Source organism: Nonomuraea sp. NPDC052129, from assembly GCF_040680095.1.
In the GTDB taxonomy this organism is placed as follows: Bacteria; Actinomycetota; Actinomycetes; order Streptosporangiales; family Streptosporangiaceae; genus Nonomuraea.
Genome location: NZ_JBFAVX010000008.1, coordinates 56,418 through 111,985, shown reverse-complemented (window position 1 = coordinate 111,985; position 55,568 = coordinate 56,418). Strand labels below are relative to the sequence as shown.

Genomic DNA, 55,568 nt, shown 5'->3' with positions numbered 1-55,568 from the left:
GGGGAATGACGGAGCCAGCGTCTCAACAATTTCCTTCTCTTGGCGAGAGCTTTGCGAAGACATTTTTCAGCACCTGACGCCCTAGGGTGGGGCGGGTGACGTCGATCGTGACCGGTGCGGCCGGATTCATCGGCCGCGCGCTGACGTCGGCCCTGCTCGCGTCCGGCTCCCCGGTCATCGCCATCGACCGCCTGCCCGTCGAGGAACGACCCGGACTCACCGTGATCACGGCCGACCTGCTGGACCTGGAGCCGGGGGCCTTCTCCGGCGCGGAAGCGGTCTACCACCTGGCCGGGTGCCCGGGCGTACGCGACACCGATCCCGAGATCGCCTGGCGGCGTCATCGGGACAACGTGCTCGCGGGCGCGCGGGTGCTGGCCCTCACGCCACCCGGCGTCCCGCTCCTGATCACCTCCTCCAGTTCCGTGTACGGCGGCGCGTCCCACGGCCGGCCCAGCGCGGAGTCCGACCCGGTCCGCCCCGTCGGCGGCTACGCCACGAGCAAGGTCGCCCTCGAACGGCTCTGCCTCGACCGCCCTGACATCACGATCGTCCGGCCGTTCACCGTCGCGGGGGAGGGGCAGCGGCCCGACATGGCGCTGTCGATCTGGTTACGCGCCGCCCAGGAGGGCCGTCCTTTGCGCGTGCTCGGCTCGCTCGACCGTACGCGCGATGTCACCGACGTACGCCAGGCCGCCCGCGCGATGATCGAGCTCATCGGCGCGCCCGGCATCGTGAACCTCGGCACGGGCCGCGGCCACACCCTGCGGGCCATGGCGGAGGCGGTCGCCACGGTGACCGGAGCCAGTCTCACCTTCGATGTCGTGCCCGCCCCGCCCGAGGAGCCCGGCGACTCACTGGCCGACACCCGCCGCCTCCACTCCCTGCTCGGCTGGACGCCGCGTACTGATCTACTGGACCTGGTCCAGCGCCAGCAGCTTGTAATGTCCTGAGCATGGGTGATTTCGTACGCGTTGAAGTGGCCGACCAGATCGCCACGATCCGGCTTGACCGTCCCAAGATGAACGCCCTCAACGGCCAGATGCAGCACGAGCTCGGCGAAGCCGCCCGAGCCGTCGACGCCGATCCCGAAGTGCGCGCCGTCGTCGTCTACGGCGGCGAGCGGGTCTTCGCGGCCGGCGTCGACATCAAGGAAATGGTCGTCATGTCCTATGCCGACATGGCCGCCCACTCCCGCGGGCTCCAGGGCTGCTTCACCGCGGTGGCCGCCATCGGCAAGCCCGTCATCGCCGCCGTCACCGGTTACGCGCTGGGCGGCGGCTGCGAGCTGGCCCTGTGCGCCGACTTCCGGGTGGCCGGCGAGTCGGCCAAGCTGGGCCAGCCGGAGATCCAGCTCGGCCTCATCCCCGGCGCGGGCGGCACCCAGCGCCTGCCCCGGCTGATCGGCCCCGCGCGGGCGAAGGACCTCATCTACTCAGGCCGCCACGTACCGGCCGCCGAGGCGCTGTCGATCGGGCTGGTTGATCGGGTGGTGCCCGACGCGGAGGTCTACACGGCGGCTCTGGCTTGGGCGGGGACCTTCACGGGCGGGCCCGCGGTGGCGCTGCGGGCCGCCAAGCAGGCGGTGGACCAAGGGGTGGAGGTCGATCTGGATACGGGGCTGGAGATCGAGCGGCTGCAGTTCTCGGGTCTGTTCGCGACGGACGACGCCAAGATCGGGATGCGGGCGTTCACGGACAAGGCCGAGCCGAAGTTCACCGGCCGCTGATCGGTGGCCACTCGTCACCTGACGGGCCGGTGACGAGTGGCCGCTTCGGGTGGCCGAGGTCAGCGCCGGGCGCTCCTAGCCGTGGCAGCCCGCGAAGAAGACGCCTACCCATGTCGGCCTGGGAAGACGCTTAGCCGTGTCGGCCTGGGATGACGACGGTCGTGAGTGCCCGGGGCTGAAGGACCACGGCCCCGCCGGCGACCGGACTCGCGGTGAGCGCGTTGGCGTTGTCGGTCACGTACGCGGTGGCCCGGCCGTACACACCGTGCCACGTCACGGCGGCGGTGCCGGTGTTGAGCACCTCGACCACCTGGGAGCCGTCGGGGTTGCGGAACGCTGAAACTTTCAGCGCCGGATCGGCCGCCGCCGCGTCCACCCGGACCGCGCCCGGCCGGATGAACCGGCTGTACGCCGCCAGCGCCCAAAGCCGCTTGGAGACGTGATACGTACCCGCGGCCTCGTCGATCTGGAGCAACGCGCGGGTGGCGCCGCGTGAGGCGCCCAGCCAGTAGACGTAGCCGCTGACGTTGCCGAGCGTGAGCGCGTCATGGACGGCCTGCGCGATCGTGAAGCCGTCGTAGCCGCTGCCGTCGTCCCAGCTCTCGTCCCAGGTGGAGCCGTTGGGGTTCCACTCAGACATCCAGGTGTTTCCGCCGGTCGGCAGCGGTCCGTCCACTGGGCTGGCGTACGTGTGGCCGGTGTGCGTCTTCACCCAGCGGCGGGCCTCGGGGTCGGCCTCGATCGCGGCCGTGTACGCCTTGGCCTCGGTCCAGCCGAAGGAGTCGCAGCAGGCCACTTTGAGACCCTTCACGCCCTTGGCGACCGGGCCGAGCACCTTGACGAACTCGGCGGCCTGCTGCGGGGTGAACCGCATGGAGGCGTACGTCGCCGTCCAGTCAGGCTCGTTGGTGAAGCCGAGGTCGGTGATCCTGATGCCCTCACGGGCGTAGAACTTCGCGTATTGCACCAGGTAGCGGGCATAGGCTTGCCGCCACTCCGGCTTGAGCGTGCCGCCGTTCTTGTCGTCGCCGTTGTCCTTCATGTAGGCGGGCGCGCTCCAGGCGTCGGCGTAGAACCGCTCGACCCCGTACCCCTTGGCCGCCTTCGCCACCCAGACCTGGCTGTTGTCCTCGCCGTCCCACACGTACTTGGGCGGCGCGTCCGGCCCGCCCGGGTCTTCCGGCTGGATGGAGACCATCTGGTCGTACGGGCTGCCCACGGGAGCGGAGCCGATGCCGAGCCGCAGAATGCTGAGCCCGGCGCCCTTGTCACGGTCGAACCACAGGTCGAGAATCTCGCGCCGCCGCCCCTCGCCGAGCGCCTTGACCAGCTCGTTGCGGCGGAACGCCTGGGAGATCCCGAACCCGTCGATGTGCTGGTGCCGAACGCGCTCGCGTACGGTGATCGCCGGGGGATCCGCCAGGGCCGGGGCCTGGATGATGGGTAGACCGAGCAGGGTGATCGCGACAACGCCTCGTAACATGCCGCCTCCGAAACTTTCGGAATCTTCGTGATAATTTTGCCCCCGGAACGGTAAACACCCACTGCCCCTTCGTCAACCTCGCTCCCCCCGCCTGCTGTCCCGCCCGTCCACAAAGGGCTCGCCTGATCGGCGCTTCGCGCTTTGAAGACTCGGCGTTCTTCCTTTGGCGCTTACGCGCACTGCACGGCCTTCGCTTCGCTCAGACGCCCCCCTGAGCGCGGGCTCCGCCCGCGCGCGCTTCGCCACTGGTTTACTTCCAGCCAAATTGTCCTTGGTTGGCCATATGGGATTAGCAGGTCTTTCAGCGTCGGCTATCGCACATGACCAGAAAGCAGAGAACTCCAGAAAGCGTCCGCAACCTGGTCTGTCCAGCGATCTGTCTCATGCACCACCTTCTTCCCGTTGAAGAGCTGGGTACGGCGGATGTAACGCGCCCCGCCGAGCGTGACCAGTTCGTACACGAGGGGCTGGCAGTCGCAGGTCCACCGCAGCACCCGCGCCTCTGGTTCACCCTCGCGCGGAGGCGTCCATCTCAGCGGTTCGTATTCCGATCTGGCGGGAACGTGGGGTGATTCGCAGCGCGGCGGAAAATCCCATAGAACCATCTGGCTCACGCCCCGATCTCTCGTGTCAGAGCATGGCCGGCCGCCTCGCACGGATGCGCGGTGTGCGTCACGGTGGCGAACTGCGCCCAGACCGTGAGGTGGCCAGCGCCCAGTCGCCGCATTCCCCATGTGGTCGAGATCTGTTCCACCAGCCTCAGGCCCCGCCCGCGAGAGTCCAGGTCATCGGACGCGCGCGGACACGGAATGGTGCGGGCTCCGTCATCGGTCACCTCGATCCGCGCCACGTCGGTACCGAAGCCGACGACATCCACCGCGACGAGGCCACCACCACGACCCGACGCCGTGTGCTGAATCGCGTTGGACATCAACTCGCTGACGATCAACCGCGCGTTGTCCACGTCCCGATGACCCGCACCCAGCAGGATCGCCGCGACGCAGCGCCGAACCACCGGCACCACCCAAGTCTCGCCGGGGAACACCATCTCGCCCAGAAACCGCTCCGTCACTGCGCCTCCTCCCAGACCCGCGCAACCGCGTCCTCGTCGTACGCAGCCACCCACCGACGCCGACCGTGACCCCAGGTGAAGACCCAGCCCTCACCTCTCAACGCAACCCGCACCCGCAAAGCCCCTCGCGCCCGAGGAATGGAAATGAACGGCTCGTTCCTTCGAGGCCATTCCAGGGTCAGCCCGAGCCCGAGCTGGGAGAGATCCCACAACAATCGCACTAAGTGTATGAATTGTTCCTTATCGTGATCGTAATAGCGCATATCGGGACCTCCCTCGCATTTCGGCCGTGTTTAATCGCGAGCGGATGGCAACATCTGCGTCGATGCACTCCGCGCCCACTCGCATGCGATCTGTTATCAACCCCTGGTACGCACATGATGCATAGGATCCAGTGAGAACGCAATCGTTGTTTGCGCATTGGTCGCTATGACTCCGCTAGCCTTTCTCCTATGGCTCAACGTAGACACGCACCGACCGCCCGTTTGCGACGGCTTGCGATGGAATTGCGGCAGCTCAGAGAGCGCGCAGGGCTGTCGCGTGAGCAGGTGGCGGAATCGACTGAGATTAACCGCGCCACCCTTTATAGGATCGAAATGGCGCAGGCGAAGCCGCAACTGCGCACTTTGCGGGCATTGCTCGACGCGTACGATGTGCCGGCTACGCGCCAGAGCGAGTTGATTTCACTCCTCAAGCTCGCGAAGGAAGAGAGCTGGCTTCAGGTCGCCTCGGAGGGCTTGCCTGATCAGTACGCGACCTACATCGGATTTGAGCAGGAAGCGAAAGCGATCTTCAATTACCAGTCGTCGTTCGTCCCGGGTTTGCTTCAGACCGAAAGCTATGCACGGGCCGCGATCCCAGGTGGCGACCCGGAGTTGCCCGCAGAGGTGGTTGAAAGTCGCGTGGCAGCCCGCATGGCTCGCCAAGCGCAACGCGACCCTTCATCCGCTCTCACGGCGATCATCGACGAGGCGGTACTGCATCGAGTCGTTGGCGGACCCAAGATCATGCGCGAGCAACTACAGAGGCTCCTTGATGGCAGCGAGCAGCCTCATATGACGCTGCAAGTGATCCCCTTCGTGGCCGGTGTCCACCCAGGGATGCACGGCTCTTTCGTCCTTCTCCAATTCGATCATGAGGCCCACGATGTGGTCTATATCGAGACGAACGCCGCCGACCTGTTTCTGGAAAGTGACGATGATTTGCGACGATGTAGGAACGTATTGGAGCGACTTCAAGCCATGGCGGTCAGTCCGGAAGCGACACGCGATCTGGTCGCTCGTGTGCTTGCGAGCGCGAAGTGAGAGGAGTGCGGGATGGCGAAGAAGGAAGTCGATCTCTCCCGTGCCCAATGGCGCACCAGCAGTTTCAGCGGCTCGAACGGTGAATGTGTGCAGGTTGCCTTCGTTGCTAACCATGTGGCTGTTCGCGACAGCAAGGACCCGCATGGGCCAGTGCTGATCTTCACTCCTGACGAGTGGGCAGCCTTCCTGGCAGGAGCCAGGGACGGCGAGTTCTGAGTAAGGGCATCCGTCCTTGCTGCAGTCAGCCATGAACGTCCGGTCGCCCTCTATGGCGATCGGGCGTTCACGTACTGACAGGGAGCCGCAAAGGTCTCAAGGCCAGGCGAGTTAGTGTCTACGCCATGCCTGATGCGATCACGGTCCACCCCGCGGAACCCGGTGACGGGGACATCCTCGGCGAGATCCACGCCCTGTCGTGGGGCGTCTCGCACGGCCCGTTGTGCTCGCCGAAGGTCGCCGCAGCCGGGATCGAGGAGCGGCGCACCAAGTGGCACGGCATTCTGGCCGAGGGCGTGGGCACGGACACGATCCTGCTGGCGCGCTTGAACGAGCGGCCGGGGGCCTTCGCCCGGTTCGGGGCCTCCACTTCCCGCCCCGGCCTCGCGGAGATCCATACCTTCTTCGCCCACCCGGACGTCTGGGGCAGCGGCATCGCGATGGCCCTGTTGACGGCCGTCTTGGACCGAGTGCGAGACGCCGGGTACGACGACGTGCATCTGTGGACGCTCCGGGACTCCGCCCAAGCGCGCCGCTTCTACGCCAAGAATGGCTTCGCCGAGACCGGCAGGACTCACGATCACGACTTCGGCGAGGGTCCCCCGCTGGCGCTGGTTGAGTTGGAGCGAGCCGTGCCTGGCCGCTGAAACGCTTGATCGGCGATTTCGTCGTGGCTGACCTCCACAGCCTGGTCCGCATCGTCAAGCGCGAGCTCAAGTAGATCCAGTACCGGCCTCGTCTGATCACCGGCTGCCTCGGACAGGCCGGCCTGACTCTCGAACCACCATGATCATCCCGCTTGCCGGCCCCCATTGGGTCCCAGCATGCCGATGACCTTGCCCACGGGGGACCTCCAGGTCCACCCCGTCCAGCGCGGTCGTCTCGCCGTACTTCTTGATCAGCCCTTCGGCTCGGATCACGTGCATCGCCGTCTCCTCATCGTTCGACGAGCTAGACGATGCCGGGAGCCGCTGATACGGCGCCGACCCTGCGCTAGCAGCGGCCCCCGGACAGTCATGCGCTGCCGTGTCAGCGGCCGCGTCAGCACGGCAACGGCCCGGTATCAGAGCGGTCGGCGATCGTAAACGCCATGAACGGTTCAGCGCCTGTCCGTTCGGTCGAATCTCGCAGAACTCTGAAGGAGCACAACACCATGTCGATCACCCTTACCGACCAGGACAAGCTCACCCTGCGCACCGCCGGCTGGGGCGCCGTCTCGCTGATGTCCGCCGCCGGTGCCGCCGGCTCGGCGCACAAGGCCGCCACCGAAGCCTCTATCGCCCTGACCTCCGCGACCGGCCTGGTCGGGCACGTGCTGGCCAAGGCGCCCAAGGGCGTGAAGTACGGCAAGACGGTGGCCGCACTCGCCGACCAGGTGCTCCCGGCCCTGACGGCATCCATGAGCCTGCTCCAGCAGCAGGCTCCGGAAGAGGCCGACAACTTCCGCCGTACCGTCATCGTCGCCATCGAGGCAGCCGGCCAGCCCCAGAAGGGCGCGCCCAGCCCCACCATGACCGAGATGGCCCGCAAGATCACCGAGGCCCTCGACGCCGCTTGATGGACGCCGACTCGCACAGCTGCCGCTTGTCACGGGGTCCTCTCCGGACCCCGTGACATTTCGTAACAGATTTAAGGGAGCACACCACCATGTCCATCACCGTTACCGGCCAGGACCGCCCGGAGTCGCGGCAGGCCATCGAGGAGATCGTCGATTCCAGCCTGATCTTGCCCTCGGCCACCAACAGGGGCGTTCCAGAAGGCGGTGCACAGGCTCATCGACGAGGTGTTCTGCGGCGGACAGGCCGAGGAGGAACTATGAAACTCCTATCTCCACCAGCGACCAAGGTCTTCCGGCGAGTGGCGGTCACCGCACTGGCGGCCGCGCTGTTAGCTGGGGTGGCTACACCCGGCGTGGCCGAGGCGAAGGCCGCTGCCGGGCAGGATCGCCCGGAGCTGCAGCAGGTCATCCAGGAGGTCGTCGATTCCGGTTACGCCGGGCTGCAGCTGCGCGTGCACGACGAGCGGGGCGACTGGGTCGGCAGCGCCGGGGTGCGCAAACTGGGCGAGACCGCCAAGCCGCCGACCAACGGGCGGTTCTGGATCGGCAGCTCCACCAAGAGCTTCACCGCGACCCTGGTGCTGCAGCTGGTGTCCGAGGGCAAGATCGGGCTGGACGCCCGGTGGCGGGCTACCTGCCCAAGCTCGGGCTGGACCGGCGGATCACCGTGCGGATGATGTTGCGGCACACCAGCGGGCTGTTCAACTACACCGGCGAGTACTACAACGACGGGACGTACGTGCCGGGGATCCCCGCCACGGGCAAAGAGTGGGTGGACAACCGGTTCCACACCTACCAGCCCGAGGAGCTGGTACGGCTGGCGCTGTCCAAGCCGGCGAAGTTCGCGCCGGGGACGAGCTGGAGCTACGCCAACACCAACTACACGCTGGCCCTGCTGCTGATCGAGAAGGTCACCGGCCGCTCGTACGCCGAGGAGATGCGGCGGCGGATCCTGGGGCCGCTCGGGCTGCGGGACACCGTGGTGCCGGGCACCCGGACGCAGCTTCCCGGACCGTACGCCCACGGCTACTACCGCTACCAGGACGCCGACCAGTGGAAGGTGGTCGACGTCACCCGCCAGAACCTCTCCCTGCTGGCCGGCGCCGGCGACATGATCTCGACCACCCAGGATCTCCAGACGTACTTCTCCGCCCTGCAGAGCGGCAAGCTCCTTCCGGCCCCGCTGCTGGCCGAGATGCGCAGGCCGGACCCGAGGAGCACCGGCCTCTTCGGCCAGTACGGCCTCGGTCAGTACGTGCTGGACACCGGCCCGGACTGCGCCGGCATCATCCTCAACCACGACGGCAGCCCTCCGGGGGGCTACGGATCGCTGATGTACAGCACGCCCGACGGCAGCAAGACCATGACCGCCTCGCTGACCATGGGGGACGCCGCAGTCGACCAGTCAGTGGTGTTTCCGAAGGCCCTGGACAAGCTCATCAAGGCGGTGTTCTGCGGCGGGCAGGCGGGGGCGGCAGACCAGGCCAACCTGGTTCAGTAAAGCGAACCGTACGGCTTGAGGGTGGACTCCCTCCGGTCGTGCATCAGGTGGCGCAAACCGGCCACGCCGAGCTCGTTGAGCTCGGCGTGGCCGTCGCCTTGGTTCCACAGCTCGGGCCTATGTGGTGGCTGGTGTCACGTTGGTTGACGGCGTCCTAGGGCGGCCGTGCTCCCCAGGCTCACTCTCCAGACGGCGTGTCGCGCCGCAATGAGATGAACGGTGCCCGGGTGCGCACTAGACTTGGATAATTCGTTATCTTGTACCATTCGTGTTTATGTGGGTAGGTTTGGCGGCATGACCGCATCCAGCGCTCCGACTATCGCCGAGGAGTTGCGCGCCGCCGGCCTGCGGGTGACAGCGGCCCGCGTCGCGCTGCTCCAGGCCGTCCGGGACGGTGACCACCTCGGCGTCGAGGCGATCGCCTCCGGGGTGCGCGATCGCGTGGGCCACATCTCGCTGCAAGCCGTCTATGAGGCGCTCCACGCGCTCACCGCGGCGGGACTCGTACGCCGCATCGAACCGGCCGGCAGCCCGGCACGGTACGAGGGGCGCGTGGGGGACAACCACCACCACATCGTGTGCCGGTCGTGCGGTGCCGTCGCCGACGTCGACTGCGCGGTCGGCGAGGCGCCCTGCCTGACCGCCTCCGACGAGCACGGCTTCGCGGTCGACGAGGCCGAGGTCATCTATTGGGGCCTGTGCCCCGGCTGTTCCACCGCCCGTACTTCCTGAGCACGTGATCCACATAGTCCGGAAGGATTTCCATGACCGAGAACCATGACGCGATCGTCACCGACCCGAAGACGGAGGGTGCAGGTGGCTGCCCGGTCGCGCACGAGCGCGCCCCGCACCCGACCCAGGGCGGTGGAAACCGCCAGTGGTGGCCGGAGCGGCTCAACCTGAGGATCCTCGCCAAGAACCCCGCCGTGGCCAACCCGCTCGGTGAGGAGTTCGACTACGCCGAGGCGTTCAAGACCCTCGACCTCGCGGCCGTCAAGCGGGACATCGCCGAGGTCCTGACGACCTCGCAGGACTGGTGGCCGGCCGACTTCGGCAACTACGGCCCGTTCATGATCCGGATGGCGTGGCACAGCGCGGGCACGTACCGGATCAGCGACGGCCGCGGCGGCGCCGGGGCCGGCCAGCAGCGCTTCGCCCCCCTCAACAGCTGGCCGGACAACGGCAACCTCGACAAGGCGCGCCGCCTGCTGTGGCCGGTCAAGAAGAAGTACGGTCAGAAGCTCTCCTGGGCCGACCTCATGATCCTCACCGGCAACGTGGCCCTGGAGTCGATGGGCTTCAAGACCTTCGGCTTCGGCGGCGGTCGCGCGGACGTCTGGGAGCCCGACGAGGACGTCTACTGGGGCCCCGAGACCACCTGGCTCGGCGACGAGCGCTACACCGGTGACCGGGAGCTCGAGAGCCCCCTCGGCGCGGTACAGATGGGCCTCATCTACGTCAACCCGGAAGGCCCGAACGGCAACCCGGACCCGCTCGCCGCGGCTCGCGACATCCGTGAGACCTTCCGCCGGATGGCGATGAACGACGAGGAGACGGTCGCCCTGATCGCGGGCGGTCACACCTTCGGCAAGACCCATGGCGCGGGCCCCGCGGACAACGTCGGCGCCGACCCCGAGGCCGCCTCGATCGAGGAGCAGGGCCTCGGCTGGCGGAACTCCTTCGGCACCGGCAAGGGCGCCGACACGATCACCAGCGGCCTTGAGGGCATCTGGACCAACACCCCCGTGACGTGGGACAACAGCTTCTTCGAGATCCTCTTCGGCTACGAGTGGGAGCTGTTCAAGAGCCCCGCCGGCGCCAACCAGTGGCGGCCGAAGGACGGAGCCGGGGCGGACACCGTCCCCGACGCCCACGACCCGTCGAAGCGCGTCGCACCGACGATGCTGACGACCGACCTCGCGCTCCGCGTCGACCCGATCTACGAGCAGATCTCGCGCCGCTTCCTCGAGAACCCCGCCGAGTTCGCGGACGCCTTCGCCCGCGCCTGGTACAAGCTGACCCACCGCGACATGGGCCCGATCGTGCGCTACCTCGGCTCGGAGGTCCCGGCCGAGACGCTGCTGTGGCAGGACCCGCTCCCCGCCGTGACGGGCGAGCTCGTCGACGCCGCGGACATCGCCGCCCTCAAGGGCCAGATCCTGGCCTCGGGCCTGTCGGTGTCCCAGCTGGTGTCCACCGCGTGGGCGTCCGCCTCGTCCTTCCGTGGCAGCGACAAGCGCGGCGGCGCCAACGGCGCGCGCATCCGCCTCCAGCCCCAGAGCGGGTGGGAGGTCAACGACCCCGACCAGCTGGCGATCGTGCTGCGTACCCTGGAAGGCATCCAGAGCACCTTCAACGCCGCCCAGACCGGCGGCAAGCAGGTCTCGCTCGCCGACCTGATCGTGCTCGCCGGTGCCGCGGCCGTCGAGCAGGCCGCCAAGACCGCCGGCTTCGACGTGGAGGTCCCCTTCACGCCGGGCCGTGTGGACGCCGCGCAGGAGCAGACGGACGTGGAGTCGTTCGCCGCGCTCGAGCCGGTCGCCGACGGGTTCCGCAACTACCTCGGGAAGGGCAACCGGCTTCCGGCCGAGTACCTGCTGCTCGACCGGGCGAACCTGCTGACCCTGAGCGCCCCCGAGATGACGGTCCTCGTCGGTGGTCTCCGCGTCCTGGGCGCGAACCACCAGCAGTCGTCGCTCGGCGTCCTCACCGCGACCCCCGGGTCGCTGACGAACGACTTCTTCGTCAATCTGCTCGACCTGGGTACGACGTGGAAGGCGACGTCCGAGGACGCGACCACGTTCGAGGCCCGCGACGCCGTCACGGGCGAGGTCAAGTGGACCGGTAGCCGGGTCGACCTCGTCTTCGGGTCGAACTCCGAGCTGCGCGCGCTCGCGGAGGTCTACGCGAGCGACGACGCGAAGAAGAAGTTCGTCGAGGACTTCGTCGCCGCGTGGGACAAGGTCATGAACCTGGACCGGTTCGACCTCGTCTGACCCGCTTGATCGTTGACGTCCAGGTCGGCCCATATTGGCTGACCTGGACGTTTTGTCATATGAACCGGCAGTACCGGGTAGCCATGCAGGTATGTCACCGGGTGTCGTGAACGACGACCTCTTTCGCGTCGCGCTCGACGAGCTTGGCGCCGTGCTCGCGAAGGTCGACGAAGAGTCGATCGACGCGGCCTGCCGGCTGATCGCCGACGCCAGAACGATCGGCGTCTACGGCTGCGGCCGGGAGGCGCTGCAGATCGAGGGTTTCGCGATGCGCCTGTTCCATCTCGGTCTGCCGGTGGCGGTGGTCGGCGACGTGACCATGCCGGCGCTGGGGCGCGACGACGTCTTCCTCGCCACCTCCGGCCCCGGCGAAGCGTCCACGGTCCTGGCGCTGATGCGGACGGCGACGGCGGCGGGTGCGACGAACCTGCTGCTGACCGCCGAGCCCGAGAGCAGCGCCGGAGAGCTCGCCGACGCCGTGCTCGTGATCCCGGCGCAGACCATGGCCGGCGACCGGAGTACGTCCGTGCTGCCGATGGGGTCGGCCTATGAAGGCGCGCTGTTCGTGCTGTTCGAGGTGATGGTGCTGAAGCTCGGGGCGCTGACCGGGGCCACGGAAGAGGCGATGCGCGCCAAGCACACCAACATGGAGTGATGAGTCACTGGGCCTTGACGGTGGCGGCGCTCGTCTGGCGTAGGTACGTGTCGATCAGGGCGAAGGTGGCTCGCGGTTGCTCGATCTGGGGCCGCCATCGGCACCACGCTGGCCCAGTGGGATGCCCTGCGGGCGATCAGCCGTTCACCCGGGGCGCCGGCGCGCGCCCTGGCCTCGGCGACGTTCCAGAGAGAGCAGGCATTCGGCACACTCGCCGGCCGGCTGATGGCCCAGGGCCTGATCGAGCGCCGACCGGGCCATGGGCGACGCATCGAGCACCATCTGACACCGGCCGGCGAGCAGATGCTCGACGCGGGGCACCGGGTCGCCGACGAGGTCCTGACCGACTGCTTTGCCCCCCTGCCGCCAGGCGACCGCGCGACCCTGCTCGATCTCCTGCAACGCCTCAACTACGGCGAAGACGCCTGACGCCGTACACCACGCGCGTGTGGTGTACGGCGCCGCCATCTCAGGTGCCGTCGCTCAGGCGAGTCGCCACTCCTGGTTACGCTGTCCGATCAGGCAGGTCCACTGATGGACGTTGGCCCCCTCGGCCGTGCTGACGCCCGCCACGTCCAGGCACTTGCCGCTGTGGCGAGCGACGAGGGAGAAGTAGCCGTTGTCCTTCTGGACGAGCCGCCACTCCTGGTTGCGCTGCTGGTTGAGGCAGGTCCACTGGTGGACGTTGGCGCCGTCGGCCGTGCTGACGCCCGACACGTCCAGACACTTGCCACTGTGCGTCGCACGGAGGGTGTAGTAACCGTCGCTGGTCGCCACGAAGTTCCACTCCTGGTTGGCCTGCCCGTTGATGCAGGTCCACTGGTGGACGTTGGCCCCGTCGGCGGTGCTGACGCCCGCCACGTCGAGGCACTTGCCGCTGTGACGGGCCACCAGGGTCGCCGAGAACTTGGGAAGGAGCCGCTGCGCCGCGCCGGCGGTGTCGGCGTTCGCCGCCGACACCGCCGTGAACGGGGCAGCGAGCAGAGCAGCCGCGACAGCGACCGCTTGACCAGCGTGAATGAGTGTCATCGAACCTCCTGAGACGCTCTCGAAAGATCAGCAGGTCCGTCGTAACATGAATCACTCAGCGTATCGGCGAGTCGCTTTCCGTGATGATATTCGTGTCGCGCGGCGTAGATGAGCTGGTTTACGAGGCGGCGAGTGCCGCGTCCAGGCGGTCCGGGTTCGGGCCGCCTCGCAGGGGTCCACCGGGTTGATCGATCAGGTAGGCCGCCCCGGAAGCCGTCCGCTCGGTCAGGTGGGTCGCCCGCTCGGTGACCATCCGCCGGGTGGCTACTCTCCGGTGCGTCCGTCCACCGCCTCGCGGAGGAGGTCGGCGTGGCCGTTGTGCCGCGCGTACTCCTCGACCAGATGGAACAGGATCCACCTGAGGCTGGGAACCCGGCCGTCGGACCAGGGGCGCACGGCCAGCCGGTCCAGGCCGCCGTCGGCCAGCGCGTCCGCGACCAGGGAGCGGGAGCGGGCCACGGTGTCCTGCCAGAGCGTGAGGAGCTGCTCGGGGGTGTCCTCGGTGGCCGAGTGCCAGTCCCAGTCGATATCGGCTTCCCAGTCCACGGTGTCCCACGGGGGCTCTGGGGCGTGCCCGTAAAGCCGCTGGGAGCACCACCAGCTCTCGACATAGGCCAGGTGCTTGAGCATCCCGCCGAGGGTCATCGTCGAGGCGCCGACGGTCGCGTTCAGGCCGGCCGCGTCCAGTCCGGCGCACTTCCACTCCAGGGTCGCGCGCTGGTACTCCAGGTAGCCGAGGAGGGTGGCGGTTTCGTCGGCCGCGACCGGAGGTTCGGGGCGGCCATGCTCGTCCAGGTCAATCACGCGCGGGGAGTCTACCCGTCGGCCCAGGCGAGTTCTAGGGCGGCCGTCGTCCACCACCACGCGTCAGCGGGTGCGCGTGAGCTTCAGCACGTCGGTCAGTTGCCGTGCGGTCGGCAGGATGCGCAGCGCCTCGTCGATCTCGCGTTCCGCCCACTCGCGGTGCCGCCGCTCGGCGTGCGGGTCGAGGGCGACGCGGGCCTGGACCAGCAGGAAGTTCAGGTGGGACGCGAGAAGCATGGTGAAGTCGGCCAGGCCGGTGATGCGCCCAGGGCCGCCCTCGTTTATGTACGCCTCATACATGCCGCGCATGGCTTCGAGGTCGGCGGTCGAGTCGTCGCAGAACCAGTCGAACAGCGCCCGCGCCAGCTCCCGGCCCGGCGCGGCCGGTCCGAGGTTGTCCCAGTCGACGACCACGAGCGCGCCGGTGGAGTCGGCGAGGATGTTCTCCGGGTGCAGGTCGCGGTGGCAGAGGATCAGCTCGGCGGGATCGACCGGCGCGACGGCCGCGCACAGCTCTGGGAGCGTGGTCAGCACATCGGCGAGTCTCGCGGCCCACACCGCGTCCGACGTGGCCACCTCCGCCCACTCGTGCGTGGTGGGGACGCGGTCGTACCAGCGAGCGGGCGGTCCGCCGTCCGGCTCGACCGTCGCGGCAGGAGCGCATCGGTGCAGGCGCGCGAGCAGCGCCCCGATCTCTCCCGGTGTGGCCGGCGCCGTCAGCTCGACCGGCCGCAGGTCGATCCAGTCGTACACGCGCAGCCACGTCCCACCGGGCGGCTCAAGCAGGTGGCGCCCATCGCGGTCGGGGTGGCTCGCCGGCAGCCGTACCCCTGCCTCGGACGCCCGCCGCCCGAACGCCAGCTCCGCCTCGATCAACGCCTCCGACGGCGGCTCGGCGAAGATCTCCTTGAGCGCGTAGCGTGCCGGGCCGACGTCCAGCCGCCAGATCTGCCCCAGCGCGCCCCGCGGCCCCGCGGACACCACGACGTCCTCACCCCACCCGAATGCCTCCCGTATGTGCGCCACCAGCTCCTCGACCACGATCAGACTCCCGGGGACAGAGAGGACGACACGATCAGACTCCTGGGGACAGCAGGACGAACGGCGGACGGCGGGTGGAAGCGGCGACAATCTGGGCGACACTGCTGCTGTCGCCGCCGATACCACTGATGCCACCGATGCTGCTGCCGCGCCTGACGCCGCCACTGCCGACGCCGACGAGATTCACACGGCTGAGTATGGGCGATACAAGTGGTGGGACGCCTACCGATTTATCCGTCGCGACAGCGGAAGTTGACACCAGTTAGATAGCTTGGTTGCCATTCGGAAACAGCGTCCTGGTAGCCGTGGATTTGCCACTATCGTGGCGTTTCATGATGCGCGTCCTGGTCCCCGCCCGCCTGCGCAAAGCCGTGCGCACGTGGTTCGATTCCCGCTACATCTCCATCGGCGATCACCGTCAGGACATCAGGGACGCTCTCTGGGAGGTCCAGACCCTGCGTCGGGAGATGGCGAGCCTGCAGGACGAGGTCGAGCGTCTGCGAAACGCCAGACCCGCCACCGCCGCCCCCACCAGCGCCCCCACGGACAAAGTCCGGCTCGACGACACGCACCGCCTGGCTCAGGAGACGGCCAAGGCGCTGGACGGCGTGCTCCAGAACGAGGTCCTCCTCTGGCAGGCGATCGACGACCTCAAGTCACGGACACCACGTCCGAGTGATGCTGTGCGGGCGGAGGATTCGTCATGCGCGTGAGCTGGTCGGGAGGCGAGCTGACGTTCCGGCTCGGGGCCGACGACGAGATCACCGGCAGAGCTGCCGACGAGCACCCGGTCAAGCTGGCCACCAACTCCTGCACCATCGCAGGCGGGCCCGGAGACGCGCACCCCGACCTCTTCGCCGTCGCCGCGTGGACCGTGGTGGCGCCGTGGACGCGCAAGGAGATCGTGTTCGACCGGGCCATCTCCCCTGAGGTGGCCGCCGCGCTGCACGACGGGTGGGGGATCGAGGCCGGGCCAGTAGGCGCGGAGGTCCGGCGTACTGGGACGAACCTGGCGATCTCCTACAGCGGTGGCGCGGACTCCGTGGCGGCGGCGACCATCTATCCCGAGGCGCCGTTCGTGCACTTCCGGCGTGTGCCGCACCCCCGCGTGCCGAACCGGTGGCCGCACTACCGCTCCGACGTCCTTGCCAGGCTGGCCAGGCGCACCGGACGGGAACTCACCGTGGTGGACTCCGACCTGGAATTCACGTTGTCCGAGCCCCGGCCCGGATACCCGGAACACCACGCGGTCGCGGCAGGGGCATTGCTCCTCGCCGACCAAATGGATCTCGGTGGTCTGGCGTTCGGGTATGAACTGGGTTCACGGTGGCTCGGCGGGGATCGCTATCTCCTGCGTTACACGCCCGACAACCTGATGTGGGCGCCGCACGGGGCGTGGGGGCGGCTGTTCGCGGCGGCGGGCGTGCACATCGTGCTTCCCGTGGGCGGCGTGAGTGAAGCGGTCACCATGCGGCTGGCGCTGAACTCGGAGCTCAAGGAGCACGTCCGATGGTGCCTTCAGGGCACCGACGGACCGTGCCGCAAGTGCGGCAAATGCCTGTACAAGGAGCTCATCCAGGCCGCCGTCGAACGGCGACCGCTCGACACGCCCTTCACCGCCGACGACCCCCGGGTGCGCAAGTGGCTCCAGCCTCCGCCGTACGGGGGACAGGAGATGGTCGAGTACGGCCTGGCGAGGGTGCCCGGCATCGAGGACACGCTGTTCGGGAAGGCGCTCGACTACTTCGACGCCACGGAGGAGTCGACGAGCTGGCTCGACCACTGCTACCCGCCGGCGCTCGACGAGATTCCGGCCCAGTGGCGTGAGCAGGCGGCCGGGTTCATGACGTCCAAGGTCGGGCTCATGACCGAGGCCGAGGTCCGCCAGGTGGAGACATGGGGCACGTGACGCCCCTACGCCTTGTTCGATCCCTCTTGCTCGATCCGCCGATGGCCGATACGGCTTCGGCCTGTCTGCCGTTGGTCGACATTGTTTCGGACGATCTGCTGTTGATCGATCAGGTTTCGGCAGATCCGCCTATGGTCGATACGCCGTTGGTCGATGCCGGGTGTGCAGGTTAGGGAGTGGGATTGTGAAGGTGTACTTGTCGGTCGACATGGAGGGCGTGACCGGGCTCACCGACCCCGAGGAGATGCACGCGGGCAAGCGGGGCTATGAGCGGGGCTGTGAGCTGATGACCGCCGATGCCAACGCCGCCGTCGAGGGTGCGTTCGAGGCTGGGGCGACCACGGTGCTGGTGAACGACGCTCACGGGTCCACCAAGAATCTGCGGATCGACCTGCTGGACCCGCGCGCCACCCTCATCCGGGGGCCGGGTAAGGCGCAGCGAATGGCGCAGGGGGTTGACGGGTCGTTCCAGGCCGCGTGTTTCGTGGGGTACCACGCCCGCGCGGGCGTGACGAACGGCGTGCTCAACCACACCTGGATGGGCAAGGAGATCCAGAACGTCTACCTCAACGGCGAGGTGTGCGGCGAGACGCGGCTGGTGGCGGCGTGTGCGGGGTTCCACGGTGTTCCGGTGGTGCTGGTGACCGGTGACGAGGCCGTCGGTGAAGAGGCGCGCGAGTTGCTCGGCGATGTGGAGACGGTGGCGGTCAAGAAGGGGATCGACAAGTTCTCGGCCGAACTGCTGCCGCCGAGCGTTGCCCAGGCTCGGATTCGTGAGGCGACGGCCAGGGCATTGGGGCGGTTGAGCGACTTCACGCCTTACCGGGTGGCTGCGCCGTACACGCTGGGGGTGGAGTGGAACTCCACTGCCATCGCGGCCGCCGTCGGACTTGTTCCCGGCGTGAAGGCGGTGGGATCGCGTCACACCGAGTTCACTACCGATGACTTCGCACAGATCATGGCGCTGTTCGGTATCTTCGCCACGATCGGTGGTCAGATCTCCTGCGGCAGCGGCCCCTACGGCTGAACGCCACAAAGAGCAGACGCCGGGTGGCGAATGGCAGGTCAGCACACGCAGGCCAACGGAATAGCGGGCCCGCATAGTTGGGAGCGAGTGGCATGGAGGGCGCGGCGCTGACCCGGCGGGGGTTACTCGTCGGTATCGGGGCGGTGGGTGGTGCGGGAGCGATGTACGCCGCCATGGGCGCGCTGGGTCTGGCGCCGTCCCAGCAGGACAAGGACTTCGCCGCCCCCCAACAGGGCGACTTCTCGCTGCGCGGCAAGGCGGCGGCCAAGGTGGTGATCATCGGGGCGGGGGTCGCCGGGCTGACCGCCGCGTACGAGCTGGGCAAGGCCGGCTACGACTGCACACTGCTGGAGGCCAAGGACCGGGCCGGTGGCCGGAACCTCACGCTGCGCGGCGGTGATCGGCTCACCGAGCTCAACGGGCCCGCGCAGGAGGTGAAGTTCGGCGAGGGTGTCTACTTCAACGCGGGCCCGGGGCGGATCGCGCCGTGGATGGTCACCCTGGACTACTGCCGCGAGCTGGGCATCCCGATCGAGACGTTCATCAACACCAACGGCCAGGCGCTCGTCCACACCAATGGGCAGACAATCCGGTCAAGGGCCGCGCGTGCGGATATGTACGGGTATGTGGCGGAGCTGCTGGCTAAAGCGACGAATGTTGGTGCGCTTGACAAGAAGGTCGGCAAGGACGATCAGGAACGACTGCTGGAGTTTCTGCGCAGGTTCGGCGATCTGGGGCCCAAGCTCGACTACGAAGGCTCCGACCGCCGGGGTTTCGTGAAATATCCGGCGCTGGACGGCGGCGCCCCCCTCGCGGCCCCCGGCACCCTGCACGCCGTCCTCGCCGCCGGCACCGGCCGTTCCATCACCAACGACTTCGGCTACGAGCAGTCGACCCCCATGCTGCAGCCGGTCGGCGGCATGGACGCCATCGTCGTCAAGCTCACCGAGGCGGTCGGCGCGGACCGGATCAGGACCGGCGTCAAGGTCGCCAAGATCACCAATCTGGCCGACGGCGTCGAGGTGACCTGGGACGGCGGCTCGCTCAAGGCCGACTACTGCATCGCCACCCTGCCGCCCCACCTGCTCGCGAAGATCCCGCACAACCTCGGCGCCCCCGTCACGGCCGCGCTCAAGACGCCCATCCCGGTCGCCAGCGGCAAGATCGGCCTGGAGTACGGTCGGCGCTGGTGGGAGCTGGAAGACCGCATCTACGGCGGCGTGACCGAGACCGATCTGGACATCACCCACATCTGGTACCCGTCGGCCGGCTTCCACGCCCAGCGCGGCGTGCTCGTCGGCTACTACAACACCGACCAGAACGCCGAGCTCTACGGCGCCCTCACCCCCGATGACCGCAGACGCCGCGCCCTCACCCAGGGCAGGAAGATCCACGGCGACAAGTACGGCAAGGACCTGCTCTCCAGCGTCTCCATAGCCTGGGACCGCCAGGAACACATCCAGGGCGGCTGGGTACGCTGGCCCGCCTTTGATTCGTCCTTCACTCTTCTGCAACGCCCCAGCGGAAGGGTTTACTTCGCGGGCGACTGGCTCACCCATCTGATCGCGTGGCAGGCGGGCTCCATGGAGTCGGCCCGTGGCGCCGTCACCCAACTGCACCAACGGGTGCTGCAGTCACCGTGACGTCGCGCGCTGCTCAGGTGACCGGCGTAAGGTCCTGAGAGAGCGATCGAGGAGACGGGATGACGTTGGACTGGGTGCCCGCGACCGACCGGACCGACCTGCTGGCCGAGCCGGTGGCCCTTGCCGTGCAGGGGCTGGCGGGCGTCGAGGTGGCCGAGATCGACCCTGAGCTGGCCGATACGGCGGCGTTCTGCGAGCGCTACGGCGTGACGCTCGACGAGTCGGCCAACTGCGTGGTCGTCGCGGCCAAGCGCGGCGGCGAGACGCGCTACGCGGCGTGCATGGTGCTCGCCACGATGCGGGTCGACGTCAACGGCGTCGTACGCAGGCATCTCGACGCGCGCAAGGCGAGCTTCGCCCCGATGGCGGAGGCGGTCGAGCTCACCGGGATGGAATACGGCGGCATCACCCCGCTCGGCCTGCCCGCCGACTGGCCGATCCTGGTGGACACGAAGGTCGCCGAGCACGACAGGGTAGTGATCGGAAGCGGGGTTCGGCGATCGAAGTTGGCCGTCTCCGGGGCCGCGCTCGCTGGGTTGAAGGGGGCGGAGATCCTCCCGCTGGCGAGCTGAAGCCAAGGGCTGAAGCCGACCAAAGAACTGAAGCCAAAACTGAAGCCAATTCGAGACCGTTGAATGGGAAACCGATGGGCCCCTTCGGGACGTTGTACGAGTGGGAATGTGGCCTCATGGTTCATCTCGTGGGCGGGGATTAAGCCGGTATGGTGCTTCATGCCATGAACGATGACCGACTCGGCCCTTACCGGCTGCTCAGGCGGCTCGGCGAAGGTGGGATGGGCGTTGTCCACCTCGCTGTCGACCCGCAGGGTAGGCAGGTGGCGGTCAAGGTCCTGCGCGCGGAGGTCGCCGGCGACGAGGTCGCCAGGCGGCGTCTGTCGCGTGAAGTCGAGACCATGCGCCGCGCGCGCAGCAAATACATCGCCGAGGTGATCGACGCCGATGTGACGGGTCATCGGCCCTACATCGTCACGCGTTACGTCGCCGGGCGGCCACTCGACGAGATCGTCAAGGACGACGGCCCGCTCGGCCTGCCCGCGCTGGTCAAGATCGCGCACGGGGTCGCGACCGCGCTGGCCGCCGTGCACGCGGTCGGCGTGATCCACCGCGACCTCAAGCCGGGCAACGTACTGATCATCGACGGCGAGCCGGTCCTGATCGACTTCGGCATCGCCCAGGCGGTCGACGCGACCAGGCTGACGCAGACGGGGATGTTCATCGGCACGCCCGGATACCTCGCCCCCGAGATCATCGAGGGGCAGGAGGCCGGGCCCGAGGTCGACATCCACGCCTGGGCGGGCACGCTGCTGTACGCGGGCACCGGCCAGCCGCCCTTCGGCAAGGGCACGCTGGAGATGATCTTCTACAACATCACCGCGGGCAAGGCCGACGTGAGCGCGGCCCCGAAGGAGCTGCAGCCGCTGCTCAAGGCGGCCTTCCAGCGCAACCCCGCCAAGCGGCCCAAGGCGGCCGAGCTGGCCGAGCAGACCGCCAGGATGCTGCCCAAGCCGCCGGGCGGCATGCGCGACGAGATCTCGACCGTGCCGCGGTCCGACCGCTCCAACCCGTCGCTCGAGCTGCCGACGCCGCAGCCGCTGGCCGACAAGCCGTCGTACGACATCTCGACGCCGCCCATGACGCCGCGCCGGCTCGTCGACGGCCAGCAGCCCCCGCACCCGGGCCAGCCGCACCAGGGGCTCGGCCCGAACTGGCAGCCCCAGGGGCGGCCGCCCCAGCCGCCGCCGCAGGAGCAGCAGTACGTCTCGCTGCTCCCCGAGCAGCAGGGCGACCCCTATCCGACCCGCAGGGTGACCCCGGAAGAGCTGCGCAAGATGCAGCGCGAGGCCACCCCGCAGCCGTGGCAGGTCTCCGGGCAGGGCAACAACCAGCAGAGCAACAACCACACACCGTCGCCGGCCGATGCCGACGTGCCCACCCGGCGCGTACGCCCCGACCCGCCCGACGTCCCCACCCGCCGGGTACGCCCCGAGGCGCCCGACTACGGGCGAGGCAACCCGATCCAGCCACCGCCCTACATCCCGGTACAGGGCCAGTTCCCGCCTGATCCGCAGGCGCAGCCCTACCAGCCGCACGAGGCGCAGACCAGGAGAGACGCCTACGGGCAGCAGCCCGACCTGCGGACCAAGCGTGAGCCGTTCATCCCGGCGGCCCGCCCCGGGCAGGCGTTGCAGCGGTCCCGGGCCTACGGCCTGGCGAGCGCGATGCTGCTGATCCTGCTGATCATGGTGGCCGTGGTGGCGCCCGTGCTGGTGGGCCTGCTGGTGATCCCGGTCGTGGTGCTGCTCCGCGCGGCCGACCTGGCCCAGCCGGAGCTCGTCGCGCGCAGGTCCACCGGGTCGGCGGCGCTGGACGTGGTGCGCGTCTTCGCCTTCCCCAAAAAACTGGCCAAGTCGGTGGGGATCACGTTCGCGCTGTTCTTCTACGCCCTTATCCTGGGGCTACCGGTGACGCTGCTGCTCACCGTGTTCGTCAAGATGAACCCCTACAACGCCTTGGCCTGGGGCGCGGCGATCGCCCTGTGGACCGTCTGCGCGGGCCCCGGAGTGGAGGGGCCTGGAAGGCAGATGCGCAGAACCCTCTCATCGCTCGTACCCTCGAGAACAGCGGCGATGGTGATGGTGGGAGTTCTCGCGGCGGGGGCCGCGCTCTCCCTGACCCTCGCTTACAGCTCGTTCGACAACGCGAGGAGGGCCGTATGGGCTCCGCTGAACGTCGGACCTGTGGTGGATCAGCTCAAAGGATTGAGCGGGGGCCCAGGGGGATGACGCCGGGACGGTGGCGATGAGCACGCAGGCGCCGGAACGACTCGGCCCCTACCGGCTGGTCAGGAAGATCGGCGAGGGCGGCATGGGCGTGGTCCACCTGGGCCTCGACACCGAGGGCCGCGAGGTCGCCATCAAGGTCCTGCACCCGCATGTCGCGGCCGACCTGAAGGCCCGTGACCGGCTGACGCGCGAGGTCGAGACCATGCGCCGGGTGCGCAGCCCGCACGTGGCCGAGGTGCTCGACGCCGAGCTCGTCGGCGGCCAGCCGTACGTCGTGACCCGCTTCGCCCCCGGCCGCACCCTCGAGGAGACCGTGCTGGCGGAGGGCGCGCTGGAGGCGCGCGAGGTCATCAGGCTGGCCCAGGGCCTGTGCCAGGCGCTGGTGGCCATCCACGCCGCCGAGGTGATCCACCGCGACTTCAAGCCGTCCAACGTGATGCTGGTCAACGGCGATCCGCTGGTCATCGACTTCGGCATCGCGCACCTGGTCAACGCCACCCGGCTGACCCAGACGGGGATGTTCGTCGGCACGCCCGGCTACCTGGCGCCCGAGATCATCCGCGACTCGGAGATCACCCAGGCGGCCGACGTGCACGCGCTGGCCTCCACGGTGTTCTTCGCCGCGACGGGCGCGCCGCCGTTCGGCACGGGCACGTTCGAGGCGGTCTGCTTCAACATCATGGAAGGGCGCGCGCAGATCGACAAGGCGCCCGCCTGGCTGCGCGGCTGGCTGAGCCGCGCGCTGCGGGTCGAGCCCAGTGCCCGGCCCGGCGCCCAGGAGCTCCTGCGGATGGCCAGGGCGCTGGACCCGTCGGTGACCTCCTTCCACGAGACGTCCGCCGACGGGCCGACCGGCACCAAGCGGATGGGTAACCGGACTCGGGTCATGGAGAACTACTCCGACCTGCTGCCGCCGGTCGCGTACGGCACCCCGGCCGCGCCCGCGCGCGAGGAGAAGCCGCCGCGCGAGGAGCGGCCGCCGCCCTACGTCCCGGCGCCGATGCCGGACCGGCACCCGGCCCCGCGCGTCGACCAGCGGGTCGCGGGCTACCCGGCGCCGCCGACCCGCCCGCCCGCCTACTCGCCGGCCACCCAGGCGGGTCAGCAGCGGCCGGTCGCGCCGCCGCCCCCGTACACGCCGCCGGCCGAGCGCAAGCGCTACCTGGTCGGCAGCCAGTTCGTCGGCCTGCTGCTGCTGGTCACGCTGACCGCGCTGGCCGTCGTGCTGCCCGTCGCGGTGAGCGCGGTGGCCGTCGCGCTGGCGTTGGTGCTGCGGGTGGGCGAATACCTCTTCGGCGACATGGTCAAGCGCAGGCAGGTGCGGGGGAGCAGCGCGGCCGATCCGCTGCTCGTCCTGGTCGGCACGCCGTGGGCGCTGGTCAAGGCCGCGCTCGTGACGCTGGTCCACGTGCCTCTGGCGCTGATGTTCGGCGTCTGTGTCTGGGGCGTGCTGCGCTGGGGCGGCGGGATGAGCGTCAACGCCGCCGCCGCGTACGGCGCGGGCGCCTTCACGGCCGGGCTGTTCGTGCTGCCGGGCGGCGGCGCGCCGCGCAAGGCGGTCACGCGCTCGCTCACCGGCATCCTGCGCACTCCCGGCGCGGCCCTGGTCGCTGCCCTGATCGTCGGTACGGCCGCGATGTTCGCGGTGATGTTCGCGATGGGTCAGGCCCCGACGTGGGCGCCCTGGCGGGCTCCGGAGACCGTGATCAACGAGCTGACCAGCGACGCGCGGCGCAGCACGATGGGCTTGATCACCGGCCTGATCAACGATCTGCTCGACGGCGTGGGGATGGGGTTCCTGTCACCCTGGTCGTAAGTGTCTTGGCCCGCTCCGGGGGGAGAAAAGGGGTATGAGCGAGCGGCTGGGCCCCTATCAGTTACTCTCCCGGCTCGGGGCGGGCGGGTTCGGTGAGGTGCACCTGGCGCTCGACCCCGAGGGTCGTACGGTCGCGGTCAAGGTCCTGCACCCGCACGTGACGGCCGGCAGCGGCGCGCTGACCCGGCTGGCGCGCGAGGTGGAGACGATGCGGTTAGTGGGCGGGCCGCACGTGGCCGAGGTGCTCGACGCCTCGCTCGACGTCGCCAAGCCCTATCTGGTGACCCGTTACATCCAGGGCAGGCCGCTCAGCGCGGTCCCCACGCCGGTGGCCGAGCTCCGGCAGCTGGCCGCCGGACTCGCCGACGCGTTGCTGGCCATGCACGAGGCGGGCGTCGTGCACCGGGATCTGAAGCCGGCCAACGTGATGATGGCCGAAGGCGAGCCGGTGGTCATCGACTTCGGCATCGCCAGCGCGCTCGACTCCCTCTCGGTGACGGCCTCGGGGGCCGTGGTGGGCACGCCCGGCTACCTGGCGCCCGAGGTGCTGGAGGGCAAGGAGTCGGGGATGCCGGCCGATGTGTTCTCGTTCGGGGCCACGCTGGCCTACGCGGCCACGGGACGGCAGCCGTACGGGCAGGGACCGGCCTCGGCGGTCGCCTACCGCGTCGTGCACCACGACGCCGACCTGGAGGGGGTCCCAGACTGGCTGAGCCCGCTGCTGCGCGAGTGCCTGGCCACCGACCCGCTCGCGCGGCCGACGGCCGCGCAGATCTGCGCCAGGCTCGGCGTTGAGGCCGTCCATTACGCCATCCGCCCGCCCGCCACGGCCCTGCGCCCCCGGCCCGGTGAGGCGCACGACCTGGAGACCCGGGAGTGGCGGCCGGGCCAGGAGCGGGGCCGTCCGTCGGTCGAGGAGTCCAGGGCCAGGCATCGAGAGAAGGTACGCAGGCGCTGGCTGATCGGCTCCGGGCTGTTCGTGGCCCTGCTGGCCGCCGCCGCGCGGGAGCCGCTGCCGGAGGTGACGCTGTTCCTGCTGGCCGCGTACGCGCTGGTGGCGGTGGCCGACGCAGGGGTGGCGCTGTTCAGGCGCGGCCGCTTCCGGATGAGCCGGATCATCTTCGATTTCGCCGGGATGCTCGGCGCCGCGGGGCTCTGCCTGGGGCTGAGCGCGGTCTTCAGTACGTTCACGCTCGCACTGTTCGCCGGTACGGCGCTGGTGGTCGGGGTCGTGTTCCTGATGTCGGCCTGAACTCAGGTAACGGAATAAAGTTCGGTAGGGTGGTGGGTGCTTTGTCGTAAGCCTTGCTTGCTTGCGCCTAAGCTACTCATGGGTAACATGGCCGCGAGAGCACCCGCTGTCACGGCCCCCATGGGACACCTGGCAGTCTGTCAGCAAGCATCAGGCGCCGAGCGTCGGCGCACGCGAACACGGGAGGTCGGCCACCGGCCATGAACATCGTCGTCTGCGTGAAGCAGGTCCCCGACACGGCGACCGAGCGCAAGCTCCGGTCCGATGACAAGACGCTCGACCGTGACGCCGTCGACGGCGTGGTGAACGAGCTTGACGAGTATGCGGTCGAGGAGGCCCTGAAGCTCAAGGAAGCCCACGGCGGTGAGGTGACCGTTCTCACCATGGGACCGGGCCGGGCCACCGAGACCATCCGCAAGGCCCTGGCCATGGGCGCGGACAAGGCCGTCCACCTGACGGATGACGCGCTGCACGGCTCCGACGCCCTGTCGACCTCCTATGCGATGGCGCAGGTGCTCAAGAAGATCGGTTTCGACCTGGTCATCCTGGGCTCGGAGTCCACCGACGCGCGTACGGGCGTGCTGGCCGCGATGCTGGCCGAGCGCCTGGGCGCACCCCAGCTCACCCTCGCCAAGAAGGTCGACATCGAGGGCTCCGAGATCGTGATCCAGCGGATCACCGACTACGGGTTCGACAAGGTCGCGGCCCGGTTGCCCGCCGTCGTGTCCGTGGTGGAGAAGATCAACGACCCGCGCTACCCGTCCTTCAAGGGCATCATGGCCGCCAAGAAGAAGCCGGTGGAGACACTGGCCATCGCCGACGCGGAGATCGCGGCCGACCAGGTCGGCCTGGACGCGGCCTGGTCCGAGGTCGTCGAGTTCGCCGCGGCCCCGCCGCGCGCGGCCGGCACGATCGTCAAGGACGAGGGCGACGGAGGCTCGAAGGCCGCCGACTTCCTCGCGTCCAAGAAGTTCATCTGAGCACGGGAGAGACAGCTGATATGTCGGAGATTCTCGTTCTCGTCGAGCACGTCGACGGCGAGGTCAAGAAGGTCACACTCGAACTGCTGACCCTGGCCCGCTCGCTCGGCGCACCGGCCGCCGTCTGGGCCGGACCCGGCATCACCGACGCGGCCAAGGCCAGGCTCGCCGAATACGGTGCCGAGAAGATCTACGTCGCCGGAGCCGACGAGATCGTCGACTACGTCGTCGCCCCCAAGGCCGAGCTGCTCGCCCAGCTGGTGGCCGACAAGTCGCCCGCCGCCGTGCTGGTGGCCGCCACGACCGAGGGCAAGGAGGTCGCCGGCCGGCTCGCGGTCAAGACCGACTCGGGCGTCATCACCGACGCCGTGGGTCTCGGCGAGGGCTTCGTGGCCGACCAGTCCATCTTCGGTGGCGGCGTCAACGTCCGCTCGAAGGTGCGCAAGGGCACGCCGATCGTCGCCGTACGCCCCAACTCGACGGCCCCCGAGGCCGCCGCGGGCGCGGGCACCGAGGAGCAGGTGTCGGTCACGCTGTCCGAGTCCGCCAAGGCCGCCCGTGTCCTGGAGCGCGTGAAGCAGGAGAAGGGCGCGCGCCCCGAGCTGACCGAGGCCGCGATCGTGGTCTCCGGCGGTCGTGGTGTCGGCTCGGCCGAGAACTTCTCGGTCATCGAGGGCCTGGCCGACGCCCTGGGCGCGGCCGTGGGCGCCTCGCGCGCCGCCACGGACGCGGGCTGGTACCCCCACCAGTTCCAGGTGGGCCAGACGGGCAAGACGGTGTCGCCGCAGCTGTACATCGCGGCCGGCATCTCCGGCGCGATCCAGCACCGGGCCGGGATGCAGACCGCGAAGACCATCGTCGCGATCAACAAGGACCCGGAGGCGCCGATCTTCGAGCTCGCCGACTACGGCGTCGTGGGCGACCTGCACCAGGTGGTGCCGCAGCTCACCGAAGAGGTCACCAAGCGCAAGTAGCGCGTACCGGGGACGGCACCGCCATCGCGGCCGTCCCCGGTCACTGGTCGATGACGGGGAGCAGGACCCGGAAGGCCGCTCCCGACCTCATGAAGTACCGGTGGTCGCACCCTTCTTGACCTGTCAGTCCTCATCCAGGGCGTACCTCAGGTAGAAGTCCGGCTTGGCGAGGAAACGTCGCCAGTCATCGACCAGTCGAAGGTTCTCCCATTCGGTGGTGCGGATGCCGTGCCCGCCCAGTTCGATGATCTGGGCACCGGGCAGACTGGTGAGAAGCGGTGAATGGGTGGCGCAGACGATTTGCCCGTCCTCGCGAGCGACGCGGTTCATGAGGCCGATCAGGCGCACACACGAGTGGAACGACAGCGCCGCTTCGGGCTCGTCCATCAGGTAAAGCCCTGGCCCTGACACCATGCGTTCGAGAACCGTGAAGAAGCCCTCGCCATGGGATTGCTCCGTGAGGTCGTCCTCCCAGAAGCCGTGCATGCCGGACACGTTCTGCCCCAGGTTGAAGAGCGTTTCTGCGCGGAAGAAGAACCCGCGCCGCTCCGGGCTACACGGGTCCGGACGGCACACATCGCGCGTCCCGAACGCCGTTCCCAGCTCGCTCGCGATCTGGGCGGACGCCTCTCCCGTGAGAATATCCGGCAGAGATGTTCGCTTGACGTTGACGCCCTGTGCCGGTTGCAGATGAAGCTGTCGGTGTCTGCGTGTTGTTGTCGGTGCTCGTGTCAGTGTTCAGCGCGAGATGTCGGATTCCGCCTTCGGCTCCTGGTCCCTGCCGCCCTTTATGGCGGCTTCACGCGCGGTGGCCGATCATGGAGCGATGGCGGGAAACAGGTTGCTCAGGCTCGCTCCAGTCTTCGGAGCCGCTGTCGTCGCCATCTACCTGATCGGCTACGCGCAGACGCGGTTCGTCACTGTCCCGACCACGTTCCTCCCAGGCGAGGACGACACCGCGTTCCTGGACATCGTCACGGAGATCGTGGCGGGACCTATCGCGTTCGCCTGCGTGTTCTTCACGCTAGCCGGGGTCGCTTTCTGGCGCCTGGCCGCGGCCCGGCCCACCGCCCGCGTGCTGCTCGTGGCGGGCCTGCTGACGCCGCCCTACCTGCTCGGCCTGTTTATCGTGGGCTACGTCAGCCCGGCGAACACCCTGATCTATCTCGAACCCGATGCCTACACAGGCCGTCAGGTCGACCGCGAGGCGTTCAATCTCGGCTGGAGTCCTCCCGCGCTCACCGCGGTTCTGGTGGCGGCGGCGATCGCACAGGTCTGGGGCGTGCTGCGGCTGGCCCGCGGCCTGAAAGTGACACCCTCGCCGCGCGTGGCCCGCTTACTGTTCCTGCAGCCGGTCTGGTATGCCGTCTACCTCGCGGTGTGCTCGTTCGATATCTGGTTCACCTCGGTCACGGCACGTCCCGCGACACCGGACGAAGTGGCCTGGGGCGGCATGCCGGAGGGCCTGGTGCGGGACGCGTGGAGTATGCTCGCGGCCGTCGCGATCGCCATGGCGGTCGTGAGTACGGCGATGGCCGCCATGGGCGTGGCGGCCCGGCGCGGCAGCGTGCGGGTGCGGGTGCTGGCGGGCATGGTGACCCCGTGCAACATGCTGGGGCTGACGGTTCTCGCAACTGCGGGCCCGCTCGGGCCGATCGGGCCGTATCCGGGAGTGGCGGCCGAGATCCGGCCTGTCTGGCACGTCCCCTTGCTCGCCACGCTCGCCGGCGGCGCCATGATCTCCTACCTGTACGCAGTGAGGCGCTCCGTGACGAGCACGCAGAGCCTCTCGGCCCCGGTAGGCTGATCCAACTAATCCGGACGTTCGACCCCATCAGTGACAGAAAGACCTGAACAACTTCCCTCGAAACCGTCCAGGCCAGGGTGCCGTGCCACAGGTCAGCACGTGCCCCTTCCGCCAACTTCACCTGGAAGGGACACCCTGGTCGAGGGCATCTTCGAGTGATGCGCCTGCGGACAGGAGCGGGCTCCTGGTAACTGAGGTGTTGTCTACGCAACTCGGCGGCCAGGAGCACGTGGTTGTCTGTTTACACGCCCGCGAACTTCCAGCTCACGCCTCGGCGAGCGCCGCCCGGATCCGCTCCGCGAGCTCCCGGGCCTGGCCGGACGACCAGGGGATCAGCCCGTTCTCCGACATGAGCGCGTAATACTGCTGCTCCTCGTAGGGGGTGCCGGGTGGCAGCGGGGCCACGTGCCAGTGCAGGTGCGCGTTGCCCTGCCGGCTGCCGAGCGTGAGCAGGTACGTGCGTTCGGACGGCACCACCGCCTCGACGGCCAGCGCCACCCGCCGCAGGACCCGCATGAGATCGAGGTAGTCGTCCTCGTCGAGATCGCGGACCGCGTGCTCGACGTGGGCCTTCGGGCACACCAGTACATAGCCGGGCATCGTCGGGTAGCGGGCCAGGAACGCCAGGTGGCGCTCGTCCTCGTAGACGATCTCCTCCAGGTCGTACGCCGGGTCACCGGCCACGATCGCGCAGATGAAGCACGGCCCGCTCCTCACGCGAGCGACGTAGGCCGGTATGTCGAACGGGACATTCCTCTCAGCGCCCATGCCGCGATCATGCCACCCAGCAGGGCCACGCCGTGGAGGTCGGCGAGGGCGGCGAGCATGACGCCGACGGCCACGAGGGCGACGGGGAAGACCCACCGGGGCAGCCGCTCGTGGCGGACCACCAGCTGGAACCCGGCCGCGGTGAGAGCGATCGTCACCACCCAGCTCCAGATGCCGCCGGAGGGCGCGAGGGCGGACGCGCCCAGCATCACCGCGTAGAAGGCGCCCACGGAGCGCTCCAGCGACCCCTCGCAGGCGAGAGCCAGACCCGCCGCCAGGCCGCACAGGGCGATCGAGTTCCCGGCTCCCGGGTCGTTGAACAGGTATCCGGCCGCCTGCCCGGCCACGGCGCCCGCGGCGTACAGGATGAGCCAGCGGGCGGGCCCGAGCGAGCGCTCGGCGAGGTAGCCGAGCACCGCCAGGAACCCCAGGTTGAACAGTGTGCCGAACACCCCGCTGTCCTGGACGACCAGGGAGGTCGCCAGCCGCCACCATTCCCCGGCACGGATGGCCGCCGGGTCGCGCATGAGTGCGGGCTCCAGGCGGGGGAGGAAGAACTGGAGGACACTCGGCACGGCGGTCACGACGAAGACCGAGGCGGTGGCGAACGGTTTGACCATGGGTTCAGACTCGCACTGCTCTGCGGATCGGGGCAGTGCAGAATGTAAGCCACTGAACCAGGACAAATGTCACGGGGTCAGACGGTGGCGAGTTCGGGCTCCCTGACGGCCGGACCGGCAGTGACCGCCGCGGGCTCCTCGCGCGGCAGGAAGCGGGCCGCCACCGCGATGGCCACGCCCAGCACCACCGCGATCCCGAGCGCCACGCGTAGCGACGTGGCGTCCGTCAGGAAGCCGATCACCACCGGGCCGAGCAGCAGTCCCGCGTAGCCCATGGCCCCCGCCTGGGCGATCGCCGGACCGGGGGTGTCGGTGGCGGTTCCGGCCAGCGAGAGCGTCATCGGCGAGATCGTCGCCACGCCGAGGCCGACGAAGAACATCGCCAGCACCGCCACCAGCGGCGCGGGCGCGGCCAGGACGACGGTGAAGAACCCCGCCGTGGCCACGCCGGAGGCCGTCATGATGCCGCGTACCCCGAACCGGGTCCGCAGCCGGTCGCCGGTGAGCCGGGCGACCAGCATGCCCACCTCGAAGACCGGGTAGCCGAGCGCGGCCAGCGCCTCCGGCGCGCCGAGGGTGTCGCGCATGAACAGCCCGTTCCAGTCGGCGACCGTGCCCTCCACCATGAACGCGAAGAACATCAGAGCGCCGAGCAGGTAGACGATCGGGGGCAGGCGGCGGCCGGCCTTGGCGGCGGTCGACTCGGCCGGGGCCTCGGGCAGGTACGTACGGCCCAGCAGGACCGTCACCGGCAACGAGACCAGGCCGACCAGCGCCACGTTCGCGGTGAACGACAGTCCCAGGGCGATCGACAGGCTGCCCAGAGCGCCCGCCGAGATCGCGCCCACGCACCAGCCCGCGTGCATGCCGTTCAGCAGCGGGCGCCCATAGGCCCGCTCGACCGTGGAGCCCTGGGCGTTCATCGCGATGTCCACCATGCCGAACGCCATGCCGAAGAACGCGGCCGCGGCCAGCAGCAGCGGGAGGTTCGGCGCGAAGGCCACGCCCACCAGGCCGAGCGCCGTCAGCGGGCCGCCGATCCGCAGGACGGTCTTGCTGCCCGCCCGGCTCATCACCCGGCGCATGGACTGCATGGTGATCAGCGCGCCCACACCCCACGCCAGCAGGATCAGGCCGACCGCCGACTCGGACAGGCCGAGCTTGTCGGTCAACGCCGGGATGCGCACGGTCATCGTGCCCACCAGGAGCCCGGCCAGGACGAAAGTAAGAACCGCCCCGAAACGGGCGATCCTCAAGTCGCGGATCATTGGTACATACCTCGCAAATCACTCATTAACTGGCATGCGGCGCGGCCCGGAGCTCATAGTGCGAGCGCGGGCGGCGAAGAAGGGGTGGTGGAAGGGGGGAAGTTAGGGTTTGAGGAGGGCGCGACAGCGAGCCTCCAGGGCGCGCAGGTCGCTCTCGGCGTGGAGGTCGGGATCGTGGCTCGCCACGTCCCACAGTCCCTCGCACGCCAGCCGGACGATCTGGGACGCCACCCGGTCGGGCTCGTCGTCCAGCCCCTCGCGGTGCCAGCGGGCCATGGCCTCGCGGATCGGCGCGAGCAGGAACAGGTTGCCCGACGCCCCCGTGACCACGGCCCATCGTCGCAGCCGGTTGGAGCGCACGGCCTCAAGCGTCGCCGCGAGGTAGCGCTCGGTGTAGGTGGGGTCGCCCTGGGCGGCCATCAGCTCGTCGAAGTCGTCGATCAGCCGCTCCACCATGCCCTTGATCAGGGCTTCCTTGGAGGAGAAGTGATAGAGGAGGCCGCCCTTGCTCACGCCGGCCCGATCGGCCACCGCGGACAGGGTCAGCGCGGTCGAGCCCTGGTCGCAGAGGAGATCCTCTGCCGCGTCCAGTAGCTCGTCCCTTCTCATGCCTCTACTGTACCGTCCGGACGGTACAGTGGCAAAGGGGATACGATTTCCTGGTGAGCAGACCGTCGGCCTACCTTGATCACGCGGCGACCACGCCCATGCTTCCCGAGGCGATCGAGGCCATGAAGGAGCAACTCCGCCTGGTCGGCAACGCGTCCTCGCTGCACGCGACCGGCCGCCGAGTGCGCAGAGTGGTCGAGGAGTCGCGCGAGACCATCGCCGACACGCTGGGCGCCAGGCCGAGCGAAGTGGTGTTCACCTCCGGCGGCACCGAGGCCGACAACCTCGCCGTCAAGGGCCTCTACTGGGCGCGCCGGCCGAGGAAGCGGGTGCTGGTCAGCTCGGTCGAGCACCACGCCACCCTCGATCCGGCCCACTGGCTGGCCGACAGCCAGGGCGCGCTCGTCGAGCTGCTGGAGGTCGACGAGCTCGGCCGGGTGCATCCCGACACGCTGCGCGCCGCCATCGCCCGCGACCCCGACGACGTCGCCATGATCAGCGTCATGTGGGCCAACAACGAGGTGGGCACGGTCCAGCCGGTGCACGTGCTGGCCGCCATCGCCCACGACAGCGGCATCCCCTTCCACACCGACGCCGTGCAGGCGGTCGGGCAGCTGCCGGTGTCGTTCGCCGACTCCGGCGCCGACGCGCTGACGGTGACGGGCCACAAGGTCGGCGGCCCGATGGGCGTCGGCGCGCTGCTGCTGGCGCGCGGAATGACTCCGGTCTCGGTCATGCACGGCGGTGGCCAGGAGCGGGACGTACGCTCAGGCACGCTCGACGCGCCCGCCATCGCCGGCCTCGCCACCGCCATCCGGGTCGCGGTCAACGAACAGGAGTCGCTGAGCCGCCGCCTGACCGCGCTGCGGGACGAGCTCATCCAGCGCGTACGGCAGGCGGTCCCCGACGTGCTGCTCAACGGCGACCCGACGGACCGGCTACCGGGAAACGCCCATTTCTCCTTCCCCGGCTGCGAAGGCGACGCCCTGCTCATGCTGCTCGACGCCAAGGGCGTGGAGTGCTCGACCGGGTCCGCCTGCTCGGCCGGGGTGGCCCAGCCCTCCCACGTACTCCTGGCGATGGGCGCCGACTCGGCGGCGGCCAGGGGCTCGCTCAGGTTCTCCCTCGGCCACACCTCGACCCACGACGACGTCGACCGGCTGATCGAGGTGCTCCCGGCGGCGGTCGAACGCGCCCGCCGCGCCGGCCTGAGCTAGTTGATGAAGGGCTAGTTGATGAAGGCCACCACCGCGCTCCACGCGGGGTCGGTGGCCACGTCGACCCGTGGCTCGCCTTCCTCCCAGCCCACGATCAGCTCCTTGGCGTGGATCGCCGCGTCGCCGGTCGGGTCGGCGTAGATGTGGATGACCCGGTGGCTCTCCGCGCTCAGGTGCGCCACCAGCACGGCGTCGTCGTGGAGCTTGAGCAGCCGCGCCGCCAGCCGTTCCTCGAAGTCGCGCAGCGCCGTCAGCGACTCCCCGACGGGCAGCCCGTTCTCGTCGCGGTGCGCGTACGGGAGCGTGATCGCGATGTGCTGGTCGAAGAGCGGATAGTCGACCGGCCGCAGCGGATAGCGGGCGGTGGCGACCAGCGGCGCGCCGGCCGCCGTCTGGCCCTCCAGCAGCGCCCACTGCTCCTGTTCGTAGCCGGAGGCCAGGTCGGCCACCACGGCGGGCAGGTGTACGGCGGCGACCGAGTCGATCGGCTGGAACGTCGCCGGAGTGATCTCGCCCACCCAGCGGGCCACGTCGTCCTCGCCGAGCAGCCAGTCGAGGGCCAGCAGCGTGGTCTCCAGCCGGGTGTCCTCGTCGAGCTGGCCGAAGATCGGGTGGTAGGCGGCCACGTCCACGCGCGGCGAGTTGGGCGGCACCCGCAACCCCAGCATCAGCTTGTCGAAGGCGAACTCGAAGCCGCCCACGTCGATCGTGAGCTCCAGCGCCTGCGGGTTGACCTGGCGCGACGGATGGAACTCCCACAGCAGGTCGGCGGGCGGCGCCCCCTTGACCAGGCGGTGCGCCAGCGAGCGCAGCTCGGCGTCGCCGGCGGCGGTCACGACCAGCGCGTGCGCCGCGTTCCTGCCGGGAGCCACCTCCCAGACCAGGCCGGGATGCACCGCGGCCACGGCCGGGGCGATCGTCTCCCACAGCAGCTCGGCGTCACCGGAGGCCACCAGCGAGTCGAGCTGCGGCCTGGTCTCCTCCCACCACGCCCAGAACGGCGCGATGCCGTCACTCGGCTCGATGGGCTCTTCGTCGTCGTCCTTGCGCCCGAACAGTCGCATGGCCTGAATACTCCCAGACGCGGAGCCCGGTTGTGCAGATGGCCGAGCACGCTTGGCGGGACAGTACGCTGGAATGGTCATGGGATTGCGTGTGCTTGCCGCCATGTCGGGCGGCGTCGACTCCGCCGTGGCCGCCGCCCGGATCGCCGAGGCCGGTCACGACGTCACTGGTGTGCATCTGGCCTTGTCGGCCAACCCCCAATCCCACCGTACGGGGGCCAGGGGCTGCTGTACGGTCGAGGACTCCCGCGACGCGCGGCGCGCGGCCGACGTGATCGGCATCCCGTTCTACATCTGGGACATGGCCGAGCGCTTCCAGCGCGACGTGGTTGAGGACTTCGTGGCCGAATACGCGGCGGGCCGCACGCCCAACCCGTGCCTGCGGTGCAACGAGAAGATCAAGTTCTCGGCGGTGCTCGACCGGGCGCTCGCGCTGGGCTTCGACGCGGTCGCCACCGGCCACCACGCCAGGCTGGTCGACGGCGTGCTGTCGAGGAGCGCCGACCAGGGCAAGGACCAGTCCTACGTGCTGGGCGTGCTCACCCGCGAGCAGCTCGGCCACGCGATCTTCCCGCTGGGCGACTCGACCAAGGCCGAGGTACGCGAGGAGGCCGCCAGGCGCGGCCTGACGGTCGCCGACAAGCCCGACAGCCACGACATCTGCTTCATCGCCGACGGCGACACCCGCGGCTTCCTGGCCAAGCGGCTCGGCTCGGCCGAAGGGCCGATCGTCGACCAGGAGGGCGAGGTCGTCGGCAACCACCACGGCGCCCACGGCTTCACGATCGGCCAGCGCAAGGGCCTGCGCATCGACCGGCCCGCCGCCGACGGCAGGCCGCGCTACGTGCTGTCGATCGAGCCCGTGTCCAACACGGTCACGGTGGGGCCGCGTTCGGCGCTGGAGGTCACCTCGATCACCTGCGCCCGGCCGGTCTGGAACGGGCCGACGGCCGCGCCGGGCGAGCTGAGGGTGCAGCTGCGGGCCCATGGCGAGGTCTACGGGTGCCACTTCGAGGAGGCCGGCGACGGGCTGCGCATCACGCTCGACCGCCCCGCCACAGGGGTCGCGGCGGGGCAGGCGGCGGTGCTCTATTCGGGCGAGACCGTGATCGGCTCGGCCACCATCGCCTCAGCTGGCTGATCTCAGGGAAGGTCGACCGACTCGCCGACCTTGAGCCGCCGCATGTCGGCGTGCTGCTTGTCGGACTCCAGCTTCAGGTAGTTGTCGACCAGGCTGAGGCCGATGTCGTTGAGCAGCCCGTCATGCGTGGAGAACGCCCTGGCCGGACGGATCGTCCGCAGGTAGTCGACCGTCTCCAGGAGCTTCAGCCAAGGGGCGTTCGTCGGCACCAGGAGGGTGGGCACCTCGACGCCCGGCACGGTCAGCGCGTCACCGGGGTAGAAGATCTCGTCGTCGAGCATGAAGCCGACATTCTGCGCGATCGGCACGTCGGGGTGGTTCTTGGCATGCCACTCGCCGAACACCTTCACGTCGAACCCCGCCGCGGTGAAGTCGTCGCCATGCCGTACGACCTGCACCTTCCCCGGAACCTCCGTCAACAGGGCGGCGACCGCCTCGCAGGTCCAGATCTCCAGGTCGGAAGAGGCGGCCTTGAGCCGCTCGACGTCGACGTGGTCCATGTGCTCGTGGGTGATGAGCACCGCGTCGGCGCCATCGAGGACGGGGCCCTCGGTGAAGGCGCCAGGGTCGACAACGAGGACGTTGCCGTCCTTCTCCAGCCGTACGCACGCGTGGCCGTATTTGGTCAGCTTCATGTTCGAGAGCCTACGCTTGGCCCCATGTCGATGTTCGAAGCCACCGGGGTTGGGTCGCATCCGGGTGAGGATCATTTCGAGGCCCTCCGAGTGGTTTTCGGTGAGTTGCCCGGCCTGCCATACCTGCCTGAGTTGCCGGGCCGCGGCGTGGGTGCCGACCTGGTGGGGCGGACGGCGGCGCTGCTCGTGGACCTGCCGGTGGAGGTGCAGCCGTCGGGCTGGCGGCTGTCCGACCGGCCCGGACGCGACCACCATCGGGCGGTCGACCATCTCAGACGCGATCTCGACGGCCTGGAGGAGGTCGGACACGACTACGCGGGGCCGCTTAAGCTGCAGGTCTGCGGGCCGTGGACGCTGGCGGGCGCCATCGAGCTCAAGTACGGCGACAAGATGCTCGCCGACGCCGGAGCCGTACGCGACCTGACCGCCTCGCTCGCTCAGGGCGTCGCCGACCACGTCGCGGAGGTGCGGCGGCGGCTGCCCGGCGTCACCGAGATCGTCCTGCAACTCGACGAGCCCGGCCTGCCCGGCGTGCTCGCGGGCACCGTGCCGACCGCCTCGGGCTTCGGGCGGCTGGCGGCCGTGGAGGGCTCGCGGGTGGCGGAGTCGATGCGCCTGTTCGGCGACCCGATCGTGCACTGCTGCGCGCCGTCGGTGCCGCTCCGCCTCCTCCGTACGGCCGGCGTCCGCGGCGTCTCGGTGGACGCCTCCCTGCTCAGCCGCAGGGACGACGACGCGGTGGGAGAGGCGCTGGAGGCGGGGCTGCTGCTGTTCCTCGGGGTGGTGCCGGGGACCGACACCCGGTTGCCCGATACCGGCGTCGTCGCCAGGCCGGCGGTGGATCTGTGGCGGCGGCTCGGGTTCCCGCCCGACAAGCTGGCCGGGCAGGTCGTGCTGACCCCGGCCTGCGGGCTCGCCGGAGCCTCTCCCCGCTACGCGCGGGCCGCCCTGGCCGCCTGCCGCAAGGGGGCCCAGGTGCTGCGCGACGATCCGGCAAGCGGGCTGCAAGCCGGGTGAGTAGCCTCGCTTTCATGATTTTTCGCACCGTGGCGGTCGGCGTCACGCTCCTGATCGCCTCCGCGTCGATCGCCGCTCCGGCCGCGGCGGCCGCCAACCCGGAGATCTGGAACTGGGGCTCCATCTACTCCGCAGACAAGGCGGGCAAGGCCAAGGGCAAGGTCGTCCTCGACCGGCCGGGGTTCGTGGTGAGCGGCAAGCTCTACGACTTCCCCGGGCGGAGCGGGTGCTCGTGGCTGAAGTTCCGGTGGGTCAAGGATGACGGCGGCAGGGGCGCCAAGACGTTCCGCAATTGCTCGGGGACCAAGCCGCTGAAGTTCTCCTTCCCGACCGGTTACATGCTCTCGATCGAGGGCCGGGTCTGCCGCGGCACGGCCGTGAAGGTCACCGGCAAGTGCTCGGGGTGGGACGGCGTCTGGGCCCAGGGCGGCTGACCTCCGCCTCGGGCGTTGTGGAAGGTGCCCGTTGTCGGCGCTCGGCGATAGCGTTTGCCTAGGGTGTTGGACGGAAGGAGACCCTGGTGAGCGAGCCAAGCGTCGATGGCGTGCCCGTGGCCGCGCGTGAGCGGCACGCCGAGGTGAGCGAGCTGGTCGAGGAAGCCCGCTATCGCTATTACGTGCTCGACCGGCCCACGGTCAGCGACGCTCAGTTCGATGAGTGGTTCAACGAACTGCTCGCGCTGGAGGCGGCGCATCCGGGTCTTCAGACGCCCGACTCGCCGACGCAGAAGGTCGGCGCGCCGGTGGCCGGCGACTTCGCCAAGGTCGACCACCTGGCGCCGATGGAGAGCCTCGACAACGCCTTCGACCCGGCCGGGATGGCCGCCTGGCAGGCGCGGGCCGAGCGGCTGGCCGAGGGCGAGCCAGGACCGTACCTCTGCGAGCTCAAGATCGACGGGCTGGCCATCGCGCTGGTCTACCGCGACGGGCGGCTGGAGCGTGGCGCGACCAGGGGTGACGGCCGGACGGGCGACGACGTGACGCCCAACGTCCGCACCATCGAGGGCGTGCCCCACCGGCTCAAGGGAGCCGACGTCCCCAGCCTGATCGAGGTCCGGGGCGAGGTCTACATGCCGGTCGCGGAGTTCGGGCGGCTCAACGAGCAGCTGGTCGCGCAGGGGGTCGCCCCCTTCGCCAACCCGCGCAACGCCTCGGCCGGCTCGCTACGCCAGAAGGATCCGCGGATCACCGCTCAGCGTCCGCTACGCATGATCGTGCACGGTGTCGGCGTCTGGGAGGGCGCGGCCGAGCCCAAGGCGCAGTCGGAGGTCTACGAGCGGCTGCGGGAGTTCGGTCTGCCGGTCAGCGACCTCTACCAGGTGGTCGGCGGCCCCGCCGAGGTCGACGCCTTCATCGAGCACTACCGGGTGCACCGCCACGACCCGCCCTACGAGATCGACGGCGTCGTGGTCAAGGTCGACGACTTCCGTACCCAGCGCGAGCTCGGCTCCACCTCGCGGGCGCCGCGCTGGGCGATCGCCTTCAAATACCCGCCAGAAGAGGTCAATACCAAGCTGCTCGACATTCAGGCGAGCGTCGGCCGTACAGGCCGCGTCACGCCGTTCGGTGTGATGGAGCCGATCAGCGTCGCCGGTTCCACGGTGGAGCGCGCCACGCTGCACAACGCCGCGGTGGTGGCCGCCAAGGGCGTGCTCATCGGCGACACCGTCGTGCTGCGCAAGGCGGGCGACGTCATCCCCGAGATCCTCAGCCCGGTCACCGAACTGCGTGACGGGTCCGAGCGCCCGTTCGTCATGCCGACCCACTGCCCCGAGTGCGGCACGGAGCTGGCCTACGAGCAGGAGGGCGACGCCGACCTGCGCTGCCCCAACGCCCGCGGCTGCCCCGGGCAGATCCGCGAGCGGCTGTTCTTCGCGGCCCGGCGCGAGGCGTTCGACATCGACGGGCTCGGCTACGTCGCGGCGACCGCCCTCAGCCAGCCGCTGCCGCCGCAGGAACCGGTCGTGCGCACCGAGGCCGATCTGTTCGACCTGACGCTGGAGCAGCTGATCCCGATCAGGTCCGTGGTCCGCGACAAGGACAGCCGCCTGCCCAAGGTCGATCCGAAGACGGGCGAGCAGAAGGTCGTCTCGTTCTTCTCCAACATCAACGGCGAGCCCAGCCAGAACGCCCACAAGCTCATCGAGGAGTTGGCGCGGGCCAAGCAGGCGCCGCTGGCCAATGTCCTGGTCGCGCTGTCGATCCGCCATGTCGGGCCGCCCACGGCCCGCGACCTGGCCGTCGCCCTGCGCTCGATCGACGCCGTCATGGCGGCCTCGGAGGAGGAGCTGGCGGCCGTCAAGGGCATCGGGCCGCGGGTGGCCGCCACGATCCGCGCCTGGTTCGAGGTCGACTGGCATCGCGAGATCATCACCCGCTGGCGGGCCGCGGGCGTCCGCATGGAGGACGAGCCCGCTCCCGAGAAGGGGCCGCAGACACTCGAGGGACTGACCTTCGTGGTGACGGGCACGCTGCCGGGCTTCACCCGCGACTCCGCCGCCGAGGCGCTCAGCGATCGGGGCGGCAAGGTCGCGAGCTCGGTATCGAAGAAGACCTCGTTCCTGGTGGCGGGCGACAACGCCGGGTCCAAGTACGACAAGGCGGTCAGCCTGGGCGTGCCGATCCTCGACGGCGAAGGCTTCGGGGTGCTTCTCGCCGATGGGCCGGAGGCGGCTTCGCGGGTGGCCGTCACTCCCCAGCCGTAGTGGCCGCTACCCCCCAGCCGTAGTGGCTGTCACTTCCCAGCCGTAGATCATATACGCGCTGTTGATGGCGAGTATACTAAGAGTGATTTCGGGGTATATGTCCGAAGGATAAGTGACGGAACGTACGCGGTTGGTTTCGCGAAGTGGGGTGAAGGTCGTACCCTCCCATAGTGACCTAATGGGGGTTCTGTTACTGATGGCTGACCCAACCGACACCCGCGACACAGGGCCACGCGCCGGGACGCCTCTGTGGGCGTTCCTCGTTGGCATCACCGTGATCGGCTCCACCGCGCTGGCCGTGGCCATGCTCAGACTCGACCCGGCCGGCCTGGCGGAGCTCGCCCGTACGCCCTTGTTCTGGGTGCTGACCGCGCTCGTGGTGCTGGGCGAGCTCAGGCCCGTCATGGTGTCCTCGGCGACCGCCGTCGGCGGCACGTACCCCTCCACCATGTTCACCTTCGCCGTGCTCCTGCACTTCGGCCTGCCCGTGGCGGTGCTGATGCAGGCGGTGGCCGTGGTCATGAACGGCATCGTCACCCGCAAGGCGTGGCATCGGGTGATGTTCAACATCGCCCAGTCGACGCTCGCGCTGACCTCCGCCGCCGTCGTGCTCGGCCTGTTCGGCATCGTGCCGAGCCCGGCCGCGCCGTGGGTGCCCAGGGGCGCCGACCTGCTGGCGATCTTCCTGGCCGGCATCGCCTACTTCACCGTCAGGGCCGCGCTGGTGAGCGGCGCGGTGGCGCTGCACGAGCGCCGGTCGATCACCCGCGTACTGAAGGCCAGTCTCGGCCCGCAGAGCCTCGTGTACGCCGCGCTGCTCGGCCTGGCGCCCCTGGTCGTCGTCGTGATGACCCATTCGCCCACTCTCGTACCGCTGTTCGTGGCGCCCCTGGCGGCGGTCTACTTCACCGCCACCCTGTCGATGCGCCGCGACCACCAGGCCATGCACGACGAGCTGACCGGCCTGCCCAACCGCAAGATGCTGATCGTGAGCACCGAGGAGGCGCTCGCCGAGGCCCGCCAGGACGAGCGGGTCGGCCTGTTCCTGCTCGACCTCGACCGGTTCAAAGAGGTCAACGACACGATGGGCCACCCGGTCGGTGACCGGCTGCTGCAGATGGTCGCCCACCGGCTCACCCATTCCGTACGCCCCGGCGACGTCGTGGCCAGGCTGGGCGGTGACGAGTTCGCCGTACTCCTGCCCTCGATCAGGGACGCCCACGCGGCCCGCGAGGTGGCCGCCCGGCTGCGCGCGGCGCTCACCGAGCCGGTACGCCTGGAGGGCATGTCGTTCGACCTGGACGGCTCGGTCGGCATCGCGCTCTACCCCGACCACGCCCCCGACTTCGAGCTGCTGCTCCAGCGCGCCGACGTGGCCATGTACCTCGCCAAAGAGGGACGCACCGGCGTGGAGCTCTACCAGCCCGACAAGGACCGCAACTCGCCCGAACGGCTCAACCTCCTCGGCGACCTGCGGCGTGCCGTGGACAACCGCGAGCTCAGGTTGCACTACCAGCCCAAGGTCGGCATGGCCACCGGTGCCGTACACGGCATGGAGGCCCTGCTGCGCTGGCACCACCCGGTGCATGGCCAGATCCCGCCGTCGGAGTTCATCCCGCTGGCCGAGCAGTCCTACCTCATGCGCCAGCTCACCGAATACGTCATCGAGGCGGCCCTGGAACAGGCCGCCCGCTGGTGGCACAGCGGCCTGCGGGTGCAGGTCTCGGTCAACATCTCCGCCCGCGACCTGCTCGACTCGGCCCTGCCCGAGCAGCTGGAGGCGGGGCTGGCCAAGCTTCGGCTGCCGCCGTCGGCGATCCAGCTGGAGGTCACCGAGCGCATCCTGATGGGCGACCAGGCCTACACGCACGAGACGATCAAGGCGCTGGCCGTGCTCGGCGTGCCGCTGTCCCTCGACGACTTCGGCACCGGCTACTCCTCGCTGATCAGGCTGCAGCGGCTGGCGGTGTCGGAGGTCAAGATCGACGCGTCGTTCGTACGGCGCATCGCCGAGTCCGACGACGACTACCGGATCGTGCGCTCCATCGTCGACCTGGTCCGCTCGCTCGGCCTGAGCTCGGTCGCCGAGGGCGTCGAATCCGACGACGTGGCCATCCGGCTCACCGAGATGGGCTGCGACATGGGCCAGGGCTGGCTGTTCCACAAGCCCATGCCGCCCGCCGAGGCCACGGTCTGGCTGCGCGAACACATCGAGACCCAGCCGGAGATCGAGTACGGCTACCGCTCCGGGGTCACCCAGACCGCGTGACGCCAGGTACGGCGCGCCGCAGCTGTCGCGGGCGAGAAACCCCTGTGGCGAGGGTTAACGGTTCGGTCCCGCTGCGTCAAGGCCCCTAGGATGACAGTGTCCCAACTCCATCCACGAAACGGGTTACACGACTCATGTCCGCCATAACCCGCGACGAGGTCGCACACCTGGCCCGGTTGTCCAGGCTGGCCCTCACCGACGACGAACTCGACCACTACGCCACGCAGCTCGATGCCATCATCGAGTCGGTCGCGAAGGTGGCAGAGGTCGCCGCCGAGGACGTTCCGCCTTCGTCGCACGCGCTTCCGCTGACCAATGTCTTCCGCGCCGACGAGGTGCGACAGTCTCTGACGCCCGAGCAAGCGCTGTCAGGCGCGCCGGCTGTCGAGGACGACCGCTTCCGGGTGCCGCGCATCCTTGGGGAGGAGGCATGAGCCTGATCCACAAGACCGCCGCCGAGCTGGGCGCGCTGATCGCCGGTGGCGAGGTCTCGGCCGTCGAGGTGGCCGAGGCGCATCTCGACCGCATGGCCGAGGTCGAGCCCAAGGTCAACGCCTTCCTGCACGTCGATCGCGAGACCACCGTCGAGCAGGCCAGGGCCGTCGACGCCCGGCTGGGCGCCGGTGAGCGGCTCGGCCCGCTGGCCGGGGTGCCGATCGCGCACAAGGACATCTTCGCCACCGCCGACATGCCGACGACGGCCGCGTCCAAGATCCTCGAAGGCTGGCGCCCGCCGTACGACGCGACCGTCACGAGCCGCCTGCGCGCGGCCGGCCTGGTCATCCTCGGCAAGACGAACCTCGACGAGTTCGCCATGGGCTCCTCCACGGAGAACTCCGCCTACGGCCCCACGCGCAACCCGTGGGACCTGTCCAGGATTCCTGGCGGGTCGTCCGGTGGTTCCAGCGCCGCCGTCGCCGCGTACGAGGCGCCGCTGTCCACCGGCACCGACACCGGCGGCTCGATCCGGCAGCCCGCGTCCGTGACCGGGATCGTGGGCATGAAGCCGACCTACGGCGGTTCGTCGCGTTACGGCCTGATCGCGTTCGCCAGCTCACTCGACACACCGGGCCCGTTCGCCCGCAACGTGCTCGACGCGGCGCTGCTGCACGAGGCGTTCTCCGGGCACGACCCGATGGACTCCACCTCGATCGACGCGCCCGTGCCGTCCGTGGTCGAGGCCGCCCGGCAGGCCGACATCTCCGGCATGCGCATCGGCGTGGTCAAGGAGTTCGGCGGCGACGGCTACCAGCCCGGCGTGCTGGCCCGCTTCCACGAGGCCGTCGAGCTGCTCGAATCGCTCGGCGCCAAGGTCGTCGAGGTCTCCTGCCCGTCGTTCTCGACCGCGCTGCCCGCCTACTACCTGATCGCGCCGTCGGAGTGCTCCTCCAACCTGGCGCGCTTCGACGCCATGCGCTACGGCCTGCGCGTCGGCGACGACGGCACCCGCAGCGCCGAGGAGGTCATGGCGCTGACCAGGGCCGCCGGCTTCGGGCCTGAGGTCAAGCGGCGCATCATGCTCGGCACCTACGCGCTGTCGAGCGGCTACTACGACGCCTACTACGGCCAGGCGCAGAAGGTCCGCACGGTCATCTCACGCGAGTTCGAGGCCGCCTACCACCAGGTGGACGTGCTGGTGTCGCCGACGACGCCGACGACGGCGTTCCCGATCGGCGAGCGCGCCGACGACCCGATGGCCATGTACCTCGCCGACCTGTGCACGATCCCGTCCAACCTGTCGGGCAACGCGGCCATCTCGGTACCGTGCGGCCTGGCCGACGAGGACGCGCTGCCGGTCGGCCTGCAGATCATGGCCCCGGTGCTGGGCGACGACCGCTGCTACCGGGTCGGTGCCGCGGTCGAGCAGGCCCTGGAAAGTCGCTGGGGCGGCAGCCTGCTGTCCAAGGCTCCGGCGCTGTAGGGAAACGTTGTAGGGAGAGGGGACGGCGGCGTGCTCACGCGCATCGAGATCGACGGGTTCAAGTCCTTCCTGGACTTCGAGCTCGACGTGCCGCCGTTCCTTGCTCTGGTCGGTCCGAATTCGAGTGGTAAGTCCAACTTGCTAGACGCGTTGGACTTCGTTGCGGCGACGGCCCGCACGGGGCAGGACGCGTTGCTCACGGCCAAGCGCGGTCGTGCTCACCAGTTGTTCCATCAGCCCGCCAGAGGTGAGACGAGCGCCAGCTTCCACATCCGTCTGATGTTGCTCACGGAGCATTCCTCTGGCTTGTGGCCGGTCCACCTGGATACCGTGGGGCACCACCCGACGGACCCTGTTGTAGAGCGGTTCGACCCTTACCCCTGGGAGCCTGAGGAACTGGATCGCCTGCCGCAAGCGGTGAAGGCCCGATGCGAGGTCGACGAGTTCACGGTGGATCTCCAGGGATTTCCTCCCATGGAGGCCGCCGAGGCTGTCGATTGGCGCTGGTACGAGCCGGATCCGCGGGCCATGCGGGCCGTGGCGCCATCAGCCGACCGTCGCCCGCTCCTTTCGGATGGGTCCAACTTGGCCGCAGTGCTGGGCAGATTCAGGGAGTCGGAGGTGCTGCACCAACTCACCCTGGATCTGGTGGCTCTCGTCCCGGATGTAATCGGCGTGATGCCCTACCTTGACGAACGTCGACAGGAATGGTCCTTTGACCTACTGGTGGACGGTCAGGGGCAAGTGTCCAGCACTCTCCTGTCCGATGGCACCCTGAGAGTTCTGGGACTGCTGGCGGCCCTGCATGATCCGGACCATCCCGGGGTGCTGCTCATTGAAGAGATCGAGAACGGTCTTCACCCCAGTCGCCTCGCGGAGCTGCTTCGCCGCATTCAGCGATTGGTGACCGATCTCAATGACCCCCGAGCCGTACATCGGCCCTTGCGCCAGGTGATTCTCACGACGCACTCACCCGTGGTGGTTTCTGAGCTGTACCGGCTTCAGCCGAGCGCGTTGGTCTTCTTGGACAGTGCGGCTCGGGTAGATCCACAGCATGAGCGGATGTCACGGGTCACCATCGCCAAGCCCGTTCGAGCCGAAGGGGAGCCCGGTACCTTCGTCTCCCCTCGGCAGGTGCGGAGATACCTCAGCGCGGTGGAGATGCCCGGATGAGCCGTTCATTGGTTCCAGGTCTGGTCGCCGAGGGAGAGACTGATGAGATCTTCCTAGGGATGCTGATCTTCAGGCAGTTGCGTGAACTCACCTGGACGTCCGGTCGCTCTGCGGTGGACGTCGAACCGGCCGTGATCGCTTCCTGCCGGTCCATCCGAGAACAGGAGCGGGTGGCCAAGGCGCTCACGGATCTCGCGAGCGATTGTCATGTGCTCTTTGTACACAACGATCATCGAGAGCGCCGCAAGGCGGAAGCCGTGCAGAACCGGCTGTCCCTCCCCGTGATCGGCTTAATTCCGGTGAAGGAGACCGAGGCATGGTTGCTCGCCGATCGGCAGGTATGGTCAGGGTTCAAAGGAATTGACCTCCGTCCGCTTCCCGTCAGCGCGGGAGACGTTGAGAGGATTCCCGACCCTAAACGGGTCCTGGACCAGGTGGTTGCGCAGCAGAACCGGCCAGTCCGCGATTACTTCGAACACATAGGCAGAAATATCGATCTCGACGTCCTGAGGCAGGTCCCGGCGTATGCCGCCTGGGTCGCCGAGACGGCGAACGTATTGAAAGGACTTGGTTACCTGTGAGCACGCCTACGCTCATGCCGTACGACGAAGCCCTCGCGCGGTTCGAGCCGGTGCTCGGGCTGGAGACGCACGTCGAGCTCGGCACCGCGTCGAAGATGTTCTGCGGGTGCAAGACGACCTTCGGGGCCCCGCCCAACACCCAGGTCTGCCCGACCTGTCTGGCGTTTCCCGGCTCGCTGCCGACGGCCAACGCCGTCGCGATCGAGTCGACGATCCGCATCGGCCTGGCGCTGAACTGCTCGATCGCCGAGTGGTGCAGGTTCGCCCGGAAGAACTACTTCTATCCGGACATGCCGAAGAACTACCAGATCTCCCAGTACGACGAGCCGCTCTGCTTCGACGGCTACCTCGACGTCGAGGTCAACGGGCGGACCGTGCGCGTCGAGATCGAGCGGGTGCACCTGGAGGAGGACACCGGCAAGTCCACCCACGTGGGCGGGGCGACCGGCCGCATCCAGGGCGCCGACTACTCGATCGTCGACTACAACCGCGCCGGCATCCCGCTGGTGGAGATCGTCACCAAGCCGATCGAGGGCACCGAGAGCCTGGCGCCCGAGGTGGCCAAGGCGTACGCGACCGAGCTGCGCGAGATCATGCGCTCGCTGGGCGTCTCCGACGTGCGCATGGAAGAGGGCTCCATGCGCTGCGACGTCAACGTCTCGCTCATGCCCCGCGGCTCGTCCGAGTGGGGCACCCGTACCGAGACCAAGAACGTCAACTCGCTGCGCAGCGTCGAGCGTTCCGTGCGGAGCGAGATCGAGCGGCAGGCGGCGATCCTCGCCGACGGCGGCCGGATCATCCAGGAGACCAGGCACTTCCACGAGGACACCGGCGTCACCACGCCCGGCAGGTCCAAGGAGGAGGCGCAGGACTACCGCTACTTCCCCGAGCCCGACCTGGTGCCGATCGCGCCCGACCCGGCTTGGGTGGCCACGCTCAAGGACGCGCTGCCCGAGCTGCCGTCGGTCCGGCGCAAGCGGCTGCAGGCCGAGTGGGGGGTGTCCGACCTCGACATGCAGGCCATGCACAACGCCGACGCGTTCGACCTGGTCGAGGCTACGGTCGCGGCGGGCGCGCCGGCGGCCGACGCACGCAAGTGGTGGATGGGCGAGCTGGCGCGGCGCGCTAACGAGTCCGCTGTGGCCCTGGCGGACCTGCCCATCACGCCCGCGCAGATCGCCCGCGTCACCGAACTGGTGGCCTCCGGCGCGCTCAACGACAAGCTGGCGCGCGAGGTGCTCGAAGGCGTGCTGGCCGGGGAGGGCTCGCCCGACGAGGTGGTCGAGCAGCGCGGGCTGAAGATCGTCAACGACGAGGGTGAGCTGTCGGCGATCGTCGACCAGGTCCTCGCCGCCAACGCCGACGCGGCCGAGAAGGTCCGCTCCGGGAAGATCGCCGCGGCCGGTGCGCTGGTGGGCGGCGTGATGAAGGCCAGCCGCGGCAAGGCCGACGCCGCTCGGGCCCGCGAGCTGATCCTGGAGAAGCTGGGCGTCTCCGAGTAGGCGATCCGATCGACTCAGGCCCCGTCACCGAGTGAGGTGGCGGGGCCTGTTTGGCTTGGTATCGCCCCGGGCCGAGGTGGTCGTCACCAGGTTGAGCAGGCGGTCGATGAGGTCTTCGTCGCCGGGGGACTGTTCGCTGGCCCAGCCGATCGCGTTGGCCAGCCGGAGCAGGTCTGTGATCTCGACCCCCTCGGGTGCGGAGCCGGCGCGGCGGGCGTGGTCGAGCAGCGCGGCGCCGGTGGCGGTGATCTCCTCGTGGCAGGCCGCCAGCGCACCGTCTGCGGGCCAGGAGGCTAGCTGTGTCGCCACCAGTCCACGCATGGCCGTCGCGTGTACGGCCACCGCCCGCAGCCACGCCCTCAACGCCCCATCCGCCGACACCCCGGCCTGCGCAGACGCGTCGGAGAGTAGTGCCTGCCCCCGTGCGCAGAGTGCCGCCACGTCGTCTTTGATCACTGCCACCAGCAGGTCCTGCAGCGTCGGGAAATGCCGGTAGAGGGTGCCCGGCCCAACCTCGGCCCGTTGCGCCACCTGGTTGAGCGAGGAGTCGGGGCCGTGCTCGGTGAAGACGGCCCTGGCCACTCGTACGATCCGCTCGCGGTTGCGCAGCGCGTCGGCCCGCATCATCTGACGGCTCCTTGGTTGCTAACTGGAGAGGTTCTCCCTATCGTATCGAACCGGAGAAGTTCTCCGCTAATGGGGAGTTGAACACTTGAAGATCGGAATCGCCGTCGGCGACGTACGCGGTCCCGCGACGCTGGAGGAGCTGACCGAGCAGGTCAGGACCGCCGCCGAGCTCGGCTACAGCACCGCCTGGGCCAGCCAGGCGCTCGGCTGGGACGCGCTCACCGCGCTGACCGCCGTGGGCGGGCGGGTGCCGGGCATCGCGCTCGGTACGGCCGTCGTCCCGGTGCCGCAGCGCCATCCGCTGGTGCTGGCCGGTCAGGCGCTCAGCGTTCAGGCCGCCACGGGCAACCGCCTCACGCTCGGGATCGGCGCAGGGATCGCGATGATGGTCGAGTCGATGTACGGCCTGCCCGCCGACAAGCCCGTACGGCGGATGCGCGAATACCTGTCGGTGCTGAGACCTCTGCTACGAGGCGAAAGCGTGGCGCACCACGGCGAATTGCTCACCGCCTCGGGCACGGCCGCCGTGCCCGGCGCGGCGCCGCCCCGGGTGCTGCTGGCGGCGATGGGCCCGGCCATGCTGTCGCTGGCAGGAGAGCTCGCCGATGGCGTGGTGACGTGGATGACCGGCCCGCGCACGCTGGCCGGGCACATCGTGCCGTCCGTCACCAAGGCGGCCGAGTCCGCCGGACGCCCCGCGCCCCGGGTGATCGCCGGACTGGTGGTGTGCGTGACGGACGACGAGGCCGGGGTACGCGGGCGGGTCGCGGAGCAGTTCGGGCTGGCGGGTCAGGTGCCGGAATATCGCGCCATGCTCGACCGCGAAGGCGCGGCCGGACCGCAGGACGTGGTCATCGTGGGCGACGAGGCGGCCGTGGCCGAGCAGATCGGCAGGCTGGCGGACGCGGGCGTCACGGAGTATCTCGCCGCTCCGTTCGGCACCGCCGAGGAACAGCACCGCACCATCCAGGCGGTCGCCGCCCTCGCCACGGGTACCTAGGACGACCGCCCGGCCGGGGCCAAGACGGCGCAGCCACCGTGTGAACTCGTTGTGCCCTGCCCAAAGCTACGAAGCGGAAGCGAGACGACGGGCGGCGTAGTCGTCGAACTCCCGGGCGGTTGTCGAGGGTCCGCGTGCGGCCAGCTCCGCGCGGAACGTCCGGAGCAGCCTCATGCCACGGTCGGTGTCCGCCTGGTCTGCGAGCAGGTCGACCACGGTCCGCGCGGTCGCGCACCCTTCATCCATCCGCCCGCGTCGAAGTTGGGCCGTGGCCACCCGGCCGAGCCATGTCGCCCGGTCGCGCGGGTAGCGATCCCCGTATGAGGTGGCGGCGGCGACCAGCTCGCGCTCGCTGCCCGCGTAGTCCCCCAGGTCGTACAGCGCGCGGCCGAGCTGCGCCGTGATACGCGCCTCGTCCAGCCAGTACGCCCACGGCGGGGAGTCCCCCGACACCGCGCGGTTGAGCAAGGCACCGGCCCGGGTGAGCGCGGCCCGCGCGGTCGCCGGGTCGTCGACCTTCGCGTACGCCCGGCCGACCCGGGCCCAGGTCATCGCCTGCACGACCTCCGGAATCCGGGCCGCCTCCGCCGCGGCGGTGTCCATGAGCTTGGTCGCGTCGGTGAGGCGTCCGGTCGCGTACGCCTGGATAGCCATGAACCCGACGATGTTCACGCCGAGTGCCCGGTCACCGATCGCAGACGCGGAGCGGAGCGCGGCGAGGTAGTACGCCTGGGCGGCGGCGTGCTGGCCCGAGTCGAACGCCGCCCACCCGGCGAGGCGGGCTATCTCCGCGGCCGTGCCGTACAGGCCACGGCCGACGTCCGCCGAGTAGGTGCCGTTCTTCAGCAGCTCGGTGACGAACCGGAAGTCGGCGTGCAGCGCGTCGAGCAGCACCGCCCCGCCGTGCTCATCGTCCATCCGTCGGCGGGCGGCGATGAGCTGTTGAAGCTCGGCGACGAGGGCGGTGCCGACGTGGCGACCGCGTTGTTGAGCGGCGATCCACGGCTCGGGGTTGATCCGCCATTCGTAGACGGGGAGCAGCAGTTCGGCCCCGGCGAGGATGAGGAACTCTCGGCGATCCACGAGCGCCCCTCCTGAAGACCCCTGTCGACGTCTTTGATCACCTCTGCGCCTCGACTTCCATGGGGAGTGTGAAAACGCGAGGTGTTGCCGTACTACCTGGCCGAGTCCGCTGTGCGCCCGGTCCGTTGAGCCCACGCCAGGATCTGGTCTTCCCACCAGTAGTCCATGTTGGCCACCTTGCCGGCGGCCGGCGGGAAGGGCTCCACCTGCTTGGCCCCGGCCGCGCGCTTGCGCCAAGCGTTGACGGTGTTGACGCTCACGCTGAGCAGGGTGGCGACGTCGCTCATAGCGAGCGGCCGAGGACGCGCAGTGAGGTCGGACATGAGCGTCAGTGTATGCGCGTTCGGCGCGCGCTGAAAGAGAGTGCACCTGATTTCGGTACGGTGGGGAGTGTACGACCAGCTCAACCCAGGTCGGGCCCGCCCGGTGCCGGAACACCGAAGCAGGCCCTTGATCCCCGATTCGACATGGTGGGCGGTGCTCGATGAAGAGCTATCCCATTCGCCGCTGCCCAACCTGGTGCGAGATGCTGGTGCACCGCGGCCCGGAGGCCATCGAGCGGCACCAGTGCCGCGTCGCCGACTTGATCCAGGACGGGAGCTACATGTCCGTGTTCCTGGAGCAGCCGAACGTGGAGTGGATGGACGAGCCGCCCATGATCCGCATGGACGCATTCGGCATCTTCGATTGTGCGTTCGACACTGATCTCGTGCTCACGCCCGATCTGGCCGCCGAGATCGTCGAGCTGCTCGACGGCGTCGACGGCCAGGAGGACCTCCGCGAGGCTCTCGCCGAGGCGGTCGCGCTGTCCCGGCTTCGCCCGTCGATTGGCATGTACCTCGCGATGACGGGGCAGCACTGATGGCCGTGCCGTGCCTGGAGTGGTGCCGCGGGCACGGCACGGGCCCGACGTCCGCCGTTACCTCGAATACATTGATCTTTTCAGTGGGCTATCCGCGGTTGTCGAGCGCCCAGACGATGAAGTTCGATTCGCCACTGTGCCGGATCGTCAGCGCTGGCTTGGCAGTCGGCTCTCGTTCACAACTGCCGAGCACACAACATGTTCGGCACATGAGCTGCCCGGCCCGCTGCGTCGCCCCCGTTGTGGCGGGCCGGGTCGGTGGCCCCGTGACTCGTTGGCTTGCAGTCCCGATGTCTGCGGGCGGAGGGACAGCGCGGAGCCACCCTCCACCAGCCGAGGCCCGTATTTCACCACATGCGTTGCGGCCCTAGCTGATGCAGAACTCGTTGCCCTCCGGGTCGAGCAGGGTGATCGCGTAGTAGTCGGGCAGGCCCTCCACCACGAGCACCTTCGACAGCGTCGCCCCCAGCCCGACCAGCCGCTCGGCCTCGGCGTCGAGCTGGGCCCGGCGGACCTCCACCGGCCGGTCCCCGGAGGTGACGGACAGGTCGAGGTGGAGGCGATTCTTGAGCACCTTGCCTTCGGGCACCTTCTGGAACCACAGCCGCGGGCCCACCCCGGCCGGATCGATGACCGAGTCGTAGCCGCCGTCGCCCGTCAGCTCCTCCTCGGGCAGCCCCGGGCGCGCCAGTAGTCCTGCCAGGTGGCGAAGCCCTGCGGGGGCTCTTCCAGCCGGTAGCGCAGCGCCTCGGCCCAGAACCGGGCCAGCTTGTCGGGGTCGGCGCAGTCGAACGACACCTGTATCTTCACGGCCATGCCTGCCATGATGCCCGGCTGGCACGACATAAACGGGGCTCCACCGGTTCGGACAGGCCAGTGGAGCCCCAGAGGAAATCCCACAGGACCGCCGCCTAGTCCTCCTCCCGGGACGCGGGCGTGGCCGGTTCGACGTGGCGCCGTTCCATCAGCTTCCTGAACAGAGGCGCGAGCAGGGCGGCCAGGGAGAGCAGCAGGAGGATCACCGCGATGGGGCTGCGCACCAGCGTCGTCACGTCGCCCCCGCCGATGGCCAGCGCTCGGCGCAGCTGGATCTCCGCCATCGGTCCCAGGATCAGGCCGATGACAGCCGGGGCGACCGGCAGGCCGAAGCGCCGCATCGCGTACCCCAGCAGGCCCAGCAGGAAGAGTGCGACCAGGTCCACCACCGAGCCGTTCAGCGCGTACACGCCGAGCGCGGCGAACAGCACGATCCCCGCGTACAGGTACGGCCGGGGGATGCGCAGCACACGAGCCCACAGCGGCGCCAGGGGCAGGTTCAGCACGAGGAGCATCGTGTTGCCGATGAACAGCGACGCGATCATGCCCCACACCAGGGCCGGGTTGTGGTCGAACAGCTGCGGTCCGGGCTGCAGGCCGTACTGCTGGAAGGCGGCCAGCAGGATCGCGGCCGTCGCGGACGTGGGCAGGCCCAGCGTCAGCAGTGGCACCAGGGTCCCGGCGGCCGAGGCGTTGTTGGCCGCCTCGGGGCCGGCGACGCCCTCGATGGCGCCCTTGCCGAACTCCTCCTTGGCCACGCCGCGTGCCAGCCGCTTCTCGGCCGCGTACGACAGGAAGGTCGGGATCTCGGCGCCGCCGCCGGGCAGCGCGCCGAACGGGAAGCCGAACGCGGTGCCGCGCAGCCAGGGCAGCCACGAGCGGCGCCAGTCGGTACGCCCCATCCAGGCCCGCCCGACCGGTACCACCTCGGGCAGCGAGTGGCGCAGCCGCGAGGCCACGTACAGGGCCTCGCCCAGCGCGAACAGTCCGACGGCCACGACCACCACGTCCACGCCGTCGAGCAGCTGGTCCAGGCCGAGCGTGAGCCGCGCCTGGCCGGTCTGCTGGTCGATGCCGATCAGCCCGATCACCAGGCCGAACCCGAGTGAGGCCAGCCCGCGCACGACCGAGCGCGACAGCACCGACGACACGGCGGTGAAGGCCAGGATCGCCAGCGCGAAGTAGTCCTCGGGCCCGAAGGAGATGGCGAAGCTCACCACGGCGGGGGCTGCCACGACCAGCAGCGCGGTCGCGATCGTGCCCGCCACGAACGAGCCGATGGCCGCCGTGGCCAGCGCCTGCGCCGCCCGCCCGCGCCGGGCCATCTTGTTGCCCTCCAGCGCGGTGATCATCGAGGACGACTCGCCGGGGGTGTTGAGCAGGATGGAGGTGGTCGAGCCGCCGTACATGCCGCCGTAGTAGATCCCGGCGAACATGATGAACGCGCTGGTCGGCGGCACGGTGAAGGTGATGGGCAGGAGCAGCGCCACGGTCATGGCGGGCCCGATGCCGGGCAGTACGCCGACGAGGGTGCCGAGGGTGACGCCGATGAGCGCGTACATGAGGTTGATCGGCGTCAGCGCCCCGGCGAAGCCGTCGAGCAGCAGCTGGAACGATTCCACCTAGATCACCCCCCGCAGCAGCCCACCCGGCAGTGACACGCCCAGGCCCTTGACGAACAGCAGGTACGTGGCGATCCCCAGGACCACCCCGACGCCCGCCGCGCGCAGCTTGTGCTCCGCGCCGAGCACCACCGAGAGGCCGAAGAACAGCAGGCTCGCGGCGATGATCCAGCCGAGCACGTTCAGCACCGCGGTGAACGCCAGGAAGATCCCGCTCACCAGCCCGACGCTGCGCCAGTCGGCGGGGGCGTCCACGTCGACGTCCTCGCTCTCCTCGGGGTCGCCGCTGCCGCCCCTGAGCACGTCGGCCACGTAGAACAGGCCGATGGCGATCATGGAGCAGCCCACCAGCATCGGGAAGAAGCGCGGCCCGATGCCGAGCTGCGAGGCGGCGGCGGACACGTCGAGCGTCCCGAGCACGACGAACACGCCGAGCGCCAGCACGATGACGGCCAACCCCAGCTCGGGCCGCCACCGCCAGCGCCGCTTCTCGCCCTCAGAGGTTGTGGTCTCGGACATCAGGAGACGACACCCAGCTCGGCGATGATGGCCTTGACCTTGGTCTGCTCGGCGTTGAGGTAGTCGGCGAACTGCTGACCGGTCTGGAAGGAGTCGATCCAGCCGTTCTTGGCCACCGCGTCCTTCCACACCTGCGAGTCGTGCATCTTGGTCACCTGGTCGGTCAGCGACTTCTTGGCCGCCTCGTCGAGCCCGCCGGGCGCCACGAAGCCGCGCCAGTTGGTCAGCTCCACGTCCAGGCCGGACTCTTTGAGCGTGGGCGCGTCGAGGTCGGGCAGCCGCTGGGCCGAGGTCACGGCCAGCGCACGCAGCTTGCCGGACTTCACGTGCTCGGCGAACTCGCCGACGCCCGAGATGCCCGCGCTCACCTTGTTGCCGAGCAGCTCGTTCAGGGCCTCGCCGCCGCCCGAGTGGGCGATGTAGTTGACCTGCTTCGGGTCCACGCCCGCGGCCTTGGCCATCAGCCCGGCCGCGATGTGGTCGGTGCCGCCGGCCGAGCCGCCGGAGATGGACACCTTCTTCGGGTCGGCCTTCCAGGCGGCGACCAGGTCGGCCACCGACTTGAACGGGGAGGCCGCCGGGACCACGATGATCTCGTATTCCTCGGTCAGCTTGGCGATCGGCGTCGTCTGGGCCAGGGTGACCTTGGACTTGTTCTGCTCGATGGCGCCCACCATGACCAGGCCCATGGTCATCAGTAGGTTGCCGTTGCCCTTCTCGCCCGCCAGCTGGGCCAGGCCGATCGTGCCGCCCGCGCCGGGCACGTTGAACACCTCGACCTTGCGCTTCGGGTCGACGGACTTGAGCGCCTGCTCGGCCGTACGGGAGGTCTGGTCCCAGCCGCCGCCCGGTGAGGCGGGAGCCATGATGCGCAGCGCGCCCGTGCCTCCGCCGTCAGAACCTGAGCCGGCGCCGCAGCCGGACACCGCGGCGACGGAGAGCGCCGCGACG

The 55,568-nt window shown here is 69.4% G+C and carries 58 protein-coding genes and 1 pseudogene (1 of these 59 only partly in view); 36 read left to right on the top strand and 23 right to left on the bottom strand.

Annotated elements, in window-relative coordinates; translation table 11 throughout:
* Positions 1-95 precede the first annotated feature (95 nt).
* Positions 96-953 carry an NAD(P)-dependent oxidoreductase gene (locus AB0L53_RS20280; protein WP_363995763.1) on the top strand — a complete coding sequence of 286 codons (858 nt, stop codon included), beginning with the start codon at positions 96-98 and terminating at the stop codon, positions 951-953.
* 2 nt (positions 954-955) lie between these two features.
* Positions 956-1,729: an enoyl-CoA hydratase-related protein gene (locus AB0L53_RS20275; protein WP_363995760.1), complete on the top strand. Its 774-nt coding sequence runs from the start codon at positions 956-958 to the stop codon at positions 1,727-1,729.
* A 130-nt stretch (positions 1,730-1,859) separates the two neighbouring features.
* Here the strand turns inward: AB0L53_RS20275 and AB0L53_RS20270 are convergent, their stop codons facing one another.
* Together AB0L53_RS20270 and AB0L53_RS20265 are read right to left on the bottom strand one after the other, a co-directional pair.
* Positions 1,860-3,212, bottom strand: a complete 1,353-nt coding sequence (locus AB0L53_RS20270) for a glycoside hydrolase (protein ID WP_363995757.1) — start codon at positions 3,210-3,212, stop codon at positions 1,860-1,862.
* Between the two features lie 610 nt (positions 3,213-3,822).
* Positions 3,823-4,284 (bottom strand): ATP-binding protein, encoded by a 462-nt coding sequence (locus tag AB0L53_RS20265; RefSeq protein WP_363995754.1) that lies wholly within the window; start codon positions 4,282-4,284, stop codon positions 3,823-3,825.
* A 452-nt stretch (positions 4,285-4,736) separates the two neighbouring features.
* On the opposite strand from AB0L53_RS20265, the gene AB0L53_RS20260 reads away from it, so the two are divergent.
* The 3 genes from AB0L53_RS20260 to AB0L53_RS20250 all read left to right on the top strand — a co-directional run bounded on the left by AB0L53_RS20260 (position 4,737) and on the right by AB0L53_RS20250 (position 6,451).
* Complete coding sequence (locus AB0L53_RS20260) at positions 4,737-5,588, top strand: helix-turn-helix transcriptional regulator (protein ID WP_363995751.1); 852 nt, start codon at positions 4,737-4,739, stop codon at positions 5,586-5,588.
* A 12-nt stretch (positions 5,589-5,600) separates the two neighbouring features.
* Complete coding sequence (locus tag AB0L53_RS20255; protein WP_363995749.1) at positions 5,601-5,804, top strand: DUF397 domain-containing protein; 204 nt, start codon at positions 5,601-5,603, stop codon at positions 5,802-5,804.
* 125 nt (positions 5,805-5,929) lie between these two features.
* The gene (locus tag AB0L53_RS20250; protein WP_363995746.1) at positions 5,930-6,451 is read left to right on the top strand and encodes a GNAT family N-acetyltransferase; all 522 of its coding nucleotides are present in this window, start codon (positions 5,930-5,932) and stop codon (positions 6,449-6,451) included.
* Between the two features lie 96 nt (positions 6,452-6,547).
* Here the strand turns inward: AB0L53_RS20250 and AB0L53_RS20245 are convergent, their stop codons facing one another.
* Positions 6,548-6,730 (bottom strand): hypothetical protein, encoded by a 183-nt coding sequence (locus AB0L53_RS20245; protein WP_363995742.1) that lies wholly within the window; start codon positions 6,728-6,730, stop codon positions 6,548-6,550.
* Positions 6,731-6,957: 227 nt separating this feature from the next.
* Here AB0L53_RS20245 and AB0L53_RS20240 point away from each other — a divergent pair, with 227 nt between their 5' ends.
* The 6 genes and pseudogenes from AB0L53_RS20240 to AB0L53_RS20215 all read left to right on the top strand — a co-directional run bounded on the left by AB0L53_RS20240 (position 6,958) and on the right by AB0L53_RS20215 (position 12,943).
* Complete coding sequence (locus tag AB0L53_RS20240; protein ID WP_363995739.1) at positions 6,958-7,362, top strand: hypothetical protein; 405 nt, start codon at positions 6,958-6,960, stop codon at positions 7,360-7,362.
* An 89-nt stretch (positions 7,363-7,451) separates the two neighbouring features.
* Positions 7,452-8,863 (top strand): annotated as a pseudogene (locus AB0L53_RS20235) (serine hydrolase domain-containing protein).
* 294 nt (positions 8,864-9,157) lie between these two features.
* A complete protein-coding gene (locus AB0L53_RS20230; protein WP_363995736.1) occupies positions 9,158-9,595 on the top strand; it encodes a Fur family transcriptional regulator in 438 nt (145 codons plus the stop codon).
* A 32-nt stretch (positions 9,596-9,627) separates the two neighbouring features.
* Positions 9,628-11,859, top strand: a complete 2,232-nt coding sequence (gene katG / locus AB0L53_RS20225) for a catalase/peroxidase HPI (RefSeq protein WP_363995734.1) — start codon at positions 9,628-9,630, stop codon at positions 11,857-11,859.
* A gap of 91 nt (positions 11,860-11,950) precedes the next feature.
* Positions 11,951-12,514, top strand: a complete 564-nt coding sequence (locus AB0L53_RS20220; protein WP_363995731.1) for an SIS domain-containing protein — start codon at positions 11,951-11,953, stop codon at positions 12,512-12,514.
* Positions 12,515-12,610: 96 nt separating this feature from the next.
* Positions 12,611-12,943 (top strand): MarR family winged helix-turn-helix transcriptional regulator, encoded by a 333-nt coding sequence (locus tag AB0L53_RS20215; protein WP_363996251.1) that lies wholly within the window; start codon positions 12,611-12,613, stop codon positions 12,941-12,943.
* A gap of 54 nt (positions 12,944-12,997) precedes the next feature.
* Here the strand turns inward: AB0L53_RS20215 and AB0L53_RS20210 are convergent, their stop codons facing one another.
* From AB0L53_RS20210 to AB0L53_RS20190, 5 genes are all read right to left on the bottom strand, one after another.
* Positions 12,998-13,543, bottom strand: coding sequence for an RICIN domain-containing protein (locus AB0L53_RS20210; RefSeq protein ID WP_363995728.1), 546 nt, complete (start codon positions 13,541-13,543; stop codon positions 12,998-13,000).
* Positions 13,544-13,661: 118 nt separating this feature from the next.
* Positions 13,662-13,796: a hypothetical protein gene (locus AB0L53_RS20205; protein ID WP_363995725.1), complete on the bottom strand. Its 135-nt coding sequence runs from the start codon at positions 13,794-13,796 to the stop codon at positions 13,662-13,664.
* Positions 13,797-13,807: 11 nt separating this feature from the next.
* A complete protein-coding gene (locus AB0L53_RS20200) occupies positions 13,808-14,347 on the bottom strand; it encodes a DinB family protein (protein WP_363995722.1) in 540 nt (179 codons plus the stop codon).
* Between the two features lie 63 nt (positions 14,348-14,410).
* Complete coding sequence (locus AB0L53_RS20195; RefSeq protein ID WP_363995719.1) at positions 14,411-15,388, bottom strand: phosphotransferase; 978 nt, start codon at positions 15,386-15,388, stop codon at positions 14,411-14,413.
* A 34-nt stretch (positions 15,389-15,422) separates the two neighbouring features.
* Entirely contained in the window at positions 15,423-15,575 is a 153-nt protein-coding gene (locus AB0L53_RS20190; protein ID WP_363995717.1) for a hypothetical protein, read from the bottom strand.
* A gap of 145 nt (positions 15,576-15,720) precedes the next feature.
* On the opposite strand from AB0L53_RS20190, the gene AB0L53_RS20185 reads away from it, so the two are divergent.
* The 11 genes from AB0L53_RS20185 to AB0L53_RS20135 all read left to right on the top strand — a co-directional run bounded on the left by AB0L53_RS20185 (position 15,721) and on the right by AB0L53_RS20135 (position 27,792).
* A complete protein-coding gene (locus AB0L53_RS20185) occupies positions 15,721-16,101 on the top strand; it encodes a hypothetical protein (RefSeq protein ID WP_363995714.1) in 381 nt (126 codons plus the stop codon).
* On the top strand, positions 16,092-17,297 hold the full coding sequence (locus AB0L53_RS20180; RefSeq protein WP_363995711.1) for a DUF6395 domain-containing protein: 1,206 nt from the start codon (positions 16,092-16,094) through the stop codon (positions 17,295-17,297). Before AB0L53_RS20185 ends, AB0L53_RS20180 begins: the two co-directional genes overlap by 10 nt.
* Positions 17,285-17,470, top strand: a complete 186-nt coding sequence (locus AB0L53_RS20175) for a hypothetical protein (protein ID WP_363995708.1) — start codon at positions 17,285-17,287, stop codon at positions 17,468-17,470. The genes AB0L53_RS20180 and AB0L53_RS20175 overlap by 13 nt, the downstream gene beginning before the upstream one ends.
* Before the next feature lie 11 nt (positions 17,471-17,481).
* The gene (locus AB0L53_RS20170; RefSeq protein ID WP_357643503.1) at positions 17,482-18,324 is read left to right on the top strand and encodes a M55 family metallopeptidase; all 843 of its coding nucleotides are present in this window, start codon (positions 17,482-17,484) and stop codon (positions 18,322-18,324) included.
* Between the two features lie 92 nt (positions 18,325-18,416).
* Positions 18,417-19,967, top strand: a complete 1,551-nt coding sequence (locus tag AB0L53_RS20165) for an FAD-dependent oxidoreductase (protein WP_363995705.1) — start codon at positions 18,417-18,419, stop codon at positions 19,965-19,967.
* A gap of 59 nt (positions 19,968-20,026) precedes the next feature.
* On the top strand, positions 20,027-20,539 hold the full coding sequence (locus AB0L53_RS20160) for a YbaK/EbsC family protein (RefSeq protein WP_358539287.1): 513 nt from the start codon (positions 20,027-20,029) through the stop codon (positions 20,537-20,539).
* Positions 20,540-20,703: 164 nt separating this feature from the next.
* Positions 20,704-22,770 (top strand): protein kinase, encoded by a 2,067-nt coding sequence (locus tag AB0L53_RS20155; RefSeq protein ID WP_363995702.1) that lies wholly within the window; start codon positions 20,704-20,706, stop codon positions 22,768-22,770.
* A 16-nt stretch (positions 22,771-22,786) separates the two neighbouring features.
* The gene (locus tag AB0L53_RS20150) at positions 22,787-24,586 is read left to right on the top strand and encodes a serine/threonine-protein kinase (RefSeq protein ID WP_363995699.1); all 1,800 of its coding nucleotides are present in this window, start codon (positions 22,787-22,789) and stop codon (positions 24,584-24,586) included.
* A 34-nt stretch (positions 24,587-24,620) separates the two neighbouring features.
* Complete coding sequence (locus AB0L53_RS20145) at positions 24,621-25,838, top strand: serine/threonine-protein kinase (RefSeq protein ID WP_363995696.1); 1,218 nt, start codon at positions 24,621-24,623, stop codon at positions 25,836-25,838.
* A 200-nt stretch (positions 25,839-26,038) separates the two neighbouring features.
* Positions 26,039-26,818: an electron transfer flavoprotein subunit beta/FixA family protein gene (locus AB0L53_RS20140; RefSeq protein WP_363995693.1), complete on the top strand. Its 780-nt coding sequence runs from the start codon at positions 26,039-26,041 to the stop codon at positions 26,816-26,818.
* Between the two features lie 20 nt (positions 26,819-26,838).
* Entirely contained in the window at positions 26,839-27,792 is a 954-nt protein-coding gene (locus tag AB0L53_RS20135; RefSeq protein ID WP_363995691.1) for an electron transfer flavoprotein subunit alpha/FixB family protein, read from the top strand.
* A gap of 123 nt (positions 27,793-27,915) precedes the next feature.
* On the opposite strand, the gene AB0L53_RS20130 is transcribed toward AB0L53_RS20135, so the two are convergent.
* The gene (locus AB0L53_RS20130; protein WP_358429343.1) at positions 27,916-28,278 is read right to left on the bottom strand and encodes an AAA family ATPase; all 363 of its coding nucleotides are present in this window, start codon (positions 28,276-28,278) and stop codon (positions 27,916-27,918) included.
* A gap of 340 nt (positions 28,279-28,618) precedes the next feature.
* On the opposite strand from AB0L53_RS20130, the gene AB0L53_RS20125 reads away from it, so the two are divergent.
* Positions 28,619-29,599, top strand: coding sequence for a hypothetical protein (locus AB0L53_RS20125; protein WP_358429056.1), 981 nt, complete (start codon positions 28,619-28,621; stop codon positions 29,597-29,599).
* Between the two features lie 264 nt (positions 29,600-29,863).
* Here the strand turns inward: AB0L53_RS20125 and AB0L53_RS20120 are convergent, their stop codons facing one another.
* The 4 genes from AB0L53_RS20120 to AB0L53_RS20105 all read right to left on the bottom strand — a co-directional run bounded on the left by AB0L53_RS20120 (position 29,864) and on the right by AB0L53_RS20105 (position 32,864).
* Positions 29,864-30,316, bottom strand: a complete 453-nt coding sequence (locus AB0L53_RS20120) for an HIT family protein (RefSeq protein ID WP_363995687.1) — start codon at positions 30,314-30,316, stop codon at positions 29,864-29,866.
* Complete coding sequence (locus AB0L53_RS20115) at positions 30,313-30,987, bottom strand: rhomboid family intramembrane serine protease (protein WP_363995684.1); 675 nt, start codon at positions 30,985-30,987, stop codon at positions 30,313-30,315. The genes AB0L53_RS20120 and AB0L53_RS20115 overlap by 4 nt, the downstream gene beginning before the upstream one ends.
* 77 nt (positions 30,988-31,064) lie before the next feature.
* Entirely contained in the window at positions 31,065-32,255 is a 1,191-nt protein-coding gene (locus AB0L53_RS20110; protein WP_363995681.1) for an MFS transporter, read from the bottom strand.
* A 102-nt stretch (positions 32,256-32,357) separates the two neighbouring features.
* Positions 32,358-32,864: a TetR/AcrR family transcriptional regulator gene (locus tag AB0L53_RS20105; protein ID WP_358429048.1), complete on the bottom strand. Its 507-nt coding sequence runs from the start codon at positions 32,862-32,864 to the stop codon at positions 32,358-32,360.
* A 53-nt stretch (positions 32,865-32,917) separates the two neighbouring features.
* On the opposite strand from AB0L53_RS20105, the gene AB0L53_RS20100 reads away from it, so the two are divergent.
* Entirely contained in the window at positions 32,918-34,081 is a 1,164-nt protein-coding gene (locus AB0L53_RS20100) for a cysteine desulfurase family protein (protein WP_363995678.1), read from the top strand.
* Positions 34,082-34,092: 11 nt separating this feature from the next.
* Here the strand turns inward: AB0L53_RS20100 and AB0L53_RS20095 are convergent, their stop codons facing one another.
* The gene (locus AB0L53_RS20095; protein ID WP_363995675.1) at positions 34,093-35,145 is read right to left on the bottom strand and encodes a DUF695 domain-containing protein; all 1,053 of its coding nucleotides are present in this window, start codon (positions 35,143-35,145) and stop codon (positions 34,093-34,095) included.
* Positions 35,146-35,224: 79 nt separating this feature from the next.
* Here AB0L53_RS20095 and mnmA point away from each other — a divergent pair, with 79 nt between their 5' ends.
* On the top strand, positions 35,225-36,286 hold the full coding sequence (gene mnmA, locus AB0L53_RS20090) for a tRNA 2-thiouridine(34) synthase MnmA (RefSeq protein ID WP_363995672.1): 1,062 nt from the start codon (positions 35,225-35,227) through the stop codon (positions 36,284-36,286).
* 2 nt (positions 36,287-36,288) lie between these two features.
* On the opposite strand, the gene AB0L53_RS20085 is transcribed toward mnmA, so the two are convergent.
* A complete protein-coding gene (locus AB0L53_RS20085; protein WP_363995669.1) occupies positions 36,289-36,921 on the bottom strand; it encodes an MBL fold metallo-hydrolase in 633 nt (210 codons plus the stop codon).
* 24 nt (positions 36,922-36,945) lie between these two features.
* Between AB0L53_RS20085 and AB0L53_RS20080 the strand changes: the two genes are divergently transcribed.
* The 9 genes from AB0L53_RS20080 to gatB all read left to right on the top strand — a co-directional run bounded on the left by AB0L53_RS20080 (position 36,946) and on the right by gatB (position 48,088).
* Positions 36,946-37,938, top strand: coding sequence for a methionine synthase (locus AB0L53_RS20080; RefSeq protein WP_363995666.1), 993 nt, complete (start codon positions 36,946-36,948; stop codon positions 37,936-37,938).
* Positions 37,939-37,952: 14 nt separating this feature from the next.
* Positions 37,953-38,372 (top strand): hypothetical protein, encoded by a 420-nt coding sequence (locus tag AB0L53_RS20075; protein WP_363995663.1) that lies wholly within the window; start codon positions 37,953-37,955, stop codon positions 38,370-38,372.
* An 83-nt stretch (positions 38,373-38,455) separates the two neighbouring features.
* Positions 38,456-40,642, top strand: a complete 2,187-nt coding sequence (gene ligA / locus AB0L53_RS20070; RefSeq protein ID WP_363996248.1) for an NAD-dependent DNA ligase LigA — start codon at positions 38,456-38,458, stop codon at positions 40,640-40,642.
* A 196-nt stretch (positions 40,643-40,838) separates the two neighbouring features.
* Positions 40,839-42,911 carry an EAL domain-containing protein gene (locus AB0L53_RS20065; protein ID WP_357950155.1) on the top strand — a complete coding sequence of 691 codons (2,073 nt, stop codon included), beginning with the start codon at positions 40,839-40,841 and terminating at the stop codon, positions 42,909-42,911.
* 134 nt (positions 42,912-43,045) lie between these two features.
* Positions 43,046-43,345: an Asp-tRNA(Asn)/Glu-tRNA(Gln) amidotransferase subunit GatC gene (gene gatC, locus AB0L53_RS20060; protein ID WP_101787882.1), complete on the top strand. Its 300-nt coding sequence runs from the start codon at positions 43,046-43,048 to the stop codon at positions 43,343-43,345.
* Entirely contained in the window at positions 43,342-44,832 is a 1,491-nt protein-coding gene (gatA, locus tag AB0L53_RS20055; protein ID WP_363995659.1) for an Asp-tRNA(Asn)/Glu-tRNA(Gln) amidotransferase subunit GatA, read from the top strand. Before gatC ends, gatA begins: the two co-directional genes overlap by 4 nt.
* Before the next feature lie 30 nt (positions 44,833-44,862).
* Positions 44,863-46,005 carry an AAA family ATPase gene (locus AB0L53_RS20050; protein WP_363995656.1) on the top strand — a complete coding sequence of 381 codons (1,143 nt, stop codon included), beginning with the start codon at positions 44,863-44,865 and terminating at the stop codon, positions 46,003-46,005.
* A complete protein-coding gene (locus AB0L53_RS20045) occupies positions 46,002-46,586 on the top strand; it encodes a hypothetical protein (protein WP_363995653.1) in 585 nt (194 codons plus the stop codon). Before AB0L53_RS20050 ends, AB0L53_RS20045 begins: the two co-directional genes overlap by 4 nt.
* A 14-nt stretch (positions 46,587-46,600) precedes the next feature.
* Positions 46,601-48,088 (top strand): Asp-tRNA(Asn)/Glu-tRNA(Gln) amidotransferase subunit GatB, encoded by a 1,488-nt coding sequence (gatB, locus tag AB0L53_RS20040; RefSeq protein WP_363996246.1) that lies wholly within the window; start codon positions 46,601-46,603, stop codon positions 48,086-48,088.
* 24 nt (positions 48,089-48,112) lie between these two features.
* Here the strand turns inward: gatB and AB0L53_RS20035 are convergent, their stop codons facing one another.
* Entirely contained in the window at positions 48,113-48,715 is a 603-nt protein-coding gene (locus tag AB0L53_RS20035; RefSeq protein WP_363995650.1) for a TetR/AcrR family transcriptional regulator, read from the bottom strand.
* An 85-nt stretch (positions 48,716-48,800) separates the two neighbouring features.
* Here AB0L53_RS20035 and AB0L53_RS20030 point away from each other — a divergent pair, with 85 nt between their 5' ends.
* Complete coding sequence (locus AB0L53_RS20030) at positions 48,801-49,715, top strand: TIGR03564 family F420-dependent LLM class oxidoreductase (RefSeq protein WP_363995648.1); 915 nt, start codon at positions 48,801-48,803, stop codon at positions 49,713-49,715.
* Positions 49,716-49,781: 66 nt separating this feature from the next.
* Here the strand turns inward: AB0L53_RS20030 and AB0L53_RS20025 are convergent, their stop codons facing one another.
* Positions 49,782-50,798, bottom strand: coding sequence for a hypothetical protein (locus AB0L53_RS20025; protein WP_363995645.1), 1,017 nt, complete (start codon positions 50,796-50,798; stop codon positions 49,782-49,784).
* 92 nt (positions 50,799-50,890) lie between these two features.
* Positions 50,891-51,121, bottom strand: coding sequence for a hypothetical protein (locus AB0L53_RS20020; RefSeq protein ID WP_363995642.1), 231 nt, complete (start codon positions 51,119-51,121; stop codon positions 50,891-50,893).
* A gap of 203 nt (positions 51,122-51,324) precedes the next feature.
* Here AB0L53_RS20020 and AB0L53_RS20015 point away from each other — a divergent pair, with 203 nt between their 5' ends.
* Positions 51,325-51,660 (top strand): hypothetical protein, encoded by a 336-nt coding sequence (locus AB0L53_RS20015; RefSeq protein ID WP_363995639.1) that lies wholly within the window; start codon positions 51,325-51,327, stop codon positions 51,658-51,660.
* Between the two features lie 367 nt (positions 51,661-52,027).
* Here AB0L53_RS20015 and AB0L53_RS20010 read toward each other — a convergent pair whose 3' ends face one another.
* From AB0L53_RS20010 to AB0L53_RS19990, 5 genes are all read right to left on the bottom strand, one after another.
* Complete coding sequence (locus tag AB0L53_RS20010) at positions 52,028-52,276, bottom strand: VOC family protein (protein WP_363995636.1); 249 nt, start codon at positions 52,274-52,276, stop codon at positions 52,028-52,030.
* Between the two features lie 41 nt (positions 52,277-52,317).
* Positions 52,318-52,476 carry a VOC family protein gene (locus tag AB0L53_RS20005; protein ID WP_363995633.1) on the bottom strand — a complete coding sequence of 53 codons (159 nt, stop codon included), beginning with the start codon at positions 52,474-52,476 and terminating at the stop codon, positions 52,318-52,320.
* Positions 52,477-52,571: 95 nt separating this feature from the next.
* Positions 52,572-54,098 carry a tripartite tricarboxylate transporter permease gene (locus AB0L53_RS20000; RefSeq protein WP_363995630.1) on the bottom strand — a complete coding sequence of 509 codons (1,527 nt, stop codon included), beginning with the start codon at positions 54,096-54,098 and terminating at the stop codon, positions 52,572-52,574.
* On the bottom strand, positions 54,099-54,617 hold the full coding sequence (locus AB0L53_RS19995) for a tripartite tricarboxylate transporter TctB family protein (RefSeq protein ID WP_363995627.1): 519 nt from the start codon (positions 54,615-54,617) through the stop codon (positions 54,099-54,101).
* A protein-coding gene (locus AB0L53_RS19990) for a tripartite tricarboxylate transporter substrate binding protein (RefSeq protein ID WP_363995624.1) crosses the window boundary here: on the bottom strand, positions 54,617-55,568 show its 3' portion. It continues 23 nt past the right edge of the window; only the last 952 of its 975 coding nucleotides appear in the window; its start codon lies off the right edge, out of view — the gene reads right to left on this strand; its stop codon occupies positions 54,617-54,619. Before AB0L53_RS19990 ends, AB0L53_RS19995 begins: the two co-directional genes overlap by 1 nt.

Coding starts and splice junctions, on each gene's coding strand:
- AB0L53_RS20275 (WP_363995760.1), top strand. CDS start 956: ATGGGTGATTTCGTACGCGTTGAAGTGGCCGACCAGATCGCCACGATC.
- AB0L53_RS20270 (WP_363995757.1), bottom strand. CDS start 3,212: ATGTTACGAGGCGTTGTCGCGATCACCCTGCTCGGTCTACCCATCATC.
- AB0L53_RS20260 (WP_363995751.1), top strand. CDS start 4,737: ATGGCTCAACGTAGACACGCACCGACCGCCCGTTTGCGACGGCTTGCG.
- AB0L53_RS20255 (WP_363995749.1), top strand. CDS start 5,601: ATGGCGAAGAAGGAAGTCGATCTCTCCCGTGCCCAATGGCGCACCAGC.
- AB0L53_RS20250 (WP_363995746.1), top strand. CDS start 5,930: ATGCCTGATGCGATCACGGTCCACCCCGCGGAACCCGGTGACGGGGAC.
- AB0L53_RS20245 (WP_363995742.1), bottom strand. CDS start 6,730: ATGCACGTGATCCGAGCCGAAGGGCTGATCAAGAAGTACGGCGAGACG.
- AB0L53_RS20240 (WP_363995739.1), top strand. CDS start 6,958: ATGTCGATCACCCTTACCGACCAGGACAAGCTCACCCTGCGCACCGCC.
- AB0L53_RS20230 (WP_363995736.1), top strand. CDS start 9,158: ATGACCGCATCCAGCGCTCCGACTATCGCCGAGGAGTTGCGCGCCGCC.
- katG (WP_363995734.1), top strand. CDS start 9,628: ATGACCGAGAACCATGACGCGATCGTCACCGACCCGAAGACGGAGGGT.
- AB0L53_RS20220 (WP_363995731.1), top strand. CDS start 11,951: ATGTCACCGGGTGTCGTGAACGACGACCTCTTTCGCGTCGCGCTCGAC.
- AB0L53_RS20210 (WP_363995728.1), bottom strand. CDS start 13,543: ATGACACTCATTCACGCTGGTCAAGCGGTCGCTGTCGCGGCTGCTCTG.
- AB0L53_RS20205 (WP_363995725.1), bottom strand. CDS start 13,796: ATGGTCACCGAGCGGGCGACCCACCTGACCGAGCGGACGGCTTCCGGG.
- AB0L53_RS20185 (WP_363995714.1), top strand. CDS start 15,721: ATGATGCGCGTCCTGGTCCCCGCCCGCCTGCGCAAAGCCGTGCGCACG.
- AB0L53_RS20180 (WP_363995711.1), top strand. CDS start 16,092: ATGCGCGTGAGCTGGTCGGGAGGCGAGCTGACGTTCCGGCTCGGGGCC.
- AB0L53_RS20175 (WP_363995708.1), top strand. CDS start 17,285: ATGGGGCACGTGACGCCCCTACGCCTTGTTCGATCCCTCTTGCTCGAT.
- AB0L53_RS20165 (WP_363995705.1), top strand. CDS start 18,417: ATGGAGGGCGCGGCGCTGACCCGGCGGGGGTTACTCGTCGGTATCGGG.
- AB0L53_RS20160 (WP_358539287.1), top strand. CDS start 20,027: ATGACGTTGGACTGGGTGCCCGCGACCGACCGGACCGACCTGCTGGCC.
- AB0L53_RS20155 (WP_363995702.1), top strand. CDS start 20,704: ATGAACGATGACCGACTCGGCCCTTACCGGCTGCTCAGGCGGCTCGGC.
- AB0L53_RS20150 (WP_363995699.1), top strand. CDS start 22,787: ATGAGCACGCAGGCGCCGGAACGACTCGGCCCCTACCGGCTGGTCAGG.
- AB0L53_RS20145 (WP_363995696.1), top strand. CDS start 24,621: ATGAGCGAGCGGCTGGGCCCCTATCAGTTACTCTCCCGGCTCGGGGCG.
- AB0L53_RS20140 (WP_363995693.1), top strand. CDS start 26,039: ATGAACATCGTCGTCTGCGTGAAGCAGGTCCCCGACACGGCGACCGAG.
- AB0L53_RS20135 (WP_363995691.1), top strand. CDS start 26,839: ATGTCGGAGATTCTCGTTCTCGTCGAGCACGTCGACGGCGAGGTCAAG.
- AB0L53_RS20130 (WP_358429343.1), bottom strand. CDS start 28,278: ATGCACGGCTTCTGGGAGGACGACCTCACGGAGCAATCCCATGGCGAG.
- AB0L53_RS20125 (WP_358429056.1), top strand. CDS start 28,619: ATGGCGGGAAACAGGTTGCTCAGGCTCGCTCCAGTCTTCGGAGCCGCT.
- AB0L53_RS20115 (WP_363995684.1), bottom strand. CDS start 30,987: ATGGTCAAACCGTTCGCCACCGCCTCGGTCTTCGTCGTGACCGCCGTG.
- AB0L53_RS20110 (WP_363995681.1), bottom strand. CDS start 32,255: ATGATCCGCGACTTGAGGATCGCCCGTTTCGGGGCGGTTCTTACTTTC.
- AB0L53_RS20105 (WP_358429048.1), bottom strand. CDS start 32,864: ATGAGAAGGGACGAGCTACTGGACGCGGCAGAGGATCTCCTCTGCGAC.
- AB0L53_RS20095 (WP_363995675.1), bottom strand. CDS start 35,145: ATGCGACTGTTCGGGCGCAAGGACGACGACGAAGAGCCCATCGAGCCG.
- mnmA (WP_363995672.1), top strand. CDS start 35,225: ATGGGATTGCGTGTGCTTGCCGCCATGTCGGGCGGCGTCGACTCCGCC.
- AB0L53_RS20085 (WP_363995669.1), bottom strand. CDS start 36,921: ATGAAGCTGACCAAATACGGCCACGCGTGCGTACGGCTGGAGAAGGAC.
- AB0L53_RS20080 (WP_363995666.1), top strand. CDS start 36,946: ATGTCGATGTTCGAAGCCACCGGGGTTGGGTCGCATCCGGGTGAGGAT.
- AB0L53_RS20075 (WP_363995663.1), top strand. CDS start 37,953: ATGATTTTTCGCACCGTGGCGGTCGGCGTCACGCTCCTGATCGCCTCC.
- AB0L53_RS20065 (WP_357950155.1), top strand. CDS start 40,839: ATGGCTGACCCAACCGACACCCGCGACACAGGGCCACGCGCCGGGACG.
- gatC (WP_101787882.1), top strand. CDS start 43,046: ATGTCCGCCATAACCCGCGACGAGGTCGCACACCTGGCCCGGTTGTCC.
- gatA (WP_363995659.1), top strand. CDS start 43,342: ATGAGCCTGATCCACAAGACCGCCGCCGAGCTGGGCGCGCTGATCGCC.
- AB0L53_RS20045 (WP_363995653.1), top strand. CDS start 46,002: ATGAGCCGTTCATTGGTTCCAGGTCTGGTCGCCGAGGGAGAGACTGAT.
- gatB (WP_363996246.1), top strand. CDS start 46,601: ATGCCGTACGACGAAGCCCTCGCGCGGTTCGAGCCGGTGCTCGGGCTG.
- AB0L53_RS20035 (WP_363995650.1), bottom strand. CDS start 48,715: ATGATGCGGGCCGACGCGCTGCGCAACCGCGAGCGGATCGTACGAGTG.
- AB0L53_RS20020 (WP_363995642.1), bottom strand. CDS start 51,121: ATGTCCGACCTCACTGCGCGTCCTCGGCCGCTCGCTATGAGCGACGTC.
- AB0L53_RS20015 (WP_363995639.1), top strand. CDS start 51,325: ATGCTGGTGCACCGCGGCCCGGAGGCCATCGAGCGGCACCAGTGCCGC.
- AB0L53_RS20005 (WP_363995633.1), bottom strand. CDS start 52,476: ATGGCCGTGAAGATACAGGTGTCGTTCGACTGCGCCGACCCCGACAAG.
- AB0L53_RS19995 (WP_363995627.1), bottom strand. CDS start 54,617: ATGTCCGAGACCACAACCTCTGAGGGCGAGAAGCGGCGCTGGCGGTGG.